General features: G+C 67.9%; 51 protein-coding genes (2 of these 51 cut by a window edge). 28 read left to right on the top strand and 23 right to left on the bottom strand.

Going from position 1 to position 56,708, the window contains the following annotated elements; all coding sequences use genetic code 11:
• The 3 genes from AC07PZ_RS21105 to AC07PZ_RS21095 form a co-directional block, all read right to left on the bottom strand.
• Positions 1-214, bottom strand: the 5' portion of a protein-coding gene (locus tag AC07PZ_RS21105; RefSeq protein ID WP_495297080.1) for an ABC transporter permease. It extends 656 nt beyond the left edge of the window; the window shows 214 of its 870 coding nt (coding positions 1-214); its start codon is at positions 212-214; its stop codon lies off the left edge, out of view.
• A gap of 178 nt (positions 215-392) precedes the next feature.
• A complete protein-coding gene (locus AC07PZ_RS21100; protein ID WP_495297079.1) occupies positions 393-1,436 on the bottom strand; it encodes an ABC transporter substrate-binding protein in 1,044 nt (347 codons plus the stop codon).
• 47 nt (positions 1,437-1,483) lie between these two features.
• On the bottom strand, positions 1,484-2,587 hold the full coding sequence (locus AC07PZ_RS21095; protein WP_495297078.1) for an ABC transporter ATP-binding protein: 1,104 nt from the start codon (positions 2,585-2,587) through the stop codon (positions 1,484-1,486).
• A gap of 235 nt (positions 2,588-2,822) precedes the next feature.
• On the opposite strand from AC07PZ_RS21095, the gene AC07PZ_RS21090 reads away from it, so the two are divergent.
• Positions 2,823-4,244, top strand: coding sequence for an amidase (locus AC07PZ_RS21090; protein ID WP_495297077.1), 1,422 nt, complete (start codon positions 2,823-2,825; stop codon positions 4,242-4,244).
• A gap of 108 nt (positions 4,245-4,352) precedes the next feature.
• Here AC07PZ_RS21090 and AC07PZ_RS21085 read toward each other — a convergent pair whose 3' ends face one another.
• On the bottom strand, positions 4,353-5,090 hold the full coding sequence (locus AC07PZ_RS21085) for a GntR family transcriptional regulator (protein WP_495297076.1): 738 nt from the start codon (positions 5,088-5,090) through the stop codon (positions 4,353-4,355).
• A gap of 140 nt (positions 5,091-5,230) precedes the next feature.
• Between AC07PZ_RS21085 and AC07PZ_RS21080 the strand changes: the two genes are divergently transcribed.
• The 4 genes from AC07PZ_RS21080 (at position 5,231) to AC07PZ_RS21065 (ending at position 11,530) form a co-directional block, all read left to right on the top strand.
• Positions 5,231-5,965 carry a maleate cis-trans isomerase family protein gene (locus tag AC07PZ_RS21080; RefSeq protein ID WP_495297075.1) on the top strand — a complete coding sequence of 245 codons (735 nt, stop codon included), beginning with the start codon at positions 5,231-5,233 and terminating at the stop codon, positions 5,963-5,965.
• A gap of 106 nt (positions 5,966-6,071) precedes the next feature.
• On the top strand, positions 6,072-8,048 hold the full coding sequence (locus AC07PZ_RS21075) for a hypothetical protein (protein WP_495297074.1): 1,977 nt from the start codon (positions 6,072-6,074) through the stop codon (positions 8,046-8,048).
• Between the two features lie 119 nt (positions 8,049-8,167).
• Entirely contained in the window at positions 8,168-10,159 is a 1,992-nt protein-coding gene (locus tag AC07PZ_RS21070) for a hypothetical protein (RefSeq protein ID WP_495297073.1), read from the top strand.
• A 159-nt stretch (positions 10,160-10,318) separates the two neighbouring features.
• Positions 10,319-11,530: an MFS transporter gene (locus tag AC07PZ_RS21065; protein WP_495297072.1), complete on the top strand. Its 1,212-nt coding sequence runs from the start codon at positions 10,319-10,321 to the stop codon at positions 11,528-11,530.
• A 12-nt stretch (positions 11,531-11,542) separates the two neighbouring features.
• On the opposite strand, the gene AC07PZ_RS21060 is transcribed toward AC07PZ_RS21065, so the two are convergent.
• A complete protein-coding gene (locus AC07PZ_RS21060) occupies positions 11,543-12,373 on the bottom strand; it encodes an urease accessory protein UreD (protein ID WP_495297071.1) in 831 nt (276 codons plus the stop codon).
• Between the two features lie 44 nt (positions 12,374-12,417).
• A complete protein-coding gene (locus AC07PZ_RS21055; protein WP_495297070.1) occupies positions 12,418-12,936 on the bottom strand; it encodes a nucleoside deaminase in 519 nt (172 codons plus the stop codon).
• 138 nt (positions 12,937-13,074) lie between these two features.
• Here AC07PZ_RS21055 and AC07PZ_RS21050 point away from each other — a divergent pair, with 138 nt between their 5' ends.
• The 3 genes from AC07PZ_RS21050 to AC07PZ_RS21040 are packed head-to-tail and all read left to right on the top strand — an operon-like array spanning position 13,075 to position 14,928.
• Entirely contained in the window at positions 13,075-13,683 is a 609-nt protein-coding gene (locus AC07PZ_RS21050; RefSeq protein WP_495297069.1) for a sulfite oxidase-like oxidoreductase, read from the top strand.
• Positions 13,680-14,480, top strand: a complete 801-nt coding sequence (locus tag AC07PZ_RS21045) for an FAD-binding oxidoreductase (RefSeq protein ID WP_495297068.1) — start codon at positions 13,680-13,682, stop codon at positions 14,478-14,480. Before AC07PZ_RS21050 ends, AC07PZ_RS21045 begins: the two co-directional genes overlap by 4 nt.
• A 37-nt stretch (positions 14,481-14,517) precedes the next feature.
• Complete coding sequence (locus AC07PZ_RS21040) at positions 14,518-14,928, top strand: OsmC family protein (protein ID WP_495297067.1); 411 nt, start codon at positions 14,518-14,520, stop codon at positions 14,926-14,928.
• Here AC07PZ_RS21040 and AC07PZ_RS21035 read toward each other — a convergent pair.
• On the bottom strand, positions 14,913-15,872 hold the full coding sequence (locus AC07PZ_RS21035; protein WP_495297066.1) for an isopenicillin N synthase family dioxygenase: 960 nt from the start codon (positions 15,870-15,872) through the stop codon (positions 14,913-14,915). The two genes, AC07PZ_RS21040 and AC07PZ_RS21035, sit on opposite strands and share 16 nt — an antisense overlap.
• 23 nt (positions 15,873-15,895) lie before the next feature.
• Complete coding sequence (locus tag AC07PZ_RS21030) at positions 15,896-16,921, bottom strand: ABC transporter substrate-binding protein (protein WP_495297065.1); 1,026 nt, start codon at positions 16,919-16,921, stop codon at positions 15,896-15,898.
• Positions 16,922-17,233: 312 nt separating this feature from the next.
• On the opposite strand from AC07PZ_RS21030, the gene AC07PZ_RS21025 reads away from it, so the two are divergent.
• The 3 genes from AC07PZ_RS21025 to AC07PZ_RS21015 all read left to right on the top strand — a co-directional run bounded on the left by AC07PZ_RS21025 (position 17,234) and on the right by AC07PZ_RS21015 (position 19,836).
• On the top strand, positions 17,234-18,151 hold the full coding sequence (locus AC07PZ_RS21025) for a hypothetical protein (RefSeq protein ID WP_495297064.1): 918 nt from the start codon (positions 17,234-17,236) through the stop codon (positions 18,149-18,151).
• 305 nt (positions 18,152-18,456) lie between these two features.
• Entirely contained in the window at positions 18,457-19,446 is a 990-nt protein-coding gene (locus AC07PZ_RS21020) for an isopenicillin N synthase family dioxygenase (protein WP_495297063.1), read from the top strand.
• 93 nt (positions 19,447-19,539) lie between these two features.
• A complete protein-coding gene (locus AC07PZ_RS21015; RefSeq protein WP_495297062.1) occupies positions 19,540-19,836 on the top strand; it encodes a hypothetical protein in 297 nt (98 codons plus the stop codon).
• 59 nt (positions 19,837-19,895) lie between these two features.
• Here the strand turns inward: AC07PZ_RS21015 and AC07PZ_RS21010 are convergent, their stop codons facing one another.
• From AC07PZ_RS21010 to AC07PZ_RS20980, 7 genes are all read right to left on the bottom strand, one after another.
• Positions 19,896-20,666, bottom strand: coding sequence for an ABC transporter permease (locus tag AC07PZ_RS21010; RefSeq protein ID WP_495297061.1), 771 nt, complete (start codon positions 20,664-20,666; stop codon positions 19,896-19,898).
• A 30-nt stretch (positions 20,667-20,696) separates the two neighbouring features.
• Complete coding sequence (locus AC07PZ_RS21005) at positions 20,697-21,551, bottom strand: ABC transporter ATP-binding protein (RefSeq protein WP_495297060.1); 855 nt, start codon at positions 21,549-21,551, stop codon at positions 20,697-20,699.
• Entirely contained in the window at positions 21,551-22,576 is a 1,026-nt protein-coding gene (locus tag AC07PZ_RS21000) for an ABC transporter substrate-binding protein (protein ID WP_495297059.1), read from the bottom strand. Before AC07PZ_RS21000 ends, AC07PZ_RS21005 begins: the two co-directional genes overlap by 1 nt.
• A 164-nt stretch (positions 22,577-22,740) precedes the next feature.
• The gene (locus AC07PZ_RS20995; RefSeq protein ID WP_495297058.1) at positions 22,741-25,041 is read right to left on the bottom strand and encodes an NADP-dependent malic enzyme; all 2,301 of its coding nucleotides are present in this window, start codon (positions 25,039-25,041) and stop codon (positions 22,741-22,743) included.
• A gap of 137 nt (positions 25,042-25,178) precedes the next feature.
• Positions 25,179-26,513: a cytosine deaminase gene (locus AC07PZ_RS20990; protein WP_495297057.1), complete on the bottom strand. Its 1,335-nt coding sequence runs from the start codon at positions 26,511-26,513 to the stop codon at positions 25,179-25,181.
• A gap of 69 nt (positions 26,514-26,582) precedes the next feature.
• Positions 26,583-27,659, bottom strand: a complete 1,077-nt coding sequence (locus AC07PZ_RS20985; protein ID WP_495297056.1) for an AI-2E family transporter — start codon at positions 27,657-27,659, stop codon at positions 26,583-26,585.
• Positions 27,660-27,760: 101 nt separating this feature from the next.
• Positions 27,761-29,248 (bottom strand): nucleobase:cation symporter-2 family protein, encoded by a 1,488-nt coding sequence (locus AC07PZ_RS20980; protein WP_495297055.1) that lies wholly within the window; start codon positions 29,246-29,248, stop codon positions 27,761-27,763.
• Positions 29,249-29,360: 112 nt separating this feature from the next.
• Between AC07PZ_RS20980 and AC07PZ_RS20975 the strand changes: the two genes are divergently transcribed.
• A complete protein-coding gene (locus tag AC07PZ_RS20975) occupies positions 29,361-30,254 on the top strand; it encodes a LysR family transcriptional regulator (protein WP_495297054.1) in 894 nt (297 codons plus the stop codon).
• Between the two features lie 42 nt (positions 30,255-30,296).
• Here the strand turns inward: AC07PZ_RS20975 and AC07PZ_RS20970 are convergent, their stop codons facing one another.
• From AC07PZ_RS20970 to AC07PZ_RS20955, 4 genes are read right to left on the bottom strand one after another with little or no spacing between them, the layout of a single operon-like run.
• The gene (locus AC07PZ_RS20970) at positions 30,297-31,529 is read right to left on the bottom strand and encodes a M20 family metallopeptidase (RefSeq protein ID WP_495297053.1); all 1,233 of its coding nucleotides are present in this window, start codon (positions 31,527-31,529) and stop codon (positions 30,297-30,299) included.
• Positions 31,526-33,313, bottom strand: a complete 1,788-nt coding sequence (gene uraD / locus AC07PZ_RS20965; protein ID WP_495297052.1) for a 2-oxo-4-hydroxy-4-carboxy-5-ureidoimidazoline decarboxylase — start codon at positions 33,311-33,313, stop codon at positions 31,526-31,528. Before uraD ends, AC07PZ_RS20970 begins: the two co-directional genes overlap by 4 nt.
• Position 33,314: 1 nt before the next feature.
• Positions 33,315-34,310, bottom strand: a complete 996-nt coding sequence (gene puuE, locus AC07PZ_RS20960) for an allantoinase PuuE (RefSeq protein WP_495297051.1) — start codon at positions 34,308-34,310, stop codon at positions 33,315-33,317.
• Between the two features lie 10 nt (positions 34,311-34,320).
• Entirely contained in the window at positions 34,321-34,986 is a 666-nt protein-coding gene (locus tag AC07PZ_RS20955) for a GntR family transcriptional regulator (protein WP_495297050.1), read from the bottom strand.
• A gap of 82 nt (positions 34,987-35,068) precedes the next feature.
• Here AC07PZ_RS20955 and uraH point away from each other — a divergent pair, with 82 nt between their 5' ends.
• Positions 35,069-35,419 (top strand): hydroxyisourate hydrolase, encoded by a 351-nt coding sequence (gene uraH / locus AC07PZ_RS20950; protein WP_495297049.1) that lies wholly within the window; start codon positions 35,069-35,071, stop codon positions 35,417-35,419.
• 54 nt (positions 35,420-35,473) lie between these two features.
• Here the strand turns inward: uraH and AC07PZ_RS20945 are convergent, their stop codons facing one another.
• On the bottom strand, positions 35,474-36,007 hold the full coding sequence (locus AC07PZ_RS20945) for a hypothetical protein (RefSeq protein ID WP_495297048.1): 534 nt from the start codon (positions 36,005-36,007) through the stop codon (positions 35,474-35,476).
• 29 nt (positions 36,008-36,036) lie between these two features.
• On the opposite strand from AC07PZ_RS20945, the gene xdhC reads away from it, so the two are divergent.
• The 5 genes from xdhC (at position 36,037) to AC07PZ_RS20920 (ending at position 40,778) form a co-directional block, all read left to right on the top strand.
• Positions 36,037-36,897 carry a xanthine dehydrogenase accessory protein XdhC gene (gene xdhC / locus AC07PZ_RS20940; protein ID WP_495297047.1) on the top strand — a complete coding sequence of 287 codons (861 nt, stop codon included), beginning with the start codon at positions 36,037-36,039 and terminating at the stop codon, positions 36,895-36,897.
• A 213-nt stretch (positions 36,898-37,110) separates the two neighbouring features.
• The gene (locus AC07PZ_RS20935) at positions 37,111-38,316 is read left to right on the top strand and encodes a urate hydroxylase PuuD (protein ID WP_495297046.1); all 1,206 of its coding nucleotides are present in this window, start codon (positions 37,111-37,113) and stop codon (positions 38,314-38,316) included.
• Positions 38,317-38,419: 103 nt separating this feature from the next.
• Positions 38,420-39,538 (top strand): GNAT family N-acetyltransferase, encoded by a 1,119-nt coding sequence (locus AC07PZ_RS20930; RefSeq protein ID WP_495297045.1) that lies wholly within the window; start codon positions 38,420-38,422, stop codon positions 39,536-39,538.
• A gap of 79 nt (positions 39,539-39,617) precedes the next feature.
• On the top strand, positions 39,618-40,046 hold the full coding sequence (locus AC07PZ_RS20925) for a hypothetical protein (RefSeq protein ID WP_495297044.1): 429 nt from the start codon (positions 39,618-39,620) through the stop codon (positions 40,044-40,046).
• A gap of 12 nt (positions 40,047-40,058) precedes the next feature.
• The gene (locus AC07PZ_RS20920) at positions 40,059-40,778 is read left to right on the top strand and encodes an Asp/Glu/hydantoin racemase (RefSeq protein WP_495297043.1); all 720 of its coding nucleotides are present in this window, start codon (positions 40,059-40,061) and stop codon (positions 40,776-40,778) included.
• A 9-nt stretch (positions 40,779-40,787) separates the two neighbouring features.
• On the opposite strand, the gene AC07PZ_RS20915 is transcribed toward AC07PZ_RS20920, so the two are convergent.
• The gene (locus AC07PZ_RS20915; protein ID WP_495297042.1) at positions 40,788-42,176 is read right to left on the bottom strand and encodes an 8-oxoguanine deaminase; all 1,389 of its coding nucleotides are present in this window, start codon (positions 42,174-42,176) and stop codon (positions 40,788-40,790) included.
• A 34-nt stretch (positions 42,177-42,210) separates the two neighbouring features.
• Here AC07PZ_RS20915 and AC07PZ_RS20910 point away from each other — a divergent pair, with 34 nt between their 5' ends.
• Positions 42,211-43,548, top strand: coding sequence for a glycerate kinase type-2 family protein (locus AC07PZ_RS20910; RefSeq protein ID WP_495297101.1), 1,338 nt, complete (start codon positions 42,211-42,213; stop codon positions 43,546-43,548).
• Positions 43,549-43,578: 30 nt separating this feature from the next.
• Here AC07PZ_RS20910 and AC07PZ_RS20905 read toward each other — a convergent pair whose 3' ends face one another.
• Both AC07PZ_RS20905 and AC07PZ_RS20900 read right to left on the bottom strand, forming a co-directional pair.
• Positions 43,579-43,833 carry a hypothetical protein gene (locus AC07PZ_RS20905; RefSeq protein ID WP_495297041.1) on the bottom strand — a complete coding sequence of 85 codons (255 nt, stop codon included), beginning with the start codon at positions 43,831-43,833 and terminating at the stop codon, positions 43,579-43,581.
• A gap of 134 nt (positions 43,834-43,967) precedes the next feature.
• Positions 43,968-45,026, bottom strand: a complete 1,059-nt coding sequence (locus AC07PZ_RS20900) for a LacI family DNA-binding transcriptional regulator (protein ID WP_495297040.1) — start codon at positions 45,024-45,026, stop codon at positions 43,968-43,970.
• A gap of 116 nt (positions 45,027-45,142) precedes the next feature.
• On the opposite strand from AC07PZ_RS20900, the gene AC07PZ_RS20895 reads away from it, so the two are divergent.
• The 9 genes from AC07PZ_RS20895 to AC07PZ_RS20855 form a co-directional block, all read left to right on the top strand.
• Positions 45,143-46,162, top strand: a complete 1,020-nt coding sequence (locus tag AC07PZ_RS20895; RefSeq protein WP_495297039.1) for a TRAP transporter substrate-binding protein — start codon at positions 45,143-45,145, stop codon at positions 46,160-46,162.
• Between the two features lie 6 nt (positions 46,163-46,168).
• On the top strand, positions 46,169-48,064 hold the full coding sequence (locus AC07PZ_RS20890) for a TRAP transporter large permease (RefSeq protein ID WP_495297038.1): 1,896 nt from the start codon (positions 46,169-46,171) through the stop codon (positions 48,062-48,064).
• Between the two features lie 27 nt (positions 48,065-48,091).
• Positions 48,092-48,634 (top strand): VOC family protein, encoded by a 543-nt coding sequence (locus AC07PZ_RS20885; RefSeq protein WP_495297037.1) that lies wholly within the window; start codon positions 48,092-48,094, stop codon positions 48,632-48,634.
• Complete coding sequence (locus AC07PZ_RS20880) at positions 48,631-49,902, top strand: ribulose-bisphosphate carboxylase large subunit family protein (RefSeq protein WP_495297036.1); 1,272 nt, start codon at positions 48,631-48,633, stop codon at positions 49,900-49,902. The genes AC07PZ_RS20885 and AC07PZ_RS20880 overlap by 4 nt, the downstream gene beginning before the upstream one ends.
• The gene (locus AC07PZ_RS20875) at positions 49,899-51,245 is read left to right on the top strand and encodes a four-carbon acid sugar kinase family protein (RefSeq protein WP_495297035.1); all 1,347 of its coding nucleotides are present in this window, start codon (positions 49,899-49,901) and stop codon (positions 51,243-51,245) included. Before AC07PZ_RS20880 ends, AC07PZ_RS20875 begins: the two co-directional genes overlap by 4 nt.
• A 210-nt stretch (positions 51,246-51,455) precedes the next feature.
• Positions 51,456-53,096 (top strand): xanthine dehydrogenase small subunit, encoded by a 1,641-nt coding sequence (gene xdhA, locus AC07PZ_RS20870; protein ID WP_495297034.1) that lies wholly within the window; start codon positions 51,456-51,458, stop codon positions 53,094-53,096.
• 1 nt (position 53,097) lies between these two features.
• Entirely contained in the window at positions 53,098-55,515 is a 2,418-nt protein-coding gene (gene xdhB, locus AC07PZ_RS20865) for a xanthine dehydrogenase molybdopterin binding subunit (protein ID WP_495297033.1), read from the top strand.
• 165 nt (positions 55,516-55,680) lie between these two features.
• Positions 55,681-56,646, top strand: coding sequence for a LysR family transcriptional regulator (locus AC07PZ_RS20860; RefSeq protein WP_495297032.1), 966 nt, complete (start codon positions 55,681-55,683; stop codon positions 56,644-56,646).
• 10 nt (positions 56,647-56,656) lie between these two features.
• A protein-coding gene (locus AC07PZ_RS20855; protein ID WP_495297031.1) for an ABC transporter ATP-binding protein crosses the window boundary here: on the top strand, positions 56,657-56,708 show its beginning. Its footprint extends 1,505 nt past the window's final position; only the first 52 of its 1,557 coding nucleotides appear in the window; its start codon is at positions 56,657-56,659; the stop codon falls past the right edge of the window.

Below are 56,708 nucleotides of genomic sequence, written 5' to 3'. Positions count from 1 at the left end.
CGAACAGCACCGGCAGCGTGAAGCCGTCGGTCGCGATCTTCACGTACTGGTCGAAGCCGAAGGACTTGAGCTCCGGCGTCGCATAGAAGCTGATGACGACCAGCAGCAACAGCGGTGCCAGGAAGAACAGCACGAAGAACGCCGCCAGCGGCGTCGCGAACGCGAGGCTGTAGCCAGTGACGGGCGGGCCCTTGATGGCGGCGGTGGTGCTCATGGGTGACGGCGTCAGACGCGGTGGCTTTCTGTGCCAGGAACACCGTGGAACCGGCTTTGCCGGGCCACAGGTGTTGCCCCCGGAAGGGGGGTGGCGGCTACGCGAAGCGAGCAAGCCTGGGGGCGAGCCCCGTGCTCACCCTGAAAGGGGGTTGGCGAAGCGCAGCGCAGCCTCGGGGTCATACCTTGATCTCTCGGTTGAAGCGGTCGATCCAGGCCGCGCGGTTCTCGTTGATCTTCTTCCAGTCCTGGAACACGAACTTCTTCTTCATCTCGGCCGTGTCCTTGGCCAGCACCTTGGCGATCTCGCCTTCCATCTTGACCTTGCCGTTGGTCGGCACGACCAGGTAGGGCGCCTGCATCAGCTTGCCCTGCACCTCGGGCGACAGCGCCACGTCGATCAGCTGCGCGGCCAGTGCCTTGTTGGGCGAGTTCTTGACGATGTGGATGCTGGTCTTGAAGGCGATCGCGCCTTCCTTCGGCGCCACGAACTCGACCGGCACGCCGCGCGCCTTGAGGATCTGGATGGCGTTGAAGTTGCCCGGGCTGATGTCGATCTGGCCCTGCTGGAACAGCGCGGCGAGTGCGCCCGGGTTGGCCGCGACGGCTGCGAGGTTGGGCTTGAGCTTGTCGATGGCCTTGAAGCCTTCCTCGACGTTGCCCTCGTTGCCGCCGTGCATGCGCGCGATCTCGACCAGGAAGCCGGTGCCCAGCGTCGAATTCAGGTTGGTGATGCCGACGCGGCCCTTGTACTCGGGCTTCCAGAGATCGGCCCAGGACGTCGGCGGCGTCTTGACCTTCTCGGGGTTGTAGGTGAGGCCCACCACCTGGAAGAACATCGACGGGCCCATCGGGTCCTGCGCCTCGGGGATCAGGTCCTTGTAGTTCTTGCTCGATGCGACCGGGAAGGGCTCGACCAGGTCCTGGGCGATGGCGGTCAGCGCCGGACCCGGATCGTGCAGCATGACGTCGATCGGCGGGTTGTTGCGCGCGGCCGAGACCTTGGCGATCTGGTCGACCGACAGCATCGCGTCGAGCAGCATGTCCTGGCCGGTGGCCTTCTTGAAGGCGGGCACCAGCACATCACGGTGCGCTTCCTCCCAGCTGCCGGTGAAGGTGGCGAACACCAGCTTGCGCGCCTGCGCATGGCTGATGCCCGGGAAGAGCTCCATCGCGCCCAGGGTGAGCGCGCTGCCGAGCAGTTGACGACGGGAGAGTTGCATGGGATTCCTCGTGAAGTGGAAGGGAAGGGCAGGAACGTCAGGGAGATTCAAGGGGCGGCGAACACCGTCACGCTGTCCGGCGAGGCCGGCCGCATCCAGACTTGGGCGCCGGTGTCGCGCGGGCCCATGCCGGGCGTGCGCGGCTCGGACAGCTTGAGCCGCAAGCCGCTGGCAGTGCGGATCTCGTGGACGATGGTGGCGCCGAGCGGCATGCCGAGTTCGACCGTGCCCGCAAGCGCGCCGGCGGCGGCGCCGTCGAGGTCCGCGGTGTCGGCCAGGCGCATGTTCTCGGGCCGGATGCAGGCGACGACCCGGCTGCCGCTGGCGAGGCCGGCCGGTGCGCGCGCGGCCAGTTGCGTGCCGTCGTCGAGACGCACCGTGGCTCGGCCGCCCGACACATCCGCCAGCACGCCCGGCAGCACGTTGGCGGTGCCGACGAACTGGTTCACGAAGTAGGTCGCGGGCGTGTCGTACACGGCGGAGGGCGCCGCGAACTGTTCGAGCCGGCCCTGGCTGAGCACCGCCACGCGATCGGCCATGCCGAGCGCTTCTTCCTGGTCGTGCGTGACGATGATGGCCGTCGTGCCGGCCGCGCGCTGGATGCGCTTGATCTCGATCTGCATGTCGAGCCGCAGGCTCTTGTCGAGCGCCGAGAAGGGCTCGTCGAGCAGCAGCACGCGCGGCTCGATGGCCAGCGCGCGCGCGAGCGCCACGCGCTGCTGCTGCCCGCCCGAGAGCTGCTTGGTCAGCCGGTCGGCCAGGTGGCCGAGCTGCACCATGTCCAGCATCTCGGCCGTGCGCTTGCGCGCCGCGTTGCGGTCGGTGCCGCGCGCCGCGAGGCCGTAGCCGACGTTCTCCGCCACCGTCATGTGCGGGAACAGCGCGTAGTTCTGGAACACGATGCCGACGTTGCGCCGCGCCGGCGGCAGCTCGTCGATGCGGCGCCCGCCGATCACCACCTTGCCCGAGGTCTGCGTGATGAAGCCCGCAATGATGCGCAGCAGCGTGGTCTTGCCGCAGCCGCTCGGCCCGAGCAGCGCGACCAGTTCGCCGGCGGCGACTTCGAGGGTGACATGGTCGACGGCGAGCGAACCCGCATAGCGGTGCACGATGTCGTCGAGGGTCAGGCTTTGTCCGGTGGTCGGTTCCATGGCCGGGACGTATGCAATCGTTGTGCCAGTTTTGTATCCAATCTTTCGGCGCCGGGTATCGGCTGATGGGTTCAGTGGCGGTTCATTGGAGGACGCGACGCCGTTGCGGGCTGGAACTCATCTTGCATGCAAAGGATTGGATACGATCTGCGCGCCATGATCGGTGCACTATCGCACCACATTGGATACAAACTGAACGCAGCTGGTGCATCCGGCTGAAACGAGGAGCCCATTCATGAACCAGGAACTGCACCGCTGGACCGCGCGTGAAGTCGCGCGCCAGGTGGCGGCGCGCGCCGTGTCCGCCGTCGAGGTTGCGCAGGCCCAGTGCGAGCGCGTGGCGCGGCTCGAGCCGCAGCTCAATGCCTTCGCCGACTTCGATCCGGCCGTCCCGCTCGCTGCGGCACGCGAGGTCGATGCGCGGCTGGCCGCCGGCGAGCAGTTGCCGTTGGCCGGGGTGCCGTTCACGGTCAAGGACAACCTCTGGCTCGGCGGCCGGCCCGCGACCTTCGGCTCGAAGGTGTTCGCCGACTTCGCGGCGCCGCGCGACTCATGGAGCGTGGCCCGCCTGCGCGCTTTGGGCGCCGTGCCGCTCGGCGTCACCAACTGCTCGGAATTCGCCTGCAAGGGCAACACCGCCACGCCGCTGCACGGCGAGACGCGCAACCCGTGGGATCTGGCACGCACGCCCGGCGGGTCGTCTGGCGGCGCGGTCGCGGCGGTGGCTGCCGGGCTCGGCCCGTTGGCGCTGGCGACCGATGCCGGCGGCTCGGTGCGCCGGCCTGCCGCGCACACCGGGCTGGTCGGCATGAAGCCGACGCTGGGCCGCGTGCCCAACCCCTGGGGTTTCGACGACCCGAACCACTTGCTGTCGGTGGTCGGGCAGATCGGCCGCAACGTCGAGGACGTGGCCTTCATGCTGGACGCACTCACGGCCTGGGAGCCGGCCGACACGCTGTCGTGCCCGGCCTTCGCGGTGGCCGATGCCATGGCCGCGCTGAAGCAGCCGCTGCGTCCGCTGCGGCTTGCCTGGTCGCCGCAACTGGGCTGCGGACTCGCGGTCGATGCCGATGTGCAGGCGACGCTCGAAGCCGCGGTCGACCGGCTTCGCGTCGCCGGCTGGCAGATCGAAACCGCCGACCCCGTCTGGCCGCCCGAGGCGCGCGAATACCCGTTGATCGCGCTGCAGCAGGCGGGGCTGGCGCAGCGCTTCGGCGACGTCTGGCGCCGCACGCCGGAGATGCTCGATCCGGACATCGGTGCGCAGATCGAACTCGGCTTCGCGATCTCCGGCGCACGCGTGACGGAGTTGCTCAAGCTGCGCGAGACATTCCACGCGAGCTTCACGGAGTTCTTCGGGCGCTACGACGCGATGCTCTGCCCGGTGAGCCCGGTCGAGGCCTGGCCGCTCGGCCGGCTCGGCCCGGCCGAGATCGGCGGCCTGCCCGCAGGCCCGCGCGGCCATGCCGCCTTCACGCCGATCTTCAATTACGGCGGCGTGCCCGCGCTGTCATTGCCCTGCGGCACCGGCCGCCACGGCTTGCCCGTCGGCCTGCAGATCGCCGGCCCGCGCTTCGCCGACGCGCTGGTGCTGCAGCTGGCGTGGCACGCGGAACAGGTGCTCGGCCCCAGCACCCCCTCGCCCCTGATGACCTGAGTCGTGAAACACCGCGGAACCGGCTTTGCCGGGCCGCTGGTGTTGCCCCCGGAAGGGGGTTGGCGAGAGGCGACACGCAGTGCGCCGAAGCCTGGGGGCGAGCAACGGTCACCCGAACAGGACGTCCGCCAGATCGATCTCCTGCACCTCCTGCGCATCGAGCTTCAATGCGTTCTCGATGTGGTTGAGGTGTTCGGTCATCAGCTGCGCTGCGCCGCCGACATCGCCGGCCGCAATGGCATCGATCAGCAACGCATGCTCGTCGTTCGGGCAGGCGACCGCGGTGGGCGCCTCGAAGGTCAGGATCGCCAGGCAGGTCAGCGGCGTGAGTTCGCGCATCAGGCGCGCGAGGATGCTGCTGCCCGACAGCTCGGCCAGCAGCACATGGAAGTCGCCCGACAGCCGCACCGCCTGCCGGCGATCGCCACGCGCATGCGCCTGCTGCTCGCGCTTGACGAGCGCCCGCAGCTGCTTGACGGCAGTCGGTGCCTTGCCGGCCGCGATGCGGTCGATCAGCCGCGCCACGGCAGCCGGCTCCAGCGTGCGGCGCACCGACAGCACGTCATGCGCCTCTTCCGCGCTGGGCGTGGTGACGAAGGCGCCGCGGTTCGGGATCAGCGTGACCAGCTGTTCCACCGCCAGCCGCTGCAGCGCGCCGCGCACCTGCGTGCGGCTCACGGCAAACAATTCGGCCACGCGCTCTTCGGACAGCTTGGTGCCCGGCATCAGGCGGTGTTCGACGATGGCGTCGTAGATGCTCTGATGGATGTCGGCCTGGCTGGCGATCTTGCGTGCCGACGGCAAGGCCGTCTTGTCGGCGGCGGTTTTCGTCTGGGTCTTGGTCATGGGTCGAGCGAGCTTGCAAGAGTCGTGCACATGTGGCGTCGAATGACTGGATACAAAGATTGCCGGACATCGTATTCAATCCATGCCGCGCTGGCATGTTTCTGGCGTGGAGAAGCCGTTGATATGCAAAGGAGAAAACCATGCCGCCGCGCACGCTGCTGGGGATGCTAACCCCCTCGTCCAACACCACACTCGAACCCGTGACGGCCTCGATGCTCGCGGGGCTGCCGGAAGTCAGCGCCCATTTCGGCCGCTTCCGCGTGACGGAGATCGCGTTGTCGTCGAATGCGCTCGCCCAGTTCGACAACCGCGAGATCCTGGCCGCGGCCGAACTGCTGTCGCATGCGCGCTGCCAGGTGATCGGCTGGAACGGAACCTCCTCGGGCTGGCTCGGCTTCGAGGCCGATCGCGCGCTGTGTGCGGCCATCGAGCAGGCGACCGGTGCGCAGGCCTGCACCTCGGTGCTCGCGCTCAACGAGATCCTGCAGGCGACGGGCGTCCGGCGGCTCGGCCTGGTGTCGCCCTACCGCGCCGATGTGCAGGAAGCGATCGTGCGCAACTACGCGACGGAGGGCATCGAGATCGTCGCGGAGCGCCACCTGGGCCTGCAGGACAACTATTCCTTCTCCGAGGTGAGCGCGGCGCAGATCCGCACGATGGTGGGTGAGGTGATGGCCGGCCCGCCGGGCGAGCGGCCCGAAGCGGTCGCGATCTTCTGCACCAACCTGCGCGGCGCGCCGCTGGTGCCGGAGCTCGAGGCGGAGTTCGGCGTCCCGGTCTACGACACGATCGCGACCGTGCTGTGGAAGTCGCTGCGGCTTGGCGGCGTCGACACGCGGCGCGTCGAGGGGTGGGGGCGGCTGTTCGCGCACTGAGGCAGCGGTCTCCTGCGGCTTCGGCGTCACGTTGCTGCGTTCGCGTCACGACGCGGTTTCGGCGGCCGCACATGAAGAAATGGCGGCCCCGATTTCAGGACGCCCCATGGTCAATCCGCTTGCTTTTCCCCCACCCAAGGTTCCCCCGCCTTTCACCGTTCCGGGGAAGGGTTCGATGGACGATCCCCGGCTCGCTGTGCCGCAGGGCCGGCCGGCAGGATCGGTGCCATGGGTGACGCAGGTCGCCAGCGAGATCCTGAACCACCGGGATATTGCGATCTTCCACGCCGATTTCGTCCTGGAAGACGATCTTCGGTGCTTCTGCGGCTCCCGGAATACGGCTGAAAGCCGTGAATTGGCGCAGAGGCTCCGCGCACGCATCGCGGCGCCGGACAAGACGCTTGATCTGGAAGGCTTCAGCGAGGACTTTCTAAACACGTTGCCGGCCGATATCACCCGGCATGTCCATGCCGCAGAGTGCGTCGTGCTGCCCGCACACCTGAAATCGGTTCCATCGTGGCTTTCACTGCATTGCCCGAAAACATTGAAAGTGCGAATGTATGACGGAGAGCGAATTGAAGCGTGCAACCGGAATCTCCGGGAATTGAATCTTCAGCCCGGAAAGAATCTGCGGCAGGTTTCCGTATTCCAGGGCACGGTATTGAGCACGTTCGGATTGTCTCCAATCGACAGCACGCAGAATTTTCATCTGCAGAGTGACACAGGGTTGCAGTCGATTGATGCCCGCGTCTACGGACCGGAAAATTCCCTGCTTTACGACATTCCCTATCCGAATCGGGTGTTCATCGAATGCACCCCCGACAGTGATCCCTATGAATATCAAAGCAACAACGAGCAGGTGGCCAACGAGCAGGGAGACAAAATTACCTGCAGGCATATTGCAGACAAGTCCAGCAAGCTGATGATGGAATGGTACGCTGGCGGCAGAAAATCAAGCATCGGGCAAGTGTCGAAAAATGCCTTTGAAAATAGAGAGGAAATGGTCGGGCTGTTCCAGAATACGATGGACGATCGCTGCTTTTCCAACAGGGTAGGCGGCGCCAATCTGCATCTGACCACGCGCGAGGGCGTTGCTTCATTCTTGGAGAATCAATGCCTGGAGATGACCGAGGACGAGATGCGGGTCTACAAGATCCGGATCTGTGGACGCCATACCGGCCATATAACGACGCAGGGCCTCTGGAGCGAGAAAATGCCCGACGGGCGAGTGCTGTTTCGCTCGGTCAATTTCGATGCCAATTCTGATAAACCCAGGGCGATCGCCGTCATGGATCCCAAGGAATTTTTGAAATTCGAATTCTTCGGCGATTTGCATTTTCCATATTCCCACCTCGATTATCCGGCCGTCATGATCGAGCGTCACGATGGGTACTATCCGAAATTCGATAGCCGGCTGCAGGACTCGAGCAAGGCGATGCGCCCGCCTGGAGGCGATGAAAGAGTCACAACGTTCGGGGCGAAGTTTGAAAAATTTGTTCAGCCGTTCTTGTTCGGGCATCTCATGGAATGGAATCAATCGCTTGCGCCCGCACGAAACTGGCTGACCGGAAAGAATGCGGGCGAGCGATGTGATTTATTGAGAAATTGGGCAACAGGCGTTCACTGTGGTGCCGTGGAATCGATCGAAGAATTGACCGAGATACTCGTCGATCAATTGCGCTCTGGAGAGCTGAGCTCGAGCGATGTAGAAAAAATCATGCAAGGAAAGGATGTCAAATTCCTCATGGAAAATGCATTCATATACGCCAAGCCTATTCAATCCCCTGCCGTTGCCGCGGATGGCATCCTCGCCGCAGGGCATATGCTTGAAAAATTGGTGAGCGTCGGAGCAATTTCCGTGTCCCGCGCGATTCAAGTCCTGTTGGGCGATGATTGGCCTCATGGCACCTATGCAGGCAAGCATCTGAAAGAAGAAAACTATCTGCCCGCCGCAGCGGCGCGCGAGGTGCTGGAATTCTGGCATCGCAAGAATCTCATTCGAGAAACCGAGATCGATGAAATTCTTCACGACGCGTCTGCCAGTCGCATTGCCGAAGCACGCAGCAAGACGAAGAGAGCCTGACCGCCCGATCGCTTTCCCCGTGCATCGGCGCCTTCGGCAACCCGCATTCGCGTTCGCCCTTGCGAACTTGTCTTTTCGCGAGGCATGGGCAAATGGCGCCTCTGTCCAAGAGGCGCCGCATGGTCAATCCACTCACATTTCCCCCGCCGAAAATCCCGCCGCCGTTCAAGGCGCCCGATAAAGGCTCGATGAGCAGTCCGTACTCACCGACGGAGCAGGACAAGGCATGCGGCACGACCTCCTGGCTCGACGCCATCCTGGTGCAGGCATCGACGCAGTGGAGCGGAATCTCGCGCTTCCATACCGAGTTTTCGATGATCGATGACCTGAAGTTCTTCTGCAATTCCAGGAATACGCCAGAAAGCCATGAATTGGCGAGAAGAGTTGTCGCTGCCCATGCCACGAACGAAAAGAGTCTCGATCTTGCGGGTTTCGACGAGAGTTTCTTGAACGGGTTGCCGACCGAGGTCACCCGTCACATCGGTGAATTGGGTTCTGTATTCTTCCCCGCCCTGCTGGGATCATTGCCGCCCTGGCTCTCTATTCACTGCCCTGAATTCGTGGACGTGTTGATGTACCTGGGCGACAGGATCGAGATCCACCATCCGCGCCTCAAGGGGTTGAAGCTGCAAGCAGGCCCGATGCTGCGCGACGTTCACGTGCCGCAGGGCATCCTGTTGACCAGTCATCCGCAATCGGAGATCAGGAACACGATTCTGGGAAGAAAAGGGGTGCTTCAAAGTACCAACGGACTCCAGCCAGTCGCGGCGCATTTTCACGACTTCAACAGGAAGGAGGTCTGGAGGGCTGCCTATCCGGGCCGTGTATTCGTCGAGTCGCATCCAAGATGCCTGCCTGGCGCATACGAGAACTTCAACGGCACGGCGACCGGACGGGGCGGTACCCCAATGGTCTGCAGGCATATCGCCGAGAAGTTCGGTGAGGTCTTCCTGGCATGGCATCAGTGCCAGCGCGATCGGCCTTTGGGCAAAGTCATTCACGAGTTCTTTGGCAGTGCGGCCGCCATGCAGCGAAACCTGGACAGGTACATGGACGAGCGGTGCCAGCTCCGCAGGACAGGTGGGGCGCCACTTCACCTCACGCCTCGTGAGGGCGTGGTCGACTATCTGGTGGCACAGATGCACGGGCTGGACGATGGTGAGGCTCGCAGTTACACGCTTGGCCTGGAAGCGGGGGCCAACTCTGCCCAGGCCGGCCATGCCACCACCTTGGCGATCTGGTGCGAACGAGGGCCGGACGCGCGAAAAGTCTTTCACTTTCTCAGCCATGACCCCAATCTGTCCGGCATGGCGATAAGGCTCTCTTTGTCGGCGCCAGAAGATCTGCGGAATTTCGAGTTGTTCCGGGATCTGCATATGCCGTACGAACAGTACGACTATCCCGCAATGACCCTCCATCGAAAGGATGGCTATTACGAAAAGTCGCCCGACCAGATGAAGGACGGCCCTCTGGAGCCGGAAAGGAACGCCACTTTCGGCATTGAGCCCGTCCCGGAAGTTGCGCAGCCATCGATATGCTGCTACCTGTTCGACTACAACCAGTCGCTCGAACCGGTCCAAAACTGGTTGCTCGGGAAAACGGGTGGCGAGCAGAAATTGGTTCTGCAAAACTGGCCAAGGGCCGTATTCAACGGTTCAGTGGAAACCATCGAGGAATTCTTCGATCTGCTCGTCTCGCAGTACGACCGGCTTCGCCTGGGCAAGGACGATATTGCGGACATTCTTCTCGGATCGAGCGCGAGCTACTGGATGTCCTTGGGGCTGGCTTCTTCCGCAATTCAAGTTCCCGCAGCTTTCAAGGCGGGCGGTGTTCGCGCGCTCGGGCGTGCGCTGGAAAAAATGATGAGCCGCCACCTGATCTCGGCGCCGCAGGCTGCAGAAATATTGTTGGGAAAGAACTGGCGACAGAGAACGTATGCGGGTGTGGGGCTCGATCAGGGGAGCCATCTCTGCGCGGTGGCGGTGCGAGAAGCGATGGAGCGCTGGTGCAGCAAAAAATACATGGCGCCAGCCGATATTCCCTCCTATCTGCACGACGCCTCCTGGGATCGGATCGAAAGAGTGAGAGCCCGTGTGGAGAGAGATCAATGAACCGCCGATCGATGGCACGCTGAAGCACCTGCGCGAGCGAGGGGTCGGGTCTGCATGCTAAGGTTTCTCCACAGGCGCCCTCGTGGTAACTGGTTAGTGGCATTGCGCTCCTTCCTGTCTCTGCCTGCGCGTCTTCCGCTTCCATTCCCCTGGTTTTCCGTGCCTCGCTCCAACATCTCCCCAATTGCGCCGAACGTCGGCATGTCGCCCGCGCTCACCTGGATGTTCGCGGTCGCGTGCGGCCTCTGTGTCGCCAACATCTATTTCGCGCAGCCGCTGATCGGCCCCATTGCCGTCACGCTCGACCTGCATGCCGGCCTGGCCGGATTGATCATGACGCTGACCCAGCTCGGCTATGGCGCCGGGCTGCTGCTGCTCGTGCCCTTGACCGATGTGGTCGAGAACCGCCGGCTGGTCGTCGCGGCGATCGGCTGCATGGTGATCGCGCTGGTCGGCATCGCGCTGTCCAATTCGGCAACCACCTTCCTGGCGGCGTCCTTCGTGCTCGGCATCTGCACGGTGGCGGCGCAGATCCTGGTGCCCTTCGCGTCGCACCTCGCGCCCGAGGCGACGCGTGGCAAGGTGGTCGGCAACATCATGGCCGGGCTGCTGGCCGGCATCATGTTGTCGCGCCCGTTCTCGAGCCTCGTCGCTTCCGCTTTCGGCTGGCGCGCCGTGTTCGGCCTGTCGGCTGTGATCGTCTGCGTGCTGATCGCCGTGCTCTGGCGCGCGCTGCCGGAGCGTCGGCCGCATGGTTCCATCGGCTATGCGCGCACCATGGCCTCGTTGCCCGGCATCGTCTGGCGCACGCCGCTGCTGTGCCGGCGCGGCTTCTACCAGGGGATGATGTTCGCGGCCTTCCAGGCCTTCTGGACCACCGTGCCGCTGCTGCTGGCGCGCGAGTTCGGCATGGGGCAGGGCGGTATCGCGGTCTTCGCGCTGGCGGGTGCGGCGGGTGCATTGGCTGCGCCGATGGCTGGCCGCGTGGCCGACCGCGGCCATACCCGGCCGGCCACCGGGTTTGCGATCTCGGCCGGGCTGCTGTCGTTCGTGCTGGGCGCCGTTTCCGTGCACTTCCATTCGCTGGCCGGGCTGGTCGTCTCGGGCATCCTGCTCGATGGCGCCGTGCAGTTCTGCCAGGTGCTGAGCATGCGCAGCCTGTTCGTGCTGGCGCCCGAACTGCGCGGCCGGCTGAACGCGTTGTTCATGACCTTCGTCTTCCTCTGCGCGGCGGCGGCATCCGGCGCCGCGGCGGCCATCTATACCTTCGTCGGCTGGAGCGGCGTCAGCCTGCTCGGCGGCGGGCTCATCGCGGCGGCGCTGCTGCTGTTCGCGACCGAGATGCGGCCGGCTGCGCGCGCCGCGGCCTGAGGCCTGGCGGCCTCACATCGCCCAGATCCGCGGCGAGCTCGCGGGCAACTGCCACAGCTCCGCGCGCCACGCGAGCCATACCTGGCGCAGCAGCTGCATCGCGGGCTCGACCACCGGTGCCAGCACGCGCAGCACGACGATCTCCGGATGCGGGCTGGTCGCGCCGGCGCTGGCGTCCAGTGCATGCGCGGTCGCAAGGTCCCGGGCGATGGCCAGCAGCGCGTCGCGCCGGGCCCGTGCCTGCGGCGATCCCGCCACGAAGAACAGCGATGCGATGCAGCGGTGGCCGGCCAGGCCCAGCGGGCTTTGCAGCAGGCGCGTGTCGGCCGCATCGATACGGCCGCGTTCCAGCCACACGCCGGGTGCTTCCAGGTGCTGCTGCAGGCTGCCGCGGTCGAAGGGCTTGTTGGCGCCCGGCAGGCCCAGCGCGGTCACGTCCCAGCCGAGCAGTTCTGCGCCGGGCGCGAGTTCCATCCGCACGCGGTTCTCGGCGCGGCAGCCGCTGTAGCAGATCGCCTCGAGCGGCAGCCATTCGAGCCGGGCGCCGGCGTCCAGCCGCAGTTGCGTGCGCTGCAACGCGAGTTCGCCGTCGGACCGGTAGAAGCGGGTTGCGCCGGGCGTGGTCAGCAGCCCGTGGCTGCCGGTGCCGACCGTCACATCGATGTCGAGCGTGTCGCCGCCGACCAGGCCGCCCGGCGGATGCACCAGCACGTTGTGGCAGATCGCGTCGCCTTCGGGGTAGAGGCTCTGCAGGATGCGCAGCGGGCCGTCGTGGCGAAAGCGCGCGACGGTGCGTTGTTGTTCAGCGCGGTAGTCGAGCGCGAGTCTGGCGTGCCATGGCATGCGGCGAGTCTATCGGCGGTGCCGTGCGGGGCCGGGTGCGCGCATCAGCTTTTCCATGCGCCGTCGTGCGCCGCGCTGGCCTCGTCGATCAGTGCGGGGCCGATGCATTCGATCGGATGCGGCGAGGCAGCGAACACGTCGCGGCACGACAGCTCGGCGTCGCGCTGGTCCTGGCGCTCGCCGCGGAACACGCGCAGCCGCTCGGCATCGATGCCGAACACCACGCGCCCGATGTTCGACCAGAAGATCGCGCCGGCGCACATCACGCAGGGTTCGGCCGACGAATACAGCGTGGCGCCGGCCAGCAGCTCGCGCGAATACCGGCGTTCCGCCAGCGCCCGGATCGCGTTCATCTCGGCATGGCCGGTGCAGTCGCCGGTTTCGGCGGTGTTGTTGTAGCCCTCGGCGATCACTTCGTTGCCGGCGGTGACGATCACGGCCCCGAACGGGCGGTTGCCGCGTCGCCCCGAGGCATGCGACCAGAAGATGGCTTTCAGCAGATAGCGACCGTCGCGTTCGTCGAGGGTCGCCTCCGCGGGGAGGGAGGAGGGAGTCGGTTTCATGTGGGAGACAACGATGCACTGGAGCGTTCGATCATGGTGCATGCACGACATATGCCAGCACGCGCCACGCGGGTTCGGCGTGGCGCACAGGCCGGCGCTACCATCGACTTCCCTTTCCAGCATGCCCAGGAGCGCACGATGGTCACCCGTGGATTCACAGGACGCCGCCCCACCGCCGCATTCGCCACCCGGCTGCCGCCCGGCCAGTTCGAGACCGATGACTTTCCGGTGCTCTCGAAGGGGCCGGCCCCGGCGATCGATCTGTCGACCTGGCGCTTCACGCTGAGCAACGGTCCGCGGCCCATCGCGAGCTGGAACTGGGACGAGTTCAATGCGCTCCCGCAGACCCGGTGGGAGGGCGACATCCATTGCGTCACGACCTGGTCGAAGTTCGACACCGTGTGGGAAGGCGTGAGCATCGACGACCTGCTGGCGGCGGCCGGCGTCGCGGCGCCGACCGCCTATGCGCTCGCGCTGTCGCACGACGACTACGACACCAACGTGCCGGTGGCCGATCTGCTGGGTGGCCGCGCGATGGTCGCGACCCGCTTCGACGGCGCACCGCTGACCACCGAGCACGGCGGGCCGGCGCGGCTGCTGGTGCCGCACCTGTACTTCTGGAAGAGCGCGAAATGGATCAAGGGCCTGCGCTTCACGCCGCGCGACGAGGCCGGCTTCTGGGAACTGCGCGGCTATCACATGTACGGCAATCCCTGGAAGCAGCAACGCTACTCGGACGACCCGTGACCGCCGTCCCGCCCTTGCCAATGGCGACCGCTTCCGCCGCTTCCGTCGCAACCTCGCCCTGGTACGAAGCCATCGTCGAGCGCGTCGTGCCGGCCACGCCGCGCACGGTCAGCGTGTTCCTGCGCCCATCTTCATCACCCGCGCCGTCGTCGGCGCCTTCCATGTCGCTCGCGGGCCAGCATCTGGTCGTGCGGCTCACCGCGCCGGACGGCTATGCCGCCCAGCGCAGCTATTCGATCGCATCCGCACCCGGTGCCGAGCGCTTCGAGCTGCTGATCGAAAAGCTCGCGGACGGCGAGGTCTCGCCCTTCTTCCATGACATCGTCGAAGCCGGCGACGCGATCGAGGTGCGCGGCCCGCTCGGTGGCCACTTCGTGTGGCGCGCGGCGGACGGCGGCCCGCTGCTGCTGGCGGCCGGCGGTTCAGGCATCGCACCGCTGATGGCGATGGTGCGCGACTGGGCCCGCGCGCCCGCGACGCCGCTGCTGCTGGTGTATTCGGCGCGCACCTGGGACGAGCTGGCCTTTCGCGACGAGCTGGCCGCCCTGCAGGCGCGCGTGCCGGCCTTCACCTTCGTCGCCGCCACGACGCGCGACGCGCCGCGGCGAGCGGGCGACCTGGCGCAGCGCCTCGACGCCGCCGCGCTGCACGACATCCTGCAGCGCTGGGGCCATGCGCCGCGCCATGCCTATGTCTGCGGTGCCAACCGTTTCGTCGAGGCGGTGGCGAGCGGGTTGCTCGCGGCCCAGGTGCCCGCCGCCGCGATCCGCACCGAGCGCTATGGCGGCGCCGGCTGACGCTCTCTTCATCCACACACAACGACAAGGATTCGCCATGGGCATTTCGATCCGGCGCAACGGCACGACCGGCGTCACGCACACGGTCCATATCGGCGACGTCGACTTCCCGGTCGACGCCTCGCTCGCGGGCGGCGGCGATGGTGCCGGCCCGTCGCCGCACGACCTCTACGACGCGGCGCTCGGTGCCTGCAAGGCGCTCACGATGCTGCTCTATGCGCGCCGCCGCAACATGCCGGTGGAGAACATCGAGGTGACGGTCGATCGCGACGACAGCGAGGAGCGCAAGGGCGTCTACCGCCTGAAGGCCTCGCTGCATGTCACCGGCAACCTCGACGAGGCACAACGTGCCGAGCTGCTGCGCGTGGCCGGCAAGTGCCCGATCCACCGGCTGATGACCGAGGCGACGACCGAGGTCGAGACCGTCTGGGCTCAGTCCAGTCCGTAGGTCCGGCGGTACATCTCGCGCAGGTGCTCGCCGGCCGTGCAGCTGGCAAAGCGGGGTGCCTCGCCCGGCGCCACCGTGCCGGGCACCGGTTCGATCCGCGCGAAGTAGTCGGGCTCGTAGAAGAACGGGATCGAGTAGCGCGGCGCGCCGCCCGAATGCAGGTTGCGCACGCGGTGCGGGTTGGAGTGATAGCGCCCGTTGGTCCAGCGCGGGATCATGTCGCCGAGGTTGACCACGAAGCAGCCCTCTACCGGCGCCGCCGGCACCCAGCTCCCGTCGGGCATGCGGACTTCCAGTCCGCCGTGCGCGTCCTGCGCGAGGATCGTCAGTGCGCCCCAGTCGGTGTGGGCACCTGCGCCGAAGGTGCGCTCGTCCGCACCGGCCGGATGCGCCGGGTAGCGCACCATGCGCAGCGTGACCATCGGGCTCTCGGCCGTGTGGTCGAAGTAGCGCTCGGGCAGGTCGAGCGACAGTGCCAGCAGCTGCATCAGCCGCTGCGACAGACCCAGCATCGCGCGGATGTAGGTCTCGCATTGCGACGGTGCCTCCGGCAGTTCCTGCGGCCACTGGTTGTGGCCGTAGGTCTGGTAGCCGGCGACCACGTACGGATGGTCGGCCGGGTAGGCCATGCCGCAGTAGAAGCTCTCCTTCAGGTCCGGCCTGGCGGCGGCGTCGAGCGTCTGCTCGCCGAGGTTCTCGAAGCCGCGCATCGTCGGCGAGTGGCGCATCGACAGCGCTTCGCGCGTGGCGGCCGGGAGGTCGAGCAGCGCACGCGTCAGTGCGAACTGCCGGCTCACCAGCGCGGGTTCGATGCCGTGATGGCGCAGGTAGAAGAAGCCGGAAGACATGGCGGCCTGGCGCAACTGTGCCGCCACGTCGGCGCTGCCCGCGCTGCCCGGCTGCAGCGCATCGCGCAGATCGATGAGGGGGATGGCGGTGCGCATGGACTTGCCTTCGGGCAGCTCCGTCAGGCCTTCAACTTGCGGTCGGTTGCGGACGGCAGAAAGCGATCGGTCCAGATGTCCGCGACCGCCGGGCTGCTCTTCAGGCCGAAGGCGCCGACCGTCTCGTCGATGGTCGCCTGCAGGCGCGCCGGCGTGGCCGCACCCCAGCCGTTGGTGCGCGTCTCGGCCGTCTTCATGGCGCCGTCGACCACCAGCTGGAGGCGTTCGAATTCGATCTCCTCGTTGGCCAGCGGCTCGCGCGCCTTGACGGCAGCAGCGCCGGCCCTGACGTCGGCGATCACGTCGACCCAGCCGCGCGTCGTCGCCTTGACGAAGGCCGTCATCGCGGCCGCGTTCTCCATGCTCTTCGCATTGGCGACCAGGCCGTTGCCGTACGACTTCATGCCGTAGTCCGAGAAGCGGAACATCGTGATCATCTCCGGGCCCATGCCGCGCGCCTTGAGGTTCAGCAGGCCGGTGAAGTAGAAGTAGGCTGCGGCGTCGAAGTCGCCCTTCACGAAGCGGGTGTCGCCGATGTCGGGCGTCACGTTCTCCCATTTCACGCCGGAAGGGTCGAAGCCCTGCGCCTTGGCGAAGGCCGGGAACAGCTTGCGCGAGGCGTTGAAGGGCTGGCCCAGGATGGTCTTGCCCGCGAGGTCCGCCGGCTTGGCGATCGGGCCGCCCTTGCGCACCAGGATCGCATTCGGGTTCAGGTCGTACTGGATGGCGACGGCCCGGAGGCCGGCGCTCGGGTTGTTGACATTGAACTCGACCATGGTCGCGAGATCCGCCGACGCACAGTCGTAAGCGCCGCTGCCGACCAGGCTGATCGCCGCGGCCGAGCCGTTGCCGGTGTCGATCGCGACGTCGAGTCCCGCCTCCTTGTAGTAGCCGCGCTGCTGTGCGACCAGGAAGCCGGCCGCCGTGGCCTCGATCTTCCAGCCGAGGTTGAACTTGAAGGGCTTGAGCGACCCCTGTGCACGAACGAAGGGCGTGGCGGCGAGGGCGGTGGCGGCGCCGGCGGCGCGCAGGAGAGAACGGCGTTGCATGGAAGCACTCCTTGGTGGAAGCATGTCGGGTCCGTGGTGCCGCAGGACGGCACTCGTTCACGCGGCGCCCGTGTTGCGGGGCGCCGTGGGTCCCAGAGCAATTTCCGGGCATCGGCCTGATGAGGGCCGACGCTGAACGCTTCTACTCCGTGCCGTGGTTTTTGCAGGTTCCATGCCAGGTCTCCGGCTCCCTCGTGCGCACCAAGCCGGCGCAATGGACGGCTGCGTTCCCATGGGCAGCGGTTCGCCTGACGCCGGCCGTGGCCGCGCGATGGCCGCCAGCATGACGCCTTCCATGGAAACGGAGGCACGATGTCGGTAGGCAACATTCAGGGTGGTTCGTCGGCACCGGTACAACTCCCACAGGACACGCTGCAAGCCATCCTGGCGAGCTGCCGGCTGCGTCCGGGCCAGCACCACGCGGACCTGAGCCGCTTCACGGCCGACCAATTGACCGTTGCACGTGCGCACCCGCAATGCGATGCGGTCGCGCGGCTTCTCATCGATGAACGGCTCGGCGAACTGCGCGGCACGCCGGTGCGTGCGACGGGCCCGTTGACGTCCCTGGATGGCCTGCAGGCTCGCCGCTTCGACGGCGACTTCAGCGCATCGTCCGGCGTGCGCCCGCCGGAGCCTGTCGGCATGCAGAACGAGAGCGAGGCCCAAACCGAGTCGGCGTCGGCGTCCGTTGCGTCGTCCCGTGGCGGCGGCACGACCGAACCCACCGTGGTCGTCGACCAGTTGCCGCGGGTCTCGGCCCGATGGCCCGATCTGCATCTGGATCCCGGATTCGCGGCGCTGAGCGAGAGGGACCAACGCGTGTTGTGCTATCTCGAGGACCAGGTCGGGGGCGACGCGAGAACGCTCGACGCGACGCGCAGCGCAGTTTTCCAGATGGACCAGGCTGTTCTGGCTGGCAGTTTCGACAGGCTGGGTGCGATGTACCTGTTGATGAGCCCGGGCGGCTTTCAGGCCTTCGTCGACAGCCGCAGTCCACGCGCACTGGGTCGGCGTTCGACCACCGGGCCCTTGCTGGCCACCGTCGTGAGAACGCTGCAGGCCCGGCCTGCAAACGCGCCGCCATTGCCGGCCCACACCCTCGGCCATGCCGTGCAGCCGTTCGTGGCCCGCCAATCGTCCAGCGGTGCCAGCAACGTCAGTGTGGTGACCGACATTGCGACGCAGGCATTCCGGCAGTTGTTCGAACGGATCGAAGGCCCCATGGATTGAGACCGGGCCGGACCTCGGCACGCCCGCGTGCAACATGGCAGCCACGGGGTTCGCCGGCGCCGCTTGCCAACCCCCTGCCGGCTTTGTTCTAATCCACCCCGAGAGTAGAAGCGTTCATCGGCCTTTCGACAGGTCGCCCGGGAATTGCTCTTGAGGCTCGCGCCCGCCGCGAGGTCTTCAGGAGTCGTGCAAGTCAGCCACATCCCGTGCTCTCTCTTGGCATTCCTCCTGCAAGCCCTTCGGCGACCGGCGCGGTCCTGCGTCCGACATCCTTGCCACCAACCTCTTTGCCAGGAGCAACCCACATGAACACAGCCAACTACGGCATGGCCGAACTGCAGAAGGAATCGCGCATGGGCGCGATGGGTTCGGAAACCAGCGACCGCGAGATCCGCGTCATCGACCTCGCCGACTTCGAGAACCGCCGCGCCGACATCGCCGAACAGCTGTGGGACGCGTCCATCGACGTCGGCTTCTTCCAGCTCAAGAACCACGGCGTGCCGCTGGCGCAGATGCGCGAGGCCTTTGCCATGAGCGAGAGCTTCTTCGCCTTGCCCGACAGCGTGAAGGCGCAGTACCCGCTGGCGCGCAATGCCGGCTGGGAGAGCCGCGCGCAGTTCCGTCCTTCCACCGGCACGGCCGACCAGAAGGAGAGCTACCAGATCACGCGTCCGCGCATGGCGGGCCTGTATCCCACCGAAGAGGAGTTGCCCGGCTTCAAGGCCACGATGCTCGCTTTCGAGCAGGCCAGCTGGGCCGTGGGCATGCGCGTGCTCTCGTGCTTTGCCGACAGGCTCGGCTTCGACCGGGAGTTCTTCACGCGTGCGCACGAGCCGTCGTCCGAGACGTACCAGAGCACGCTGCGCATGCTGCACTACTACGCCATTCCCCCCGAAGCGCAGACCGGCCTGGGCCTGTGGCGCGCCGGTGCGCACACCGACTTCGACTGCCTCACGCTGCTGTACCAGCGCCAGGGCCAGGGCGGCCTGCAGGTCTGCCCGGGCAAGGAGATGGATGCCCAGGTGTGGACGTCCATCCCGCCCGAGGAGGACTACATCACCTGCAACATCGGCGACATGCTCATGCGCTGGAGCGACGACGTGCTGCCCAGCAACTTCCATCGTGTGAAGAATCCGCTGCCCGGCGACTACATGGGTCCGCGCTACAGCCTGGCCTTCTTCTGCCAGGCCAACACCGATGCGCTCATCGAGTCGCCTTCGGGCAAGTACCCGCCGATCACGGCAGGCGACTACCTGGCCGAGCGCATCCGCGCGAACTTCAACAAGAAGTACTGACTCAAGCAGGTGTCCGTCGGGCGGCTTCGATTCCGCAGAGAGCGGGAAAGCGCTGGCGGTTCGGGGGATGCGACGCGGCTTCGCGAGAGAAATATGTCGGTGCCGGTGTGCGGCGGAAACTTTCAATTCCGGCTGGCGCGCCGCGCTTCATCCGGCTTTTTCATGAAGGAAGATTCCATGACCGTCCAACCCACGACCGGCAGCCAAACGGCCGCCTCCGCAGGCCTCGTTGAAAACAAGTCGGTGCATTTCGACTGGAGCAAGGCACAGGTGAACACGAAGACAGGGCAACAGAGCCTGCGTGAGTTTCTCAAGACCGCCCCCGATGCGGCCAACCTGATGAAGAGCGTCGGCGCCATGGCGCGCAAAGACATGGGCAACATGCTCTGATGACGGCGGGTCGCCCAGCGGCGCCAGCGGACCGCCAACCAAAGAACGCCGGGGCGTTCTCAGGTGTTCTGCGAACCGCGGTGCGCCCAGCCGGTCGTGTGCTTTTCGATCGCGCTGAAGATCTCGTACATCACCATGGCCATCGCGCCGACCACCATCAGGCCCGCGAAGGCCAGGCCCATCTGCATGGCCGAGCCGGCGGAGATCAGCAGGTAGCCGATGCCCTCGTTGGCCGCCGTCATTTCCGACACCGTGGTGCCCACGAAGGCCAGCGTGATGGCGACCTTCAGCGAGGCATAGAAGTAGGGCATGGAGCGCGGCAGGCCGATCTTCATCAGCACGTCCCAGCGCTTGGCGCCCAGCACGCGCAGCACGTCCTCCAGCTCGGGTTCGAGCGTCGCGAGTCCGGTCGCGATGTTCACCATGATCGGGAAGAAGCTGATCAGGAAGGCGGTGAGGATGGCCGGGCCCGCGCCGATGCCGAACCACACCACCAGGATCGGCACGAAGGCGGCCTTCGGCAGCGCATTGAAGGCCGTCATCAGCGGGTACATCGCCGCGTAGGCGAGGCGCGAGCTGCCGATCACGAAGCCGAGCAGCACGCCGACCACGATCGCCAGGCCGAAGCCGGCCATCGTGACCCAGAAGGTGCGCCAGGCGTGGCCGGCGATGATGAGCTTGAACTCCCAGAACTGCGTCCAGATGCGCCACGGGCTCGGGAAGATGAAGTCGGAGACTTCGAAGGCCGAACAGATGATCTGCCACAGCATGATCACCGCGACCAGCAGCAGCCAGGGCGACCAGCGTTCGATTTGCTTGTTGTTCTGCATGAGGGGCTTCGGTGCGGTCTCGATCGGGTCTCAGTGGGATATGGCCGCAGAGGTCTGCGCCGCGCTGACGCCGGTGTTCCGGATGGCGCCGATGTGGCTGCGCAGCTCCAGCACGATGTCGGTGAACTCCTTGGTGTAGGTCAGCTCCAGTTCGCGCGGGCGCGGCAGGTCGATCTCGCGCTTGACCACGAAGCGGCCGGGCGACTTGCTCATCACGTACACCGTGTCGGCGAGGAACGCCGACTCGCGCAGGTCGTGCGTGACCAGGATCACGTTGAACTGCTGCTCGGTCCAGAGGTCGCGCAGGATGCACCAGAGCTCCTCGCGGGTGAAGGCGTCGAGCGCGCCGAAGGGCTCGTCGAGCAGCAGCATCTTCGGCTCGTGGATCAGCGCGCGGCAGATGCTCGCGCGCTGCTGCATGCCGCCGCTGAGCTGCCACGGGAACTTGTCCTCGTAGCCGCCCAGGCCGACCTTCTGCAGCAGCCGGCGCGCGCGTTCCTCGTATTCCTTGCGCTTGTCGCGGAAGCTGCTGCGGTAGGGCTCGACGATCTCCAGCGGCAGCAGCACGTTGTCGACCGTGGTCCGCCACGGCAGCAGCGATGGCGCCTGGAAGGCCATGCCCGAGATCTTCAGCGGACCGGTGACCGGCTGGCCGTCGATGCGGATCTTGCCCATCGACGGCATCTTCAGCCCGGTGGTGAGCTTCATGAAGGTCGACTTGCCGCAACCCGAAGGCCCGACGATGGCGATGAATTCGCCGCGCTTGACCTTCAGGTCGATCGCCTCGACCGCGAAGTGGTTCTCGCGCAGCAGTTGCTCGTTGTAGGCGAGCCAGACATCCTGGAAGTCGACGAAGGGCGCGTCGCTGCCCGTTGCGCCGGCCATTACTTCTTCAGCACGTTGAGTTCGGCCGCGGGTGGCAGCATCGTGCCGTTCCAGACGGCGTCGGCGCTCACGCGCGTCTTGGTGTTGAAGGCGTCCGACACCTGCGACGCCATCAGCGACAGGCGGGCCGGGTTGATCGCACCGAAGCCTTCGGCGCGTGCGTCGGGGCTGTTGATCACCGTGTCGATGGCCATCTGCAGGCGACGCGTCTCGAGCTTCGAGTCGATGATGCCGTCGCGGGCCTTGACCGACTCGATGGCCGCCGCCGGGTTGGCGAGGACTTCCTTCGTGCCCTTGGCGAATGCCGACAGGAAGGCCTTCACCGCGGCCGGGTTCTCCTTGATCAGCTTCGGCGACGCGATGATCACGTTGCCGTAGAGCTTCACGCCGTAGTCGGGATAAGGCAGCACCACGATGTCCGATGCCTTGGCGCCGCGCGCTTCGAGGTTCAGCAGCGACGTGAAGGTGAAGCCGGTGATGGCGTCGATGTCGCCACGGATCAGCATGGTCTCGCGCAGCGTCGGGTCCATCGCGGTCCAGTTGACGGCGCCGAGGTTGTTGGCCTTCGCGAAGATCGGGAACGCACGGCGGCCGGCGTCGAACACCGGCGCGCCGAGCTTCTTGCCGGTCAGGTCGGCCGGCTTGGTGATGCCGCTCTTCTTGAGCGCCATGACCGATGCCGGCGTGTTGTTGTAGACCATCATGATCGCGACCGGCTTGTTCGGGCTGTCGGGGTTGTTGGCGTGGAACTCCATCAGCGCGGCCAGGTCGGCGAAGCCCATGTCATAGGCGCCCGACGCCACGCGCGTGACGGTGCCGCCCGAACCGTTGCCGGCATCGATCGTCACGTCCAGGCCCGCGTTCTTGAAGTAGCCCTTGGCGGCGGGATGCACGAAGAGCGCCGCGGGGCCTTCGAAACGCCAGTCCAGCTGGAACTTGATCGGGGTCTGCGCATGCGCGACACCCAGGCCGAGGCTGAGTGCAGAAGCGGCGAGGAAGGACTGGAGCAACTGGCGTTTGTTCATGGATGTGTCTCGGCAGAAAGGCAGATGGAAGCTCCGAAGCAATATCGGTGCCCGCACCATATCGATGCAATCCCCGGGTCTTCTCCAAAGCGGTGCATGGCGCTCGCCAAATGAAAACGCCCCGCCGATTGCACCTCGACGGGGCGTTCAAGCGCAGGCGTGCACTATTTCTGGATGGAGACCTGTGCCACGGCCATGGCCGTCATGTTGACTACGCGGCGCACGGTCGCCGACGGCGTCAGGATGTGGGCCGAACCGGCCGCGCCCAGCAGGATCGGGCCGACCGTCACGCCGTTGCCGCTGGTCATCTTGAGCACGTTGAACAGGATGTTCGCGGCGTCGAGGTTCGGGCAGATCAGCAGGTTGGCTTCGCCGGTGAGGGTCGAGTCGGGCAGCGCGTTGCGGCGCACGTCTTCCGACAGCGCCGCGTCGCCGTGCATCTCGCCGTCGCATTCGACATCGGGTGCCATCTTGGCGAACAGGTCGCGCGCCAGCCGCATCTTGCGGGCCGAGCCGCGCTCGGACGAGCCGAAGTTCGAGTGCGACAGGAAGGCCACCTTCGGCGGCAGGCCGAACCGGCGGACTTCCTCGGCCGCCATCATCGCGATGCCCGCGAGCATCTCGGCGCTCGGGTCTTCATGCACGTTGGTGTCGGCCACGAACAGCGTGAACTTCTCCAGCGTCAGCGCGTTCAGCGTGGCGAAGCCCGGCGCGCCGCGCTTCAGGCCCAGCATGTTGCGCAGGATCTGCAGATGGCTGTCGAAGCGGCCGACCAGGCCGCAGAGCATCGCGTCCGCATCGCCCAGGTGCACCATCAGCGCGGCGATCGTGGTGTTGGAGCGGCGCACCATCGCCTTCGAGTTCTCGGGCGTGATGCCGCGGCGGCCCATGAGCTTGTGGTACGTCTCCCAGTAGGTGCGGAAGCGCGGGTCGTCTTCCGGGTCCACGCACTCGACGTCGACGCCCAGCTTGATGTGCAGGCCGGCTTTCTTGATGCGGGCCTCGATCACGGCCGGTCGGCCGATCAGGATCGGCTTGGCCAGGCCTTCGTCGACCGCCAGCTGGGCGGCGCGCAGCACGCGGTCGTCCTCGCCTTCGGCATAGGCCACGCGCTTGGCGGTCGCCAGCTTGGCGGCGGTGAACACCGGACGCATGAACATGCCGGTCTGGTAGACGAAGCGCGTCAGGTGCTGGCGGTAGCCTTCCAGGTCCTCGATCGGGCGCGTCGCCACGCCGGACGCCTGGGCCGCCTTGGCCACGGCCGGCGCGATGCGCAGGATCAGGCGCGAGTCGAAGGGTTTCGGAATGATGTAGTCGGGGCCGAAGGCCAGCTCCTGCCCGGCGTAGGCGTTGGCGACTTCCTCGCTGATGTCGGCCTTGGTCAGCTCGGCGATCTCGCGCACGCAGGCGATCTTCATTTCTTCCGTGATCTTGGTCGCGCCGCAATCGAGCGCGCCGCGGAAGATATAGGGGAAGCACAGCACGTTGTTGACCTGGTTCGGGTAGTCCGAACGGCCGGTCGCGATGATGCAGTCGGGCCGCACGGCCTTGGCCAGCTCGGGCCGGATTTCCGGCTCGGGGTTGGCCAGCGCCAGGATGATCGGCTGCGTGCCCATGGTCTTCACCATGTCGGCCGTCAGCACGCCGGGCGCGGAGCAGCCGAGGAACACGTCGGCGCCGTCGACCACGTCGGCCAGCGTGCGTGCGCCGGTGTCGGGCTGCGCGAAGCGCGCCTTCGAGTCGTCGAAGCCGCCCGCGCGGCCGGTGTAGATCAGGCCCTTGGAGTCGACCGCGAAGATGTTGGCCGGCTTGGCGCCCAGGCCGACCATCACGTCCAGGCAGGCCAGCGCCGCGGCACCGGCGCCCGACACGGCGATCTTCACGTCCTCGATCTTCTTGCCGACCAGTTCGAGGCCGTTGATCAGGGCGGCGGCCGAGATGATGGCGGTGCCGTGCTGGTCGTCGTGGAACACCGGGATGTTCATGCGCTCGCGCAGCTTCTTCTCGATGTAGAAGCACTCGGGCGCCTTGATGTCCTCGAGGTTGATGCCGCCCAGCGTGGGCTCCAGCGCCGCGATGATGTCGACCAGCTTGTCGGGGTCGTTCTCGGCGAGTTCGATGTCGAACACATCGATGCCCGCGAACTTCTTGAACAGGCCGCCCTTGCCTTCCATCACCGGCTTGCTGGCGAGCGGGCCGATGTTGCCCAGGCCGAGCACGGCCGTGCCGTTGGTGACCACGCCGACCAGGTTGCCGCGCGAGGTGTACTCCGCCGCCAGCGACGGGTCGGCCGCGATGTCGAGGCAGGGGTAGGCGACGCCGGGCGAATAGGCGAGCGACAGGTCGCGCTGGTTGGTCAGCGGCTTCGTCGGCGTGATCGAGATCTTGCCGCGCACGGGGCTGCGGTGGTATTCGCGCGCTGCATCGCGCAAGGCTTCTTCTGCGGGGGAAAGAGGGGCGGACATGAGGATTTCCTGGGGTTCACTGACGACCGGGAGGCTACATCAAACTGCGGCGCGACCGGCAGCCTCGGGCTTGCGGACCGCGGGCGCCGAATGGCTACCCGCGGATGGGTGGGCAAAGACGATGGCGGTGCGAAAGCTCAGACGGCCATCAGGTCGTCGAGTTCGCGGTAGTCCGGCAGCGTGGTGTCGATCGCGCGGCCGGCGCGGATCACGGTGCGGTCGAACTGCGTGCGCGCGAGCATTTCCGAATAGCTGCGCGCCTTCAGCACCAGCAGGTCGGCCGGGCCGCCGACCTTGAGCGTACCGCGGTCGATGCCCATGATCGCGGCGGGCGTTTCGGTGGCCGCGCGGATCCAGTCGCCCAGCGGATGGTCGAGGTGCAGGATCTTCACGGCCTGCGTGTAGGTGTCGAGCATGTCGTGGTCGCCGTAGGCATAGAACGGGTCGCGGCAGTTGTCGCCGGCCACCGCCACGCGCAGGCCGCGCGCCTTCATCTCGTGCAGCACGGTCACGCCGCGCCAGCGTGGCGTGCGCCCGGTCTGGCTGCGGTCCTGCAGGTACATGTTGACCGTCGGCAGGCTCACGATGTCGATGCCGGCCTCGCGGCAGGCGGCGATCGTCTCCTCGATGAACTCGTCGGTCTGCAGCGCCAGCGAGGTCACGTGGCCGCACAGGATGCGGCCCTTGAACTTCTGTGCGATGGCGTTCTTCGCGACGCGCATCAGCGCGCGCGCGGCCGGGTCGGTCGACTCGTCGACGTGCAGGTCGAGGTCGAGCCCGCGTTCGGTGGCCAGCTGGAGCACGCGCACCAGCGCCTCGTCGAGTTCGGGCGGCATCGCCATGCCGGGGTGCGCCATCGAACGCGTGACGCAGCCGAGCCGGCCGCCGCTTTCGGCCACGATGTCGGCCAGCTCGCGGCCTTCGTCGCGCAGGAACACGTCGAGCGGCGCGATGGACGACGCCTGCAGCTCGATGCGCCCGGCCCAGCGCTCGCGCATGGCGCGGAACACCGGGAACGAGATCGACGCCTGCGGTGCGAAGGAGTCGAGGTGCGTGCGGATCGCGACCACGCCCTTGGCATAGGCGGTGCGCAGGCCGAAGTCCATGCGGCGCCGCACGTCCTCGGCGTGCCAGTGGGCGGCGCGGTCGCGCCCGGTGGCGGCGGAGGCGCCGGCACCATCGCCGGTGAGGTTCTGCTGGCGCGGCCAGATGTGGCCCTTGTCGAGGTGGGTGTGCACGTCGACCATGCCGGGCAGGACCATCGACGCATCCAGGTCGGGGCCCAGTTCGGCGGGCAGGGTGCCGGCGGGTTCGATGGCGGCGATGCGGCCGTCGTCGATCAGCAGGTCGATGTCGACGAGTCCGTCCGTGCGTGCGGTGGCGAAGTCGCCGGGAACGAGGCAGGACGGGGCGCGCAGGCCGCGCAGCGCATAGCGCTCGGTATCGGGTGGGGCGAAAAAGGAATGTGTCATGGCTGGAAAGGGGCCATGCGATTTTCGCGCCTGCCCGCCGCCTTCCCGCCGCCAGCGGGCCGCCGGAACTCAGTGCTTGTCGTGGTTGTGCGGCTCGCCGACGTGGCCCGAGTCCATGAACAGGCTCCAGGCCGCCATGAACAGTGCGGCGATCACCGGGCCGATCACGAAGCCGTTGATGCCGAAGATCGCCATGCCGCCGATGGTCGACATCAGCACGATGTAGTCGGGCATCTGGGTGTCCTTGCCGACCAGCAGCGGCCGCAGGATGTTGTCGACCAGCCCGATCACGAACACGCCGACGAAGATCAGCACGCCGCCCTTGATGAACTGGCCGGTCGCGAGGTAGTAGATCGCCACCGGGCCCCAGATGATGGCGGCGCCCACCGCCGGCAGCAGCGACAGGAAGGCCATCAGCACGGCCCAGAGCAGCGCACCCTGCACCCCGAGGAACCAGAAGGCGAGCCCGCCGAGCGTGCCCTGCGCCACGGCCACGGCCACGTTGCCCTTGATGGTCGCGCGGATCACGGTGGTGAACTTGTTGAGCAGGTAGTGCGTGTGCGGCTTGGCCAGCGGGAGCGCGTCGCGCACGGTCTTCGACAGCGCCGTGCCGTCACGCATCACGAAGAACAGCAGGTACAGCATCACGAAGAAGCTGATCACGAAATCGAAGGTGTTCTGGCCGATGGTCAATGCCTGGCCGGCCACCGCCTGGCTGCCCTGCGAAGCCGCCGCCGTGATGCGCGCCTGCCACGCGCCGAGGTTGCCCAGGTTGATGCGCTCGAGCAGGTTGATGACCCATTGCGGCGCCGCATCGAAGATCTGCTGGAAATAGCTCGCGAAGTCGAGCTGGCCGGAACGGATGTTCTGCGTGACCAGCACGACCTCTTGGACCAGCGACACGCCGACCATGGCCAGCGGCAGGATCACGATCACCAGGCAGATGCCCAGCGTCGACAGGGCGGCCACGTTGCGGCGGTTGCGCATCTTCTTCAGCAGCCGCTTGTAGAGCGGCGTGAACAGGATCGCCAGTGCCACGCCCCACAGCACCGCGCCGAAGAACGGCATCAGGATCCAGAAGAAGGCGGCGGTGACGGCCGCCAGCAGGAAGATGAAGAAGCCGCGCTGGAGTTGGGGGGAATTCATGTTCGGCCGACTTTAGCCGACGTCGTCGGCATTGCCGCGTCGGCGAAGGCGCTGCCGGGCCGAAGGCGCGCGGCGGCCGGTGCCGCCGCGGCAGCGCAGGCTCAGTGCGCGTCGGCGTGCTTGGCCGCGGCGATGACGGCGGCCTCGTCGTGCTGCGTGCCGTTCAGGAACACGTTGAGCAGCACCGCCACTATCGATGCGAGCAGGATGCCCGACTCGATCAGCGAGTGCAGGCCGTGCGGCATCCACTGCTTGAAGTTGGGCGCGATCAGCGGAATCATGCCGACGCCGATCGACACCGCGACGATCATCGCGTTGTGGCGATTGGTCTTGAAGTCGACGCCCGACAGGATGCGGATGCCGGTCGCGGCCACCATGCCGAACATCACGATGCCGGCACCGCCGAGCACCACGGTGGGCAGCGACTCGACCAGCGCCGCCATCTTCGGCAGCAGGCCCAGCACCACCAGGATCACCCCGCCGGCCACGCAGACGAAGCGGCTGCGCACGCCGGTCACCGCCACCAGGCCGACGTTCTGCGAGAAGCTGGTATAGGGGAAGGTGTTGAAGATGCCGCCGATCAGCGTGCCCAGTCCGTCGGTACGCAGGCCCTTGGCCAGGTCCTTTTGCGAAATCTTGCGTTCGGTCATTTCGCCCAGCGCGAGGAACATGCCGGTCGACTCGATCATCACGACGATCATGATCAGCGTCATCGTCAGGATCAGCACCGGGTCGAACTGCGGCATGCCGAAATGGAAGGGCAGCACCACGTCGAACCAGGGTGCCTTGCCGACCTTCTCGTAGGTCATGATGCCCATGGCCGAGGCGACGATCGCGCCGATGGCGATGCCCAGCAGCACCGAGATGTTGGCGACGAAGCCCTTCGCGTATTTCACGATCAGCAGGATCGACACCAGCACCAGCGCGGCCACGCCGAAGCCGGTCAGGTCGGCATAGCGCGGGTTGGGCACCGACGGCATGATCGCGAAGCCCTTGGGCACCGGCGGTATCGCGCTGCCGGGCGAGGTCACGTCGGCCAGCCACTTGGTGTAGGCCGGGTCGACGATGGTCGGCGCGGTCGGGCCGAAGGGGTTGCCGAAGATCCAGTTGATGCCCACGCGCATCAGGCTGATGCCGATGACCGCGATGATCGTGCCGGTCACCACCGGCGGGAAGAAGCGCAGCATCTTGCTGACCATGGGCGCGATCAGGATCGAGATCACGCCGGCCCCGATGATCGAGCCGAACAGCAGCTGGGCGCCCGCCACGCCCGGGTTGGCATTGGCGATGGCGACCATCGGCGCGACCGATGCGAAGGTCACGCCCATCATCACCGGCAGCTTGATGCCGAACCATTGCGTGGCGCCGAGCGACTGGATCAGCGTGGCGATGCCGCAGCAGAACAGGTCGGCGGAAATCAGCAGCGCGACCTCGGCCGGGCTGAGCTTGAGCGCGCGGCCAACGATCAGCGGCACGGCCACCGCGCCCGCGTACATCACCAGCACATGTTGCAGGCCCAGCGCGCCGAGCTTCCCGATGGGAAGGCGCTGGTCCACGGGATGGACGGAAGTCGATTCGGAAGAACTCATGGCGGCTCCAGGGGCGTGGGGCGCGTGCAAGCGGACGCGCGGCGCAGCAAGATTAGGGCTTCGGCGCAGATCAGGAAAGACGCACAATTCGATAAATCAATCGGATCCGACGATGAAACCGACACTGCTCGAACTGCAGGTCTTCGCGACGCTCGCGGAGAGTGGCCATTTCACGCGTGCGGCCGAACGGCTGGGCATGTCGCAGTCGTCGCTCAGCGCGTCGCTGGCCAAGCTCGAACGCCAGCTCGGCGTGCGCCTGTTCGATCGCCATACCCGTGCCTGCCGTCTCACCGAAACCGGCGCGGCGCTGCTGCCGGCGGCGCATCGCCTGGTGGCCGACTGGGAGCATCTGCTGACGGACGCCCGGGACTTCGCGCGGTTCTCGCGCGGCCGGGTCGCCGTTGCCGCGCCCAACGCGCAGTGCGCGCTGCTGTTGCCGCCAGCGATCCGTGCGTTCCGCGACAGCCATCCGGCCGTGCGCGTGGTGCTGTTCGACGTGCCCGAACACGAGGTCCACACGCTGGTGCGCAGCGGCGCCGCCGACCTGGGCATCGCGACGCAGACCGATGCCCGGCTCGACCTGACGGCGACGCCGCTCTACGCCGACGAGTTCATTGCCGTGATGCCGCCCGGCCATCCACTGGCGACACGGCGCACGCTCGAATGGGCGCAGGTGGCGCGCGAGCCGGTCATCGGCTATCTGGCGAGCAATCCGGTGCGGCGGATGCTGGACGAGAAGCTGGCCGAGCGCGGCATCGCGCTCGACTATGCGTTCGAGATCGCCTTGCCCTGGACCATGATGGGGCTGGCGCGCGAGGGGCTGGGCATCGCGGTGGTCACGATGGCCCTGCGCCCGCTCGCGCAGTGGCATGGGCTCGAGGTGCGCACGGTGGGCCGGCCGCAGTTCGCGCGCACCATGACGCTGCTGCGCGCACCCGGCAACTCGCCGTCACCAGTGGTCGCGGCCTTTCGCGACGTGCTGCTCGGCACGCGGGCCGCCGCCTGAGAGGCGTTGCGCCGGCGCAGTGCCGGCGGCCGAGACGGTTGCTCAGGCCAGCAGGTCGGCCAGCGTGCGCGCGATGACCTTGGTCGCGCGGCGCAGGTCTTCCAGCACGAGCCGTTCGTCGCTGCGCTTGGCGTGCGACTCGAGCACGGTGCGCGGGCCGGCGCCGTAGATCACGCCCGGGATGCCGGCCTCGCCGTAGAGCCGCACGTCGGTATAGAGCGGCGTGCCCATCGCGCGGATCGGCTCGCCGAACAGCTCGGCACCGTGCTTCTGGATCGCATCGACCAGCGGCTTGTTGCCGGCCATCGGCTTCATCGAGTTCGCCAGCAGCAGGCGCTTGATGTCGACCGTGATGCCTTCGCTCCCGGCGGCGGCTTCGGCGATCACCTGGCGGATCGATGCTTCGACCTCGACCGGGTTTTCCTCGGGGATCATGCGGCGGTCGAGCTTGAACGTGACCTTGCCGGGCACGACGTTGGTGTTGGTGCCGCCCTCGATCCGGCCGACGTTCAGGTAAGGATGCGTGATGCCTTCGACCGCCGACGTGACCTGCCGGTACAGCACGTTCTGCGCATAGAGCGCGTTCAGGATCTTCACGGCGCCCTGCAGCGCGTCGATGCCGGTGGCCGGGATCGCGGCATGCGCCATCTTGCCGTGCACCGTGACTTCCATCTGCAGGCAGCCGTTGTGCGCGGTGACGACCTCGTAGCTGAAGCCGGCCGCGATCATCAGGTCGGGCTTCGTCAGCCCGTTCTTGAGCAGCCAGCCCGGGCCGAGCAGGCCGCCGAATTCCTCGTCGTAGGTGAAGTGCAGTTCGACGGCGCCGCGGGTCGGCCTGGCGACGGCTTCGAGCGCGCGCAGCGCGAAGGTGAAGCTCGCGAAGTCGCTCTTGCTCACGGCGGCCGCGCGTGCGTACAGCTTGCCGTCGACGATCTCGCCGCCATACGGGTCGTGCGTCCAGCCTTCGCCGGGCGGCACCACGTCGCCGTGCGCGTTGAGCGCGACCGTGAGGCCGTCGCCGCCCTGGCCGTAGACGCGGCGCACGATCAGGTTGGTGATGGATTCGAGGCCGTAGTCCTTCACGTCCTGTGCGGGCACCGCGTGCTTTTCGGCCGCCAGGCCGAAGCTGGCGAGCAGCTCGGCCGTGCGCTCCGCATGCGGCGCGTTGTTGCCGGGCGGCGTGTCGGTCGGCACGCGCACCAGTTGCTGCAGGAACTGCACTTCTTCGTCGAAGTGCGCATCGATCCAGGCGTCGAGCTTGGTGTAGTCGGTCATGGGGTCGTGGGCGCCTGTTCGGCTGCCAGGTTGTCGAGCAGACGCTGGAAGGCTTCCACAGCGAGCTGGATGTCGTCGTTGGTGCTCGATTCGAGCGGGTTGTGGCTGATGCCCGAGTTGATGCCGCGCACGAAGAGCATGGCCTGCGGCATGATTTCGTGCAGCTTCATGGCGTCGTGGCCGGCGCCGCTGGGCATGCGGAACAGCGGCACGCCGAGCGCATCGACGGCGCGTTCCCAGCGCTGCTGCCATGCCGGCGCGCTCGGGGCCGCGGCGGCACGCATCGTTTCTTCCATCTGCAGGCCGAGGCCGCGGCGGCGCACGATGTCGTGCAGTGCGGCCGTCACGTCGGCCACCAGCGCGTCGCGCTGCGCATCGGTCGGTGCGCGCAGGTCGATGCTGAACCTGCAGCGGCCCGGCACGACGTTGATCGAGCCGCTCGGCACTTCGAGCATGCCGACGGTCGCGACCGAATCACCGTCCTTCGCGGCACGTTGCTCGGCGTAGAGGATCAGCTCGGCGACGGCGCAGGCCGCATCGCGGCGGCGGTCCATCGGCGTCGTGCCCGCATGGCTCGCCATGCCGATCGCCTCGCAGACGAAGCGCACGCTGCCGTTGATCGACGTCACGATGCCCAGCGGCAGGTCGAGTTCGTTGAGCACCGGCCCCTGCTCGATGTGCACCTCGACGAAGCCGAGGTAGCGCGCCGGGTCGCGCTGGATCGCGGGGATGTCCGCTTCGCTCAGGCCGGCCTGCTGCATGGCTTCGCGCATCGTGATGCCGGCAGCGTCCTTCTGGTCGAGCCAGGACGGGTTGAAGTGGCCGGTTAGCGCACCGGAGCCCAGGAAGGTCGCCTTGTAGCGCTGGCCTTCTTCTTCCGCAAAGCCGACGACCTCGAAGGCGAAGGGCAGGCGGCGCCTCTGGCGCACCAGTTCACGCACGCAGGCGATGGGCACGAAGATGCCGAGCCGTCCGTCGTATTTGCCGCCGTTGCGCACGGTGTCGTAGTGCGAGCCCGTGATCAACGCGCGCGCACCGGGTGTCGTGCCTTCATAACGGCCGACCACGTTGCCGACCGCATCGATGCCGACGCTGTCGAAGCCGACCTCGCGCATCAGCGCGGCGATCTGCGCGGCGCAGGCGCGGTGCGCGTCGGTCAGGTAGGTGACGGTGAGCTGGCCCTTCTCGGCGAAGCCGGGGTCGCTGTGCACCGACAGCTGTTCGTGCCAGTCCCACACGTCGTTGCCCAGCGCGGGCGCGGCGCCGAACTTGTCGTTCAGGCGGATCTCGGCGATCCGGTGGATATTGCGCAGCGACTCGGCGCGTTCGAAGTCCGGGTGGTTGCCGAGCCGGCGCTGGAAGGTGTCGATGATCTCGCGCTTGCGCAGGCCGGTGCCGCGCGGCCCGCGCACCGCCAGGATGAACGGGAAGCCGAACTTGGCGCCGTAGTCCGCATTGAGCTGCTGGATGGTCGCGAGTTCTTCCGGCGTGCAATCGATCAGTCCCGCCTTGCCTTGCTCGTTGGTCGATTCGGCGGTCAGCGTCCGGCTGACCATGGCCTTGCCAGCGAGTTCGGGGTGGGCGCGGATGAGCGCGAGCTGCTCGTCTTCGGTCGCCTCGTTCACCGCGCGCGCCATCGCGTGCTTCAGGTGCTGCAGCGAGCGGAACGGCGCCGCGTCGAGTGCGCGCTGCGCGACCCACGGCGAATGCTCGTAGGTGCCTTCGAGCAGCGTGATCGCTTCCTGCGGCGTGGCGGCGTTCAGCGCCTCGATGGTGAGCGTCATGTCAGGCTCCTTGAATGGGCGAAGACGAGGGCGAGGGCGATGGCGAGGGCGTCGGATACGGGTGCGTCTGCTTCCAGTGCCGGGCGATGTCGACGCGGCGGCAGACCCACACGTGTTCGTGCTGCGCGATGTGGTCGAGAAAGCGCTGCAGCGCCACGATGCGGCCCGGCCGCCCGAGCAGGCGGCAGTGCATGCCGATGCTCAGCATCTTCGGTCGGTCGTCGCCCGCCGGATCGCCTTCGGCGTAGAGCGCATCGAAGCTGTCCTTCATGTACTGGAAGAACGGGTCGGCATGCGAGTAGCCCTGCGGCAGCGCGAAGCGCATGTCGTTGCAATCGAGCGTGTAGGGCACGATGAGCTGGGGCACCACGCTGCCGTCGGTCTTCTGCACCTGCATCCAGAAGGGCAGGTCGTCGCCGTAGTAGTCGCTGTCGTATTCGAAGCCGCCATAGTCGGCCACCAGGCGCCGCGTGCGCGGGCTGTCGCGGCCGGTGTACCAGCCGAGAGCGCGCTCGCCGGTGAGCTTCTCGATGATCTCCATGCCCAGGCGCATGTGCTCGCGCTCGGTCGCCTCGTCGATCGACTGGTAGTGGATCCAGCGCAGGCCATGGCAGGCGATCTCGTGGCCGAGTTCCTTGAAGGCGGCGGTGAGTTCGGGATGACGTTCCAGCGCCATGCTCACGCCGAACACGGTGAGCGGCAGCCCGCGCTTCTCGAACTCGCGCAGCAGGCGCCAGACGCCGGCACGCGAGCCGTATTCGTAGATGCCTTCCATGCTGATGTGGCGCTCGGGGTAGCTCGCCGGGTTGAACATTTCCGACAGGAACTGCTCGGAGCCCGCGTCGCCATGCAGCACGCTGTTCTCGCTGCCTTCTTCGTAGTTGAGGACGAACTGCACGGCAATGCGCGCGCCGTTCGGCCAGCGGGCGTGCGGCACGTCGCGCCCATAGCCGATCAGGTCGCGTGGGTAGGAGGCGGTGGAGTCGTAGACGTTCATGGGAGGCGATTCAGGAGAGCGCCAGCGCGATGTCGCTGGTCGGCACCTTGCGGTCGAAGGTCAGGTTGGCCTCCACGTTCTGGAGGTGATCGGTCATCAGTTGCACGGCGCGTTCCTCGTCGCGGGCGGCCAGCGCCTTCACGATGTCGGCGTGCTCGTCGTTGGAGTGGCCGGCGGCCGTCGCAGTCTGGTACATCAGCGTGATGAGTGCGCAGCGCGAGACCAGCTCGCCGAGCATCTGCGCCAGCACCTCGTTGCCCATGAGCTCGGCCATGCGGACATGGAAGTCGCCGAGCAGTTCGGTGCGGTCGGTGGCGTCGGCCTTGGCGACGGCGGCCTTCTCGAGCGCCACATGCTCGCGCAGCGCCTTGATGCGGGCCGGCGTGACGTTGCGGATGAACTCGCGCGTCATGCCGGCTTCGAGCATGCGGCGCACGGCGAACACCTGGCGCGCCTCCTCGATCGACGGGGCCGCGACGAAGGCGCCGCGTGCCGGCTCCATGCGGATCAGCCGGTTCTGCGACAGCTGGAACAGCGCCTGCCGCACCAGCGTGCGCGACACGCCGAAGTGGTCGGCCAGCTTCTGCTCGGCCAGCTTGGAGCCCGGCTGCAGCCGATGTTCCACAATGGCCTTGGTCAAGGCATCGACGATTGCGCTCGTGGTGGTCGAGTCCATCGGCGCATGATAGCCTCAAAGCCAAAACGTGTATACACTTTTGTCCACCGGATTTCGCCGGTCTAATTTCAGGAGCTGATTCATGGGCTTGAGCACCCACGTTCTGGACACGATGCACGGCGGCCCGGCGGTCGGCATGGAAGTGGCGCTGTACACCACCGACGGCGACGCCGCCACGCTGGTCAAGCGCTTCGCGTTGAACGCCGACGGCCGCACCGACAAGCCGCTGTACGACAACAACACCCTGAAGGTCGGCACCTACCGGCTGGTGTTCGAGGTGGCGGCGTACTTCAAGAGCCGCAACGTCGCGCTGCCCGAGCCGAACTTTCTCGGCCGCGTGTCGCTCGACTTCGGCGTGGCGCACACCGACCAGCACTATCACGTGCCGCTGCTGGTCAGCCCGTGGAGCTACTCCACGTACCGCGGCTCGTGATGCGGCGGGTGCAGCCGGTGCGAACCGCGCAAACCCTGCAATCGGCGCAATTGGCTATTGCTGACCTTCGGTGAGGGTGTCGAGTTGAAAGCGCCCGCCCTTGTCCCGGTCCCACAGCCAGGTGTCGGTCCAGATCACCGTGCCCATGCGGGTAGGGGCGGGGTAGGGCGCAGCGGCGAGCACGGTGCGTTCGATTTCGGCGATCACCTCGGGCGCATGCTGCGGCGCGCGCATCCAGTGCATCGCGGTGACCTTGCCGCCGGCGTCCAGATACACCTGCAGCGTGCCGACCGCGTACAGCACCGGCGGCAGCTTGCCCGGGTAGATGCGTTCGCGGTTGGCATCGTAGACATGGCGTGCGGCGTCACGACGGTAGTCGCGGGCGGTGGCGGCATCGGAACTGCGCGGCTGCGGCGAGGGCGACTGGGCCGGCGCGGGCGTTTGAACGGAAGCGTTCGACAGCTGGCCGGGCACGCTGCCCGCGGGCGGTGCCGAAGCCGTCGGGCCGGAGCCGCAGCCGGCCAGCAGCAAGGTGGTGAGGAGTACGCAGGCGAGGCCGAGGCGTGTGGACGTGGGCTGGAATGTCATCGCCGCGGTTATACCGCGGGGCGCGGTCGATGAATGGCGCCGCCGACCTGCTGCTGGCCCGGCTCGCACGGGAGGACGGCGTGCTGGTCCGCATCAGCGCCACGCAGGGGTCGGTACCGCGCGAGGCCGGTACCTGGATGGCCGTCTGGGCGGACGACACCACCGGCACCATCGGCGGCGGCCAGCTCGAATACCAGGCGATCCAGGAGGCGCGTGCGCAACTGGCGATGCCGCGCTCGGGCGACATGTCGGATCAGCCCGATCAGCCAGATCCATCCGGCCCGCACGGCACCGCGGCGCGGCGCTATCCGCTGGGGCCGAGCCTGGGCCAATGCTGCGGCGGCGTGGTCTTCCTGCAGTACCAGCGCATCTCTGCCGCCGATGCGCCCGCTTTGCGCAGCGTGCTGATCGCACATCTGCAACCGGTCGCCTTGTTCGGCGGCGGCCATGTCGGCGCGGCGCTGGCGCGGCTGATCGCGACGCTGCCCTTCGCCCTGCGCTGGATCGACAGCCGCGAAGGCGTGTTCCCGGCCGCGCTGCCGGTGCAGATCGAAACCGAGCATTCCGAGCCGGTGCAGGACGCCGTCGCCGGCCTCGCATCCGGTTCGCGCGTGCTGATCATGAGCTTCAGCCACGCGGAGGACCTCGACATCGTGATCGCCTGTCTGCGCCGCCTGCGCGAGCGCGACGACCTGCCCTATGTCGGCCTGATCGGCAGCAAGACCAAGTGGGCGACCTTTCGGCACCGGCTGGAGGCACGCGGCTTCACGCAGGCAGAGATGGACCGCATCACCTGCCCGATCGGCGTGCCCGGCATCGGCGGCAAGGAACCCGAGGTGATCGCCGTGGCTGTCGCGGCACAGTTATTGCAGACATTGCACAACGCTTGAGGCTGCGAGCGACGGGGAACGCAGAAAAAGCGCAAGACAAAGCGGAAGACGGGCCACGATGTTGCATACACTTCAGTCCACAATAAAACGCCGCAGCGGAGCGAAGCACACCGTGCTTGCGTTCGCGGCATTTCTTCTGCTTACAGCGCCCGCAGTGGTGAGCAGTGCCAACCCTTCTTCCGGCGTCCTCACGCGCCGGCAAGGTTGAGAGCCATGGAAAGCTATTACCTCGACTGGGCGAACCTGCTGCTGCGCTGGGTCCACGTCATCACCGCGGTCGCCTGGATCGGTGCCTCCTTCTATTTCGTGATGCTGGACAACAGCCTCGAAAAACCGCAGGACGCCGAATCGCTCGACAAGGGCGTCGGCGGCGAGCAATGGGCGGTGCACGGCGGCGGCTTCTACAACATGCAGAAGTACCTGCTGGCGCCGAAGAAGCTGCCCGACCACCTGCACTGGTCGTACTGGGAAAGCTATTCGACCTGGATCACCGGCTTCTCGCTGTTCACGATGTCCTATCTGTGGAATGCGAGCACCTACCTGATCGACAAGTCGAAGATGGACTGGCAGCCCGGCGCCGCCATCTCGGTCGCGCTGGCCTTCTTCGTCGTGTTCTGGATGGTCTATGACGGCATCTGCCAGATCTTCGGCAGGCGCAAGAACGGCGACACCATCGTCGGCGTGCTGATCGCCGTGTTCATCGCCTTCGCCGCCTGGCTTGCCTGCCAGTGGTTCGCGGGCCGCGCCGCCTTCCTGCTGGTCGGCGCGATGATGGCCACGACCATGAGCGGCAACGTGTTCTTCTGGATCATTCCGGGCCAGCGCAAGAACGTGCAGGCGCTGCGCGAAGGCCGGCCGGTCGACCCGGTGCATGGCCAGCGCGGCAAGCAGCGCAGCGTGCACAACACCTACTTCACGCTGCCGGTGCTGTTCGCGATGCTCAGCAACCACTACAGCTTCACCTACACGCACAAGTACAACTGGATCGTGCTGCTGCTGATCATGCTCGGCGGCGCCGCCATCCGGCAGTTCTTCGTGGTGCGGCACCGCTTCAAGCTGGGCAACGCGAAGAACCCGCTGCCCTATGCACTGGTCGGCATCGTGGTGCTCGGCCTGACGATCGTCTGGATGAAGCCCGAGCCCGCACCCGCGCCGGTGGCTGGCGCGACGGTGCAGCCGGTCAGCTTCGGCGAGGTGCAGAAGGTGCTGGAGCAGCGCTGCTACATGTGCCACGGTGCCACCATGCAGATGAAGAACGTGCGGCTCGACTCGCCCGAGCAGGTCGCGCAGCATGCACAGGCGGTCTATCAGCAGGCCGTGGTCACGAAGATCATGCCGATGAACAACGCGACGGGCATCACCGATGCCGAGCGCGCGTTGATCGGCCGGTGGTTCGAGGGCGGCGCGAAGACGCAGTAGCCGGCGCGCGGGCCGCAGGCGCGCTGCAAGCACTTCCGTACGATCTCGCCGTTGGCTGCGGCGGCTTCGCCTGCGGCCCTGTGCATGCAGGAGACAAAAAAAGATGACGAGGACAACGGACCCGGGCGCACCAACGGTGGCATCCGGACCAGGCGCGGCGCAGATCGTGCTGCGCGACTTCAACCCGCATACCGCGGACCGTCTGCAGTGGGCGCGCTACCAGGCCTACCGGCGGCTGCGCGCGGAGGAAGACGTGCCGGGCGATCCGGTCCTGAGCGATGCCGAGTTCGCGCATCTGCTGCAGCACCGCCGGCCTCTTTGGGAGAGCCGGCGCGTCGTCGCCTGGCGGGGCGAAGAGGCAATCGGCAACCTGATGCTCGAATTCCGGCGTCCCGGTACCGCCGACTACGAAAGCCATGCGCCCTTCGTCAGTGCCGGCGGCGGCGTGCTGCGGCCCTGGCGCCGACAGGGTGTCGCGACGGCGCTGCTTGGCGCGCTGCGGAGTTTCATGGAGGCGCGCACCAAGACCACCGTCACCTTCGGCGCGCCTTTCCCCGAGTCGCGCGCATTCTTCGAGGCCGTGGGCGCCACCGAGAAGCATCGGACGCCGGAGAACCGCCTGTCGCTGGCCGCAGTGGATCCGGCCCTGCTGGCGCAATGGCGTCTGGCGCCCGATGCCGCGGTCGCCGCCGGCCTGCGCTGGGAGATCCACGCCGGCCGCGTGCCCATGTCGCGGCTGGCCGAACTCATGTCGCCGCTCACCGTGCTGATCAACCAGATGCCGTTGGGTGCGCTCGATCTGCCCGCCATGCGCTACGACATCGACGGCCACCGCAGCTGGTACGACGACATGGACCGCCACGGCGGCGACCACCTGCTGGTGCTGCTGCTGGCCGGCGACGAACTGGTGGCGGTCTGCAATGCGCACTGGGATGCGCGCTTTCCCGATCGCGTGTTCCAGGCGCTGACGGCCGTCGCGCCGCAGTGCCGTGGCCAGGGCCTCGCCAAGGCGGTGAAGACGGCGATGCTCGACCTGGTGCGCGAGCGCTACCCGGCGGTCGGCCTGATCTCGACCCACAACGCGGACGTGAACGCACCGATGCTGTCGATCAATCAGCGGCTCGGTTTTTCGACGCACCGTCCGAGCGTCACCTTTCAGATGGGGCTGGACGCGCTGCAGCGTCGCGTGGCGCCCTGCGTGGGGCTGGCGTTCGACGCATGAATGCGGCGTCGGCCTGCGTGCCCGCTGCAAGTGACGAATCAGAATGGCGTTTTCCAGACCAGAGAGCCGATGCAACATCATGTTGACTTACGCCATACAGAAGGTCGGTGACGACCTGCCCCTCGAACCGCAAGGCCCCACCGATTTCCTCGCCTTCCGCCAGGCGGTCGACGCCTTTCCCTGGCTGGCCGAGCATGCGCTCTGGGACGAACGCCAGGAGGGCGCGCTGCCTGCCGTCGTGCTGCAGGACGCCGCCGCGCAGCGCGAACTCTGGGTCACTGTCCTCGGCAATGGCGACGACCTGAGCGGCGCGTATCTCGTGCAGTCCGTCTCGATGCAGTTCCACAAGAGCTTCTTCGGCAAGGGCAAGATGACGCAGGACGCGACGCTGGCCGACGTGCCGAGCCGCGTGGAGGTCGACCGCCTCTGCGAGCTGTTCTGTGACAGTCAGTTCGAGTCGCTGGACCGCGAGATCGCGCGGCTGGCCCTGCGCAGCAGCGACGACTGAACGCCGACCGCCGTGGCCGACCCGATTCCCGCGAGCACCGACATCGCGTTCCTGCACACCGCGCATGTGCACGTGCGGACCTTCGGCGACCTGATGGCCGAGCTGGCGCCTGCGCTGCGGGTGCATCACGTGGTGGCGGAAGACCTGCTCGCGCAAGCCATGAAGGACGGGCCGGACGACGCCGCACTGATGGCGCGCGTCCACCGCAGCATGGGCGAGGCCGCGTCCACCGGCGCCAGGGTTGTCGTCTGCACCTGTTCGACGATCGGTGGCGTCGCCGAAGCCGCGCCCACGGTCGGCCGCGACGGTCGCCATGGCCGCTATGTGGCGGCGCGGATCGATCGCGCCATGGCCGACCGGGCCGCGGTGTCGGGCAGGCGCGTGCTGCTTGTGGCCGCGCTCGACAGCACGTTGACGCCGACCCGGGCGCTGATCCTGGATTCCGCCCGAAAGCTCGGCACCGCGCCGGTCATCGCGACGCTGCGCGTGCCCGATGCGTGGGCGCATTTCATGGCGGGCGATGTGCCGGCGTATGTGGGCGCCGTCGTGCGCGCCGTGGTCAGCCAGGCGAGGGCCGATGACCTCGTGGTGCTCGCTCAGGCATCGATGGCGCCGGCGGCTGTGCTGCTGAGCGCCAGCGGCATCGAGGCGCTGGCGAGCCCGCGCCTGGGCGTGCAGCAGGCGATCGAGGCGACCGCGCTCGCGATCGCGACTGCGCAGCCGAGCGCCTGAGCCCGGTCTTCAGCCGGCCGCCAGTGCGAGCTGCATGGCGAGCCGGTTGTGCCGCTCGACCAGCGGGCCGAGGTCGACCGTCGCCAATTGGCCCTCGCGCACGACGACACGGCCGTTCACCACGGTGTACGCCGCCTGCGGGCTCGCGCACAGCAGCAGGCTCGCCACCGGGTCGTGCACCGCGCCGCCCGCGAAGCCGATGGTGTTCAGGTCGAACAGCGCGAGGTCCGCGCACATGCCCGGCGCCAGGTGGCCGATGTCGCTGCGGCCGAGCACCTCGGCGCCGCCGCGCGTGGCGATCGACAGCGCGTCACGCGCCGTCATCTCCGAGGGGCCGTGATCGCAGCCGAAGGGCTCGAGCGCGCGGCCCACGCGGGCCAGCAGCAGCGCCTGGCGCGCCTCGTTCACCATGTGCGCGCCGTCGTTGCTGGCGCTGCCGTCCACGCCGAGGCCGACCGGCACGCCGGCATCGAGCATGCGGCGGATCGGCGCGATGCCCGAGGCCAGCCGCATGTTGCTGCACGGGCAATGCGCGACGCCGGTCTTCGTCTTCGCGAACAGCGCGATGCCCTCGGCGTCGAGCTTCACGCAGTGCGCGTGCCAGACGTCGTGGCCGAGCCAGCCCAGGTCCTGCGCGTATTCGGCGGGCGTGCAGTTGAACTTCTCGCGGCTGTAGGCGATGTCGTGGTCGTTCTCGGCCAGGTGTGTGTGCAGCCGCACGCCGAAGCTGCGCGCCAGCACCGCCGACTCGCGCATCAGGTCGCGGCTCACGCTGAACGGCGAGCAGGGCGCCACCGCCACGTTGACCATCGCACCGTGCGCGGCGTCGTGGTGCGTCTCGATCAGCCGCTGCGTGTCGGCCAGGATGAAGTCCTCGCGTTCCACCACGCGGTCGGGCGGCAGGCCGCCCTGCGATGCGCCGACGCTCATGCTGCCGCGCGTCGCGACGAAGCGCATGCCGATCTCGCGCGCGGCCTCGATGCTGTCGTCCAGCCGCACGCCGTTCGGGTAGATGTAGAGATGGTCGCTGCTGGTCGTGCAGCCCGCGAGCAGCAGCTCGGCCATCGCGAGCTGGGTCGACACGCGGACCATCTCCGGCGTGAGCCCGGACCAGATCGGGTAGAGGCCGCGCAGCCACGAGAACAGCTCGGCGTCCTGCACCGCCGGTATCGCGCGCGTGAGCGACTGGTACATGTGGTGGTGCGTGTTGACCAGCCCCGGCACCACCAGGTGGCCGCGCGCGTCGATCACCTCGTCGGCCTGCTGCGGCAGGTCGGCCGCGGCGCCGATGGCTTCCACGCGGTGGTCGCGGATGAAGACCGAGGCATCGCGCAGTTCGGTGCGCCCGGCGTCGAAAGTGGCGACGCAGGTCGCATTGCGGATCAGGAGCGTGGTCATGGCGCGAGACAATGGAGGCCTGGAGATGAGCCAAATGATCGCATCGAAGACTCCGTCCGGCACGCCCGACGCGCGTACCGCCCCCAAAGAATTCCTCGAGCACCTGTACCGCGTGGCGGTCGAACGTGCGCTGCCGCTGGCCAGCATGGGCCCGTACCTGCCGGCGCCGCCGAAAGGCCGCACGCTGGTGCTCGGCGCCGGCAAGGCCGGCGGCTCGATGGCGCAGGCGCTGGAAGCGCTGTGGCCGGCCGACGCGCCGCTGTCGGGCCTGGTCGTCACGCGCTACGACCACATTCCGCCGCGCCCCGCCGGCCTGGCGCAGCGCATCGAGATCGTCGAGGCGGCGCACCCGGTGCCCGACGCCGCCGGCCTGGCCGCGGCCGAGCGCATCCTGGCGCTGACCGAAGGCCTCACCGCCGACGACCTGGTGCTGTGCCTGATCTCGGGTGGGGGCTCGGCGCTGCTGACGCTGCCGGCGGACGGCCTGACGCTGGCCGACAAGCAGCGCATCAACCGCGAGCTGCTGGAAAGCGGCGCCCACATCGGCGAGATGAACTGCGTGCGCAAGCACCTGTCGCGCATCAAGGGCGGCCGGCTGGCGGCGGCCTGCGCGCCGGCGCAGGTGGTCACGCTCACGATCAGCGATGTGCCGGGCGACGACCCGGCCGTGATCGCCAGCGGCCCGACGGTGCCCGATGCGACCACTTGCGCGGACGCGCTCGCGATCCTCGACCGCTACGGCATCGCCGTGCCACCGGCCGTGCGGGCGCAACTGATCGACGGCACGCTGGAGACACCGAAGCCCGGCGACGCCGTCTTCCGCGGCCATGCGACGCACGTGATCGCGGCACCGCAGCAGTCGCTGCAGGCCGCGGCCGAGGCGGCGCGCGCGGCCGGCATCGAGGCCCATGTGCTGAGCGACGAGATGGAAGGCGAATCGCGCGAGGTCGGCAAGGTGCATGGCGCGCTGGCGCGTGCCGTCGCGCTGCGTGGCGAGCCCTTCGCGCGGCCCTGCGTGATCCTGTCGGGCGGCGAGACCACGGTCACGATCCGGCCGCGCCAGCCCGGCCAGCCCAAGGGCCGCGGCGGCCGCGCGGGCGAGTTCTGCCTCGGCCTCGCCGGTGCGCTGGCGGGCCAGCCGCAGGTCTGGGCGCTGGCCGCCGACACCGACGGCATCGACGGTGTGGAGGACAACGCCGGGGCCTTCGTCACGCCCGACACCCTGGCCCGCGCCGAAGGGCAGGGCCGCAAGCTCGCGGCGCACCTCGACCGCAACGACGCCTATGGCTATTTCGAGGCGATCGGCGACCTGCTGGTCACCGGGCCGACGCACACCAACGTCAACGACTTCCGCGCGCTGCTGATCCTGTAGCCGCCGCGACCGGCCGCCGGGGCCTCGCCGTCACGGCCGCGCGTCCACGAAGGCCCGCAGCTGCGGGTTCCTGATCTCGAACACGTCGAACAGCCCGAGCGCGCGCAGCGTGGGCAGCAGTTCCTCGATGTCGCGCAGCAGGGCTGCGCGGTCGTCGCCGGCGAGCCCCGGCCTGTCGAGGGCGACGGCATTGGCGAGAAACGCCCCGACCGACCCCTTGCGGATGGTGGTGCCGTTGTGCCGGACCTCGTCGACATGGTCCGGAAGAATGTCCTGTGCGCGCATGTACCGATCTCCTTGGTGTGTGGCTTCCAGCGTAGCGGCCAGTGCCGCGGCGGCTGTAGACCTCATCGGCCAATCGATAGCTCGAATCCGCCATGTCCGATGCCATGCCGGATCCGGCCGCCCGGCGTGCGGCGCTAGGGGAGGTTTTCCCTGAAGATCACCTGGCTGCGGGTGCTTTCCACGCCGCTCAGCGGTTCGCGCTTGTCGCGCAGGTTGGTGAAGATGCGCACGCAGCTCATCAGCGTGGTGTGCGGGCTCTGCGTGATGACCGCGTCCATGCTGCCGTCGATCAGCAGGGCGCGCGTGTCGGGCGTGAGCCCGTGGCCGATCAGCACCACCTTCTGGTCGCGGCCGGCCTCCTTCAGCGCACGCGCCACGCCGTCGGACGCACCGCCGATGTTGTAGATGCCACCCAGCTCCGGATGCTGGTCGAGCAGCGCGCGGGTCTGGCGGTAGTTCTGCTCGGCGTCGTCCTGGCCCTCGCGCAGGCCGACCACCTGCAGGCGCTCGAACATCTCGTCGATCACGTGCAGGAAGCCGGCCTCGCGTTCCTCGTGCGCGCGGTAGCTCAGGCTGCCCGCGATCAGCGCGACCTTGGCGCTGCGTGTGCCGATGAAGCGGCCGATCAGGTAGCCGGCGGTGCGGCCGGCGGCACGGTTGTCCAGGCCGATGTAGGCCGCGCGCGGCGAATTCGACAGGTCGGAGATCAGCGTGATCACCGGCACGCCGCGCTCGGCCAGCGTCGCGACCGCCTCGCGCACTGCCGGATGTTCGAGCGCCATCACCGCGATGCCGTCGCAGCGCTTGCCGTTGCGCAGCAGCGCGGCGGCCAGTTCATGCGGGTTGAAGCTCTCGATGAACTCGGTGCGGCAGCGCACGTTGAAGGGCGCCCAGTGCTCCTCCGAATAGCCGACCATGTCGCCCAGCATGCGGATGAAGCGGTTGGTGCCGGCCGGCAGCATGAACACCAGCCGCAGCGGCTGGGGTGCGAGCGCGGCAGACAGGGTCGACTCCGGCAGGTAGTCGAGTTCACTGGCGGCCTTCAGCACGCGCTGGACCGTCGCGTCGCGCACGCCGGGACGCTTGTTCAGCACCCGGTCGACCGTCGCGGTCGACACGCGTGCGGCGCGCGCAATGTCGACCACGCGGGCGCGCCGCGGATCGCCTGCCAAGCCTTCAGGGTTAACCCTCATAAATCAAAAACCATCATTCATCTGATTTGACGTTCGATGGGGTGAACTCTATCGTCCCCATGCCTTCAAGTCGATGGTGCATCAAAATCCATCAATCTCACAAACGGAGACAGTCCATGCCATCCATCAGCCGCCGCAGCGCTTTGCGCACGCTTTCCGCTCTTCCCGCCGCCAGCATCGTGACCGCCGTGCCGCGCTTCGCACGGGCCGCGGAGTTCTCGTACAAGTACGGCAACAACCTGCCGCTCAGCCATCCGCTGAACATCCGTGCGCAGGAAGCGGCTGACCGCATCGCCAAGGAAACCAACGGCCGGGTCGAGATCAAGATCTTCCCGAACAACCAGCTGGGCGGCGACACCGACATGCTGGCGCAGGTGCGATCGGGCGGCATCGAGTTCTTCACGCCGTCGGCGCTGGTGATCGCCACGCTGGTGCCGGTGGCCGCGATCAACGCGGTCGGCTTCGCGTTCTCGGACTACAACCAGGTCTGGGCCGCGATGGACGGCAAGCTCGGCGCGCACGTGCGCGACGCCATCGCCAAGTCGCGCCTCTATGCCTTCGAGAAGATGTGGGACAACGGCTTCCGCCAGACCACCAGCAGCAAGGCCGCGGTCACGACCGCCAAGGACATGGACGGCCTGAAGATCCGCGTGCCGGTGAGCCCGCTGTCGATCTCGATGTTCAAGGGCCTGGGCGCCGCGCCGGCCAGCCTGCAGTTCAGCGAGGTCTATTCGGCGCTGCAGACCAAGATCGTCGACGCGCAGGAGAACCCGCTGCCGATCATCCAGGTGGCCAAGCTCTATGAAGTGCAGAAGTTCTGCTCGCTGACCAACCACATCTGGGACGGCTACTGGTTCATCGCCAACGGCCGCGCCTGGGAAGCCCTGCCGGCCGACCTGAAGACGATCGTCGCGCGTGCCATCAACGACGCCGGCATGCAGCAGCGCGAGGACATCAAGAAGCTCAACGACTCGGTGGTCGGCGACCTGCAGAGCAAGGGCCTGGCGATCAACCGCCCGACGGCCGACAGCTTCCGCGCCAAGCTGCGCGAGGCCGGCTTCTACGGCGAGTGGAAGGGCCGCTTCGGCGCCGAAGCCTGGAGCCTGCTCGAAGGCGCCGTCGGCAAGCTCGCCTGATCGGACATGTCACACATCCTCATGGCCGATTCGAGCGACGCGCTGCGCGCCGCACCCGCTGCCAATGCGGCCAGCCGCTGGGCCGGCCGCGTCGACGGCTGGCTCGGCACCGTGGTCGAAAGCGTCGCGGCGCTGCTGGTGCTTGCCGAGATCTGCGTGTTGTTCGCGGGCGTCACGGCGCGCTATGCGTTTCACTCGCCGCTGGTCTGGTCCGACGAACTCGCGTCGATCCTGTTCCTGTGGCTGTCGATGCTGGGTGCGGTGGTCGCATTGCGGCGCGGCGAGCACATGCGCATGACCGCGCTGGTGAGCCAGGTCAAGCCGGGCACGCGCGCCATGCTCGATGCCTTCGCGCTGGCGGCATCGCTTGCCTTCCTGGCGCTGGTCGCCTGGCCGGCGATCGACTACGCCCATGAGGAGTCCTTCATCGTCACGCCGGCGCTGGAGATCAGCAATGCCTGGCGTGCCGGTGCCATTCCGGCGGGCATCGCGCTGATGATCGTCGTCGCGCTGCTGCGCCTGGTGCGCATCTGCAGCGTGCGCCAGATCGTGCTGTCGGTGCTGGGCACCGCGGCGGTGGTCGCGCTGTTCTGGCTGGCCGGCCCGCTGCTGGCGCCGCTGGGCAAGTTCAACCTGGTGATCTTCTTCGTGATCGTGGTGGCCGTCACGGTGTTCTCCGGCGTGCCGATCGCCTTCTGCTTCGCGCTGGCGACCTTCGGCTATCTCGCGCTGACCACCCGCACGCCGATGCTGGTGATGGTCGGCCGGCTCGACGAAGGCATGTCGCACCTGATCCTGCTGGCGGTGCCGCTGTTCATCTTCCTGGGCGCGCTGATCGAGATGACCGGCATGGCGCGGGCGATGATCCAGTTCCTCGCGAGCCTGCTGGGCCGCGTGCGCGGCGGGCTGTCGTACGTGCTGATCGGCGCCATGTACCTGGTGTCGGGCATCTCGGGCTCGAAAGTGGCCGACATGGCCGCGATCGCGCCCGTGCTGTTCCCCGAGATGAAGAAGCGCGGCGCCAAGCCGGGCGACCTGGTGGCGCTGCTGTCGGCCACCGGCGCGCAGACCGAGACCATTCCGCCGTCGATCGTGCTGATCACCATCGGCTCGGTCACGGGTATCTCGATCGCGGCACTGTTCACCGGCGGGCTGCTGCCGGCCGTGGTGCTGGGCGTGGCGCTGTGCACCGTCGTGTGGTGGCGCTACCGGCGCGAAGACCTGAGCGGGGTGCAGAAGTTCTCGCCCGCCCAGATCGGCAAGCTGCTGCTGGTCGCATTGCCCGCGGTGCTGCTGCCCTTCGTGATCCGCGCCGCGGTGGTCGAAGGCGTGGCGACGGCGACCGAGGTGTCGACCATCGGCATCGTCTACTCGGCCGTGGTCGGCCTCGTGGTGTACCGCCAGTTCGACTGGCGCCGCCTGCGGCCGATGCTGATCGAGACCGCGTCGCTGTCGGGCGCGATCATCTTCATCGTCGGCTGCGCGACCGCCATGGCCTGGGGCCTCACGCAGTCGGGCTTCTCTCAGGACCTGGCACGGCTGATGGCCGGCATCCCGGGCGGGCAGTACGGCTTCCTGGCGGTGTCGATCGTCGCCTTCGTGATCCTCGGCAGCGTGCTCGAAGGCATCCCGGCGATCGTGCTGTTCGGACCGCTGCTGTTCCCGATCGCCAAGGCGGCCGGCGTGCACGAGGTGCACTACGCGATGGTCGTGATCTTCGCGATGGGCATCGGCCTGTTCGCGCCGCCCTTCGGCGTCGGCTATTACGGCGCCTGCGCCGTCAGCAAGGTCGACCCCGACGAAGGCGTCAAGCACATCTGGGGCTACATGGCGGCTTTGATGATCGGACTGATCCTCGTCGCGGCCATCCCCTGGTTCTCCACCGGCTTCCTCAAGACCTGACAACCACATACAACCGGAGCTAATCCAATGAGCCGCTTTTTCGGAGAGATCCGCCAACTGGGTTACGTCGTGCCCGACATCGAGGCCGCCATGGACTACTGGAGCCGCACGCTCGGCGTCGGTCCGTGGTTCTACAACCCGAAGGTGCCGATCGTGAACTACCAATACCGTGGCGAGTCGCACCAGCCGCACAACTCGGTGGCGCTGGCCAACTCGGGCTTCGTGCAGGTCGAGCTGATCCAGACGCGCAACGACGTGCCGTCGATGTACCGCGACTTCCTGCAGGCCGGCCGCACCGGGCTGCAGCACGTGGCGTACTGGACGTCGAACTACGACGCCGACCTCGAGCGCCTGCTGGGCGAAGGCTTCAAGCCGGTGATGAGCGGTGAAGTGGGCGAGCGTGGCCGCTTCATCTACTTCGACACCGAATACCACCCGGGCACGGTGATCGAGCTGTCGGAGGTCGCCGGCCCCAAGGGCAAGATGTTCGACCTGATCCGCCAGTCGTCCGAGGGCTGGGACGGCAAGACCGACCCGGTGCGTCCCTTTCCCGACCTGAGCAAGCTGTGAGCGCGCCCGGGCGCATCCAGGCGCGCTACCTGATCGAGACGCCGCACGACCCGGCGGCCGTCGCCGAGGTGATGGCGGGCGAGCAGTCCTGCGGCACCTTCACCCGTGTCGAAGGCGAGACCGACGCGCTGCGCGCCCGCGCCCGCGCCACGGTCGAGGCCATCACCGAGCTCGAACCGGCATCGGCGCCGAGCCTGCCGAACGCGCTGCTCGAACGCAAGGGCACGCAGGGCCCGTGGCGCCGCGCGCACATCGACATCTCGTTTCCGGTCGCCAACATCGGCGCCAACCTGCCGACGCTGGCGGCCACGGTGTCGGGCAACCTGTATGACCTGGGCGAGGTCTCGGGCCTGCGGCTCGAGTCGATGCACGTGCCGGCCGAATACCGCGCCCGCTTCGAGATGCCGCAGGTCGGCATCGCGGGCACGCGCCGGCTGACGGGCGTCGCCAGCGGCGCGCTGGTCGGCACCATCATCAAGCCGAACGTCGGCTTCACCGCCGCGGACACGGCCGAGCTGGTGGCCCGCCTGTGCGCCGCCGGCGTCGACTTCATCAAGGACGACGAAGTCTGCGCCGACCCCGACCATGCGCCGCTCGCCGAACGCGTGCCGGCCGTCATGGCGGTCGTGCGTGCGCACCAGGAGCGCACCGGCAAGCACGTGATGGTGGCCTTCAACATCACCGACGAAACCGACGCGATGAAGCGCCACGCCGACCTGGTCGAGCGCGAGGGCGGCTCCTGCGTGATGGCCAGCCTCAACTGGTGCGGCCATTCGGGCATCCAGACGCTGCGGCGCCACACGCCGCTGGCGCTGCATGGCCACCGCAACGGCTACGGCGCGCTGTCGCGCCATCCGCTGCTGGGTATCTCGTTCCAGGCCTACCAGACGATGTGGCGCCTGGCCGGTGTCGACCACATGCACGTGCACGGCCTGCAGGGCAAGTTCTCGCAGCCGGACAGCGAGGTCATCGAGTCCGCGCAGGACTGCTTCACGCCGCTCGCCGAGGGCGTGGACGACCGCGTGATGCCGGCGTTCTCGTCCGGCCAGTGGGCCGGCACCGTGCCCGCGACCTGGTCGGCGATCGGCAGCGACGACCTGCTGTTCATGTCGGGCGGCGGCATCCTCGCGCATCCGGACGGCGCGGCCGCCGGCGTCGCCAGCATCCGCCAGGCCTGGGCCGCGGCACGCGCCGGCACGCCGCTGGCCGAGGCCGCCCGCAGCGCGCCCGAACTGGCGCGCGCGCTGGCCTTCTTCGCCAAGCCATGAGCGCCGCGCCGGCCATCGTCTACTACGGCGACGACTTCACCGGCGCGACCGACACGCTCGGCACGGCGGCGCGCGCCGGGCTGCGGGCGCTGCTGTTCCTGCAGGTGCCCGATGCGGCGCAACTGGAGCGTGCCGGGCCGCTCGACTGCCTCGGCATCGCGGGGGCGGCGCGGTCGATGGCGCCGGCCGAGATGCAGGCCGAACTGGCACCCGTGGCCGACTTCTTCCGCGCCAGCGGTGCGCGCGTTCTGCACTACAAGACCTGTTCGACCTTCGACAGCGCGCCGCAGGTCGGCAGCATCGGGGTCGCGGTGCGGCAACTGCGCGACGTCGTGGTCCAGCCCTGGGCCGCGATCGTCGGCGGCCAGCCGAACCTGGGCCGCTACTGCCTGTTCGGCAACCTGTTCGCCGCCGCCGGCAGCGGTGGCGAGGTCTACCGGCTCGATCGGCACCCGACCATGAGCCGCCATCCCGTCACGCCGATGCACGAGGCCGACCTGCGCCGCCACCTGGTGCCGCAGGGCCTGGCCGACGTGCGCGGTGTGGCCTGGACCGCCTCGGCGGGCGGCCCGGCCGCGCTGGCCGACGCCATGGCCGACGTGCTCGCGCACCGGCCCGAGGCGCTGCTGTTCGACGTGGCCGACGATGCGCAACTGCGCACCATCGGTGCGGTGCTGTGGGCGCGCGCGCAGGCCACGACGCTGCTCGCCGTGGGGCCGAGCAGCGTGGTGCAGGCGCTGGCCGGAGAACTGGCCACCGCACCGGCGGCGCGCGCGGCGATCGCACCGGCGCGCGGCCCGGTCTTCGTGCTGGCGGGCAGCCTGTCGCCGGTCACCGCGCGGCAGGTGGCGGCGGCCCGATCCTTCGAAACCTTGTGGCTCGACCCGGCGGAACTCGCGACGCGCGACCCGGCCGCGCTCGACCGCATCGCGCGCGAGGTGGCGGCACGGCTCGCAGCCGGGCGCAACGTGCTGGCCTGCACCAACCGGCCTGAACCCGCCGCCGTCGTTGCGGGGCGCGCGCCGATCGACGCCCGTGCGCTCGCGCAGTCCGGCGGCGACCTGCTCGCCCGCGTGCTCGCACTGGTGCCGGTGACGCGCGTCGGCATCGCCGGCGGCGACACCTCCAGCCTGGGCGTGCAGGCGCTCGCGGCCTGGGGTTTGTCCTACCTGGCCGAAGTCGGCCCCGGCGCGTCGCTGTGCCGGCTGCACAGCGACGTGGCGTCGCTCGACGGCGTCGAAATCATGCTCAAGGGCGGGCAGATGGGGTCGGTCGACGTGTTCGAACGGCTGGTGCACGGCACCGGCGCCGTGGCCGCCGAGGCGCTGCCGACGGCCGCCTGAAACCGCATCGGCGCGCGCGCAGGCTGACGCGCGCGCCGGCAGGTCCGACAATTGCTCTCGGTGCATCGACGGCACCGGCCTGATCGATCCGGTGGCGCTGGGCATATATGGCGCGGCATATGAACTATGGGGCCGCCCGTATGCGTGGCGCCGCATCAGGCCCTACCGTCGGTATTGCCGGATCCACGCCCCACGAGAGCCACCACATTCATGAGCATCAGCCCCAGCCAACCCGTCCGTTTTTTCCACCAGGGCCGGATCGTCGACGTCAGCGGCGTGCATCCGACCCGTTCGGTGCTCGAGTGGCTGCGCGAGGACGCCCGCTGCACCGGCACCAAGGAAGGGTGCAACGAGGGCGATTGCGGTGCATGCACGGTCGTGATCGGCGAACTGGCCGGTGACGGCGCACCCGGTGCCGTCGGCGGCCTGACGCTGCAGACCGTCAACGCCTGCATCCAGTTCCTGCCGACGCTGCACGGCAAGGCGCTGTTCACGGTCGAAGACCTGAAGCCCCAGTGCGCCTCGGCGCAGCGCGGCGACCCCGCGGCGCTGCCGCACGCCGACAAGAAGCCGGTGGTGCCGCTGCACCCGGTGCAGCAGGCGATGGTCGAATGCCACGGCTCGCAATGCGGCTTCTGTACGCCAGGCTTCGTCATGTCGCTCTGGTCGGCCTACGAGCACCACCAGGCGGCCGGCACCCAGCCGACCCGCCAGCAGCTGGCCGACGACCTGTCGGGCAACCTGTGCCGCTGCACCGGCTACCGCCCGATCCTCGATGCCGGCCAGCGCATGTTCGACCTGCCGGGCGTGCGGCTCGACACCCGGCCGGTGGTGGCGGCGCTGCAGAGCCTGAAGCGCGACGACACCTTCCACTATGCGAACCATGCGGCGGCGCCGGGCGCGCGGACGGATCGAACCGACCATTTCCACGCGCCGACCACGCTCGATGCCTTCGCCGCGCTGCGCGAGAGCCTGCCGCAGGCGCGTGTGCTGGCCGGCTCTACCGACGTCGGGCTCTGGGTCAACAAGCAGTTCCGCGACCTCGGCGACATCCTGTACGTGGGCGACGTGGCCGAACTGAAGGTCATCGAGCCCCGTGGCGACGCGCTGTATGTCGGCGCGGGCGCGTCGCTCGAATCGGCCTGGGGTGCGCTCGCGGCGCGCGTGCCGGCGCTCACCGACGTCTGGCTGCGCTTCGCGTCGCCGCCGATCCGCCATGCGGGCACGATGGGCGGCAACGTCGCCAACGGTTCGCCGATCGGCGACTCGCCGCCGGTGCTGATGGCGCTCGACGCCGACATCGAGCTGCGCAAGGGTTCGCGCGTGCGCCGCATGCCGCTGCCCGATTTCTACGTCGACTACATGAAGAACCTGCTGGAGCCCGGCGAGTTCGTGCAGGGCCTGTATGTGCCGCTGGCCGCGATGCAGCGGCAGGTGCGTGCCTACAAGATCAGCAAGCGCTTCGACTGCGACATCTCGGCGCTGTGCGCGGGTTTCGCGATCGAACTCGACGGCGAGACCGTGAAGGACGTCCGGCTCGCGTATGGCGGCATGGCCGCCGTCGTGAAGCGTGCCGCCAGGGCCGAGGCCGCGCTGCGCGGCCAGCCGTGGAGCCAGGCCAGCGTGAAGGCGGCCCAGGCCGCGCTGGCGGAAGACTTCCAGCCGCTGTCGGACATGCGTGCTTCCGCGGCCTACCGGCTGCGGGTGGCGCAGAACCTGATCCAGCGCCTCTGGCTGGAGACGCGCGCGACCGACGCCTTGCCGATCGAGGCGACGAGCGTCTGGAGCACCATGCCGCATCAGGTGCGAGCCGATGCCCAAGCCACCAAGGCCCTGAGCCTGGGAGCCTGACATGAACAAACCCGTGGACGCCCAACTGCTGCAACCGGCCGAGGCCTTTGCCGACTATCTGAAGAACACCGCCGCGCGCATCGACGCCGGCGCCGAAGCCAAGGCCCAGGAAGACGGCGTTCGCGTCGGCATCAGCCGGCCGCACGAGTCGGCCCAGCTGCACGTGGCGGGCGAGGCGAACTACATCGACGACCTGCCGGAGCTGGCCGGCACGCTGCACTGCGCGCTCGGCCTGTCGCCGGTGGCCAACGGCAAGCTCACCGGCATGGCGCTGGATGCGATCCGCGCGCTGCCCGGCGTGGTGGCGGTGCTGACCGCTGCCGACATCCCGGGCAGCAACGACTGCGGGTCGATCGTGCATGACGACCCGATCCTGTGCGACGGCGACATCCGCTACCTCGGCCAGCCGGTCTTCGCGGTGATCGCCGAAACCCGCGACATCGCGCGCCGCGCCGCGTCCCGCGCCAAGGAAGCACTGACCATCGAGGCCGCGCCGCCCGTGCTCACGCCGCAGGACGCGCATGCCAAGGGCCAGTACGTGGTGCCGCCGATGCACCTGGTGCGCAGCACGAACGAGGGCGGCGCGCAGGCCGCCATCGCCGCGGCGCCGCACCGCATCAAGGCGACGCTCGACGTCGGCGGGCAGGAGCAGTTCTATCTCGAAGGCCAGATCAGCTACGCGATCCCCAAGGAGGGCGGCGCGATGCACGTGTACTGCTCGACGCAGCATCCGAGCGAGATGCAGCACCTGGTCGCGCACGCGCTGCACCTGCATGCGAACGAGGTCCAGGTCGAATGCCGGCGCATGGGCGGCGGCTTCGGCGGCAAGGAGTCGCAGTCGGGCCTGTTCGCCTGCGTGGCGGCGGTGGCCGCCAACCGCTTGAAGCGCCCGGTCAAGCTGCGGCTCGACCGCGACGACGACTTCATGGTCACCGGCCGGCGCCACTGCTTCTGGTATGACTACGAGGTCGGCTACGACGACGAAGGCCGCATCCTCGGTGCCGAGATCACGATGGTCTCGCGCGCCGGCCACTCGGCCGACCTCTCGGGGCCCGTCATGACGCGCGCGATGTGCCACTTCGACAACGCCTACTGGGTGCCGGATGTCGCGATGCACGGCTATTCGGGCAAGACCAATACGCAGAGCAACACGGCGTTCCGCGGCTTCGGCGGTCCGCAGGGCGCGATCGCGATGGAGAACATCCTCGACACCGTGGCGCGCGAACTCGGCCGCGATCCGCTCGACGTCCGGCGCATCAACTTCTACGGCAAGGACGAGCGCAACGTCACGCCCTACGGCGAAGTGGTGACCGACAACATCCTGCACGAGCTGGTGGCGCAGCTGGAAGCGAGCAGCGACTACCGGGCACGGCGCGAGGCGATCCACGCGTTCAACGCGGCCAGCCCGGTGCTCAAGCGCGGCCTGGCGCTGACGCCGCTGAAGTTCGGCATCGCCTTCAACGTGCGGCACTTCAACCAGGCGGGCGCGCTGGTGCACGTCTACACCGACGGCTCGATCCTGGTGAACCACGGCGGCACCGAAATGGGCCAGGGGCTGAACACCAAGGTAGCGCAGGTCGTCGCGCACGAACTCGGCGTGAGCTTCGACGCGGTGCGCGTGACGGCCACCGACACGCAGAAGATCGCCAACACCTCGGCGACGGCGGCCTCGACCGGTTCGGACCTGAACGGCAAGGCCGCGCAGGACGCCGCCCGCACCGTCCGCGAGCGGCTCGCCGCCTGCGCCGCGGCGCGCCATGGCGGGAGCCCCGCCGACGTGCGCTTCGTCAACGACAAGGTCGTGGTGAACGGCCGCACGCTGAGCTTCGCCACGGTGGTGGGCGAGGCCTACCTCGACCGCGTGCAGCTGTGGTCCGACGGTTTCTATGCCACGCCGGGGCTGAGCTGGGACCGCGACACGATGCAGGGGCATCCGTTCTATTACTACGCCTACGGCGCGGCCGTCGCGGAAGTCGCGATCGACACGCTCACGGGCGAATGGAAGCTGCTGCGCGCCGACATCCTGCACGACGCCGGCAGGTCGCTGAACCCGGCGGTCGACATCGGCCAGGTCGAGGGCGCCTTCATCCAGGGCATGGGCTGGCTCACGACCGAGGAACTGGTGTGGCATCCGCAAAGCGGCAAGCTCACGACGCACGCACCCAGCACCTACAAGATCCCGACAGCCAACGACTGCCCGCCGGTCTTCAACGTGAAGCTCTTCGAGGGACCGAATTTCGAGGACTCGATCCACCGCAGCAAGGCGGTCGGCGAACCGCCGCTGCTGCTGCCGTTCTCGGTGTTCTTCGCGATCCGCGACGCCGTGTCGGCCGCCGGCGACCACCGCGTCGACCCGCCGCTGCGGGCACCTGCAACCAGCGAAGCCATCCTGAATGCGATCACCGCAGTACAAGCTTAGATAGCACTTAGACTTTGTCGGTGCTTGTTCCACCCGCCATGTTCACCTCTGTCTCTTTTGTCGCGGGATGCCGCGGAACCGGCTTCGCCGGGCCGCTGGCATCGCCCCCGGTAGGGGGTTGGCGAAGCGACACGAAGTGCGCGAAGCCTGGGGGGGAGCCAATTCATGCGTGACCAGGCGCTATTCGACAAGATCGATCTTCATCTCATACGAGTCCTGCACACCGTGTTGACCGACCGCAGCGTGTCGCGCGCCGCCATTCGGCTGGGCATGTACCAGCCCGCCGTTTCGGCCGCGCTCAAGCGGCTGCGCGAGCTGGCCGGCGATCCGCTGCTGGTGCGGTCCGGCGCGGGCATGGTGCCGACCGATGCGGCGCTGCGCATGATCGAGCCGGCCGCGAGCATCCTGCGCTCGGCCGAGGTGCTGTTCAGCGACGCGCGAGCCTTCGACCCGCAGACCGCGACCAACACCTTCCGCATCGCCGCCAGCGACTACCTCGACCCGTTGTTCCTGCCGATGCTGGTCGCGCAGGTCAAGAGCCAGGCGCCGCTGTGCAAGATCGAGATCCATCCGTTGTCGCCCGACTCCAACTACCACGCGCAACTGTCGCTGGGCAACGTCGACCTGGTGATCGGCAACTGGCTCAAGCCGCCGGAAGACCTGCACATGGCGCGCCTGTTCGGCGACGAGATCGTGTCGCTGGTCAACGCCGACCATCCGGCGGTGCGGCGCGGCTGGGACGCCGACACCTGGCTCGCGGCCGAGCACATCGCGCCCACGCCGATGCACCCGGGCGCGCGCGGCATCATCGACCAGATGCTCGACGCGCTGAAGGTGCAGCGCAACATCACGGCGCGCTGCGCGCACTTCAGCCTGATCCCCGACATGGTCGCCTCGAGCCTGCTGGTGCTCACGACCGGGCGTCAATATTGCGAGCGCTTCACCACCCGCCTGCCGGTGAAGATCCTCGAATGCCCCGTCGCCTTCCCGCGCCTCATGTACTACCAGCTCTGGCACGAACGCACGCATGCGTCGAGTTCGGCCCGCTGGCTGCGCGACCGCATCAAGTCGGTGGCGGCGTCGTTGCGTCCCGTGCCGGGCGCCGCCGCCGGCACACCCGGTTTCCAGTGAGAGCCCCCGAATGACAACCCCACGACTCCAGCTCGCCCACATCACCAAGCGCTACCCGGCGG

This window comes from Variovorax sp. GW821-FHT10B04 (assembly GCF_059415645.1).
The sequence above is the reverse complement of the archived record's forward strand: the minus strand, read 5'-3'. Positions and strand labels throughout refer to the sequence as shown.

Coding starts and splice junctions, on each gene's coding strand:
- AC07PZ_RS21100 (WP_495297079.1), bottom strand. CDS start 1,436: ATGCAACTCTCCCGTCGTCAACTGCTCGGCAGCGCGCTCACCCTGGGC.
- AC07PZ_RS21095 (WP_495297078.1), bottom strand. CDS start 2,587: ATGGAACCGACCACCGGACAAAGCCTGACCCTCGACGACATCGTGCAC.
- AC07PZ_RS21090 (WP_495297077.1), top strand. CDS start 2,823: ATGAACCAGGAACTGCACCGCTGGACCGCGCGTGAAGTCGCGCGCCAG.
- AC07PZ_RS21085 (WP_495297076.1), bottom strand. CDS start 5,090: ATGACCAAGACCCAGACGAAAACCGCCGCCGACAAGACGGCCTTGCCG.
- AC07PZ_RS21080 (WP_495297075.1), top strand. CDS start 5,231: ATGCCGCCGCGCACGCTGCTGGGGATGCTAACCCCCTCGTCCAACACC.
- AC07PZ_RS21075 (WP_495297074.1), top strand. CDS start 6,072: ATGGTCAATCCGCTTGCTTTTCCCCCACCCAAGGTTCCCCCGCCTTTC.
- AC07PZ_RS21070 (WP_495297073.1), top strand. CDS start 8,168: ATGGTCAATCCACTCACATTTCCCCCGCCGAAAATCCCGCCGCCGTTC.
- AC07PZ_RS21060 (WP_495297071.1), bottom strand. CDS start 12,373: ATGCCATGGCACGCCAGACTCGCGCTCGACTACCGCGCTGAACAACAA.
- AC07PZ_RS21055 (WP_495297070.1), bottom strand. CDS start 12,936: ATGAAACCGACTCCCTCCTCCCTCCCCGCGGAGGCGACCCTCGACGAA.
- AC07PZ_RS21050 (WP_495297069.1), top strand. CDS start 13,075: ATGGTCACCCGTGGATTCACAGGACGCCGCCCCACCGCCGCATTCGCC.
- AC07PZ_RS21040 (WP_495297067.1), top strand. CDS start 14,518: ATGGGCATTTCGATCCGGCGCAACGGCACGACCGGCGTCACGCACACG.
- AC07PZ_RS21035 (WP_495297066.1), bottom strand. CDS start 15,872: ATGCGCACCGCCATCCCCCTCATCGATCTGCGCGATGCGCTGCAGCCG.
- AC07PZ_RS21030 (WP_495297065.1), bottom strand. CDS start 16,921: ATGCAACGCCGTTCTCTCCTGCGCGCCGCCGGCGCCGCCACCGCCCTC.
- AC07PZ_RS21025 (WP_495297064.1), top strand. CDS start 17,234: ATGTCGGTAGGCAACATTCAGGGTGGTTCGTCGGCACCGGTACAACTC.
- AC07PZ_RS21020 (WP_495297063.1), top strand. CDS start 18,457: ATGAACACAGCCAACTACGGCATGGCCGAACTGCAGAAGGAATCGCGC.
- AC07PZ_RS21015 (WP_495297062.1), top strand. CDS start 19,540: ATGTCGGTGCCGGTGTGCGGCGGAAACTTTCAATTCCGGCTGGCGCGC.
- AC07PZ_RS21010 (WP_495297061.1), bottom strand. CDS start 20,666: ATGCAGAACAACAAGCAAATCGAACGCTGGTCGCCCTGGCTGCTGCTG.
- AC07PZ_RS21005 (WP_495297060.1), bottom strand. CDS start 21,551: ATGGCCGGCGCAACGGGCAGCGACGCGCCCTTCGTCGACTTCCAGGAT.
- AC07PZ_RS21000 (WP_495297059.1), bottom strand. CDS start 22,576: ATGAACAAACGCCAGTTGCTCCAGTCCTTCCTCGCCGCTTCTGCACTC.
- AC07PZ_RS20995 (WP_495297058.1), bottom strand. CDS start 25,041: ATGTCCGCCCCTCTTTCCCCCGCAGAAGAAGCCTTGCGCGATGCAGCG.
- AC07PZ_RS20990 (WP_495297057.1), bottom strand. CDS start 26,513: ATGACACATTCCTTTTTCGCCCCACCCGATACCGAGCGCTATGCGCTG.
- AC07PZ_RS20985 (WP_495297056.1), bottom strand. CDS start 27,659: ATGAATTCCCCCCAACTCCAGCGCGGCTTCTTCATCTTCCTGCTGGCG.
- AC07PZ_RS20980 (WP_495297055.1), bottom strand. CDS start 29,248: ATGAGTTCTTCCGAATCGACTTCCGTCCATCCCGTGGACCAGCGCCTT.
- AC07PZ_RS20975 (WP_495297054.1), top strand. CDS start 29,361: ATGAAACCGACACTGCTCGAACTGCAGGTCTTCGCGACGCTCGCGGAG.
- AC07PZ_RS20970 (WP_495297053.1), bottom strand. CDS start 31,529: ATGACCGACTACACCAAGCTCGACGCCTGGATCGATGCGCACTTCGAC.
- uraD (WP_495297052.1), bottom strand. CDS start 33,313: ATGACGCTCACCATCGAGGCGCTGAACGCCGCCACGCCGCAGGAAGCG.
- puuE (WP_495297051.1), bottom strand. CDS start 34,310: ATGAACGTCTACGACTCCACCGCCTCCTACCCACGCGACCTGATCGGC.
- AC07PZ_RS20955 (WP_495297050.1), bottom strand. CDS start 34,986: ATGGACTCGACCACCACGAGCGCAATCGTCGATGCCTTGACCAAGGCC.
- uraH (WP_495297049.1), top strand. CDS start 35,069: ATGGGCTTGAGCACCCACGTTCTGGACACGATGCACGGCGGCCCGGCG.
- AC07PZ_RS20945 (WP_495297048.1), bottom strand. CDS start 36,007: ATGACATTCCAGCCCACGTCCACACGCCTCGGCCTCGCCTGCGTACTC.
- xdhC (WP_495297047.1), top strand. CDS start 36,037: ATGAATGGCGCCGCCGACCTGCTGCTGGCCCGGCTCGCACGGGAGGAC.
- AC07PZ_RS20935 (WP_495297046.1), top strand. CDS start 37,111: ATGGAAAGCTATTACCTCGACTGGGCGAACCTGCTGCTGCGCTGGGTC.
- AC07PZ_RS20930 (WP_495297045.1), top strand. CDS start 38,420: ATGACGAGGACAACGGACCCGGGCGCACCAACGGTGGCATCCGGACCA.
- AC07PZ_RS20925 (WP_495297044.1), top strand. CDS start 39,618: ATGTTGACTTACGCCATACAGAAGGTCGGTGACGACCTGCCCCTCGAA.
- AC07PZ_RS20915 (WP_495297042.1), bottom strand. CDS start 42,176: ATGACCACGCTCCTGATCCGCAATGCGACCTGCGTCGCCACTTTCGAC.
- AC07PZ_RS20910 (WP_495297101.1), top strand. CDS start 42,211: ATGATCGCATCGAAGACTCCGTCCGGCACGCCCGACGCGCGTACCGCC.
- AC07PZ_RS20905 (WP_495297041.1), bottom strand. CDS start 43,833: ATGCGCGCACAGGACATTCTTCCGGACCATGTCGACGAGGTCCGGCAC.
- AC07PZ_RS20900 (WP_495297040.1), bottom strand. CDS start 45,026: ATGAGGGTTAACCCTGAAGGCTTGGCAGGCGATCCGCGGCGCGCCCGC.
- AC07PZ_RS20895 (WP_495297039.1), top strand. CDS start 45,143: ATGCCATCCATCAGCCGCCGCAGCGCTTTGCGCACGCTTTCCGCTCTT.
- AC07PZ_RS20890 (WP_495297038.1), top strand. CDS start 46,169: ATGTCACACATCCTCATGGCCGATTCGAGCGACGCGCTGCGCGCCGCA.
- AC07PZ_RS20885 (WP_495297037.1), top strand. CDS start 48,092: ATGAGCCGCTTTTTCGGAGAGATCCGCCAACTGGGTTACGTCGTGCCC.
- AC07PZ_RS20875 (WP_495297035.1), top strand. CDS start 49,899: ATGAGCGCCGCGCCGGCCATCGTCTACTACGGCGACGACTTCACCGGC.
- xdhA (WP_495297034.1), top strand. CDS start 51,456: ATGAGCATCAGCCCCAGCCAACCCGTCCGTTTTTTCCACCAGGGCCGG.
- xdhB (WP_495297033.1), top strand. CDS start 53,098: ATGAACAAACCCGTGGACGCCCAACTGCTGCAACCGGCCGAGGCCTTT.
- AC07PZ_RS20860 (WP_495297032.1), top strand. CDS start 55,681: ATGCGTGACCAGGCGCTATTCGACAAGATCGATCTTCATCTCATACGA.